Raw genomic sequence first — 57,671 nt, 5'->3', positions numbered from 1 at the left:
AACCAGATTACGCGCCTGCAGGCCAATCACGTACGGGGAGTTTTTCAGCACTTCGCGCTGCATCGCCTGGTACAGCTCTGCGCGTTTGTTGCTGTCCGCTTCCGCCGTCGCAGCCAGCGTCTGCTTGCTCAGCTCCGGAATGTGCCAGTCAGAGCGGTAGGCGATGGTTTTGCTGCCATCTTCCGGATTATAGGCAAATGAGGCGGCGTTGGTATTGGGATCGAAATAATCGGCACCCCAGGCGTTCAGCGTCGCCTCAAACTGATGCGCTTTAACCCGCGTTGAGACTTCAGAGCTGAGGCCCGGCTGAACCTCAACTTTTACCCCGCCCTTTGCAAAGCTGCCCTGCAGCGCCTGAGCGATATCAAGATAAGGCGGCTGATTGCTGGTGGAGAGCGTAAAGCTCACATTCGTCAGGCCCGCTTTCTTCAGAATCGCTTTGGCTTTTTCCGGATCGTAGCTGTATGGCGTTTCATTCAGCGCGCCTAAAAAGCCTTTAGGCAGGAAGGTCTGGTGCACTTCAAACTGACCTTTCAGCAGGTTGTCGGCGATGCCTTTATAATCGAACAGATAGCGTGCCGCTTCCCACAGCGCCGGGTTTTTCAGCACCGGATCTTTGCCGACGTTAAACTGAATGTAATAGAGCGACGCCATCGGGATCGCATCGGTTTTGACGCCCGCTTTGCCTTTCAGCGCGGCAATCTGGTCGGCGCCCAGGTTACGTGCGATATCCACATCGCCCTGTTCCAGCAGCAAACGGCGCGCCGCAGGTTCCGGTACGTTTTTGATCAGAATATTTTTCAGCTTCGGCGCACCGGCGGGTGAAGAGGGGTTTGCCGACAGCAGAACTGCTTCATGCAGCACCACCTTGCGGATCTGATACGGGCCGCTGCCGGCAGAATGCGTTCCCAGCCATGCATGACCGAAATCGCCGTTTTTCGCATTAGCCTGCGCTGTTTTTTCATCAATGATTGAAGAGACCGGCGCCGAGAGCAGGCTCAGCACATAGGCCGGGCTGACGTTAGCGTTCCAGCTGATCTGAACGTGCTGGTCATCCACCTTTTTCAGGAAGCTATCAACGTTATCTTTATTCCAGCCGAGCTGCGTCAGAATAAAAGAGGGGTCGAGATTCAGTTTAACCACGCGACCCAGTGAGAAGATCACATCTTCCGGGCGCAGCGGATTGCCGCTGGCAAAGGTCGCATCTTTACGCAGCTCAAACGTCAGGCTGCGGTTATCGCTGCCCGGCTGCCATGAGGTCGCCAGCGTCGGTTTCAGGTCGGTCGGGTTTTGCGGATCGGACTGGACCAGGCGCTGATAGATATTAGTAAACGACTGTACCGTGGTGAGTTCAAAACCCTGCGCCGGATCGAAGCTGTCAGCATCATCGGTAGACTGTGCAATTACCAGCGTATCTTTGGGTGTGGCAGCGTGCGCAGAGAAGGCGGCCGCCAGCGACAGCGCCAGCAGTGAGGGAATAATTGTTTTCATGTTGTTTCCTTGCCTTAAAAAAGTAACGCGAGTTTACGAGAGCGTACCAGTGAAGAATAGTCTATTTATGGCTATGCATATGCTTTTAGGTTCTAAGACCGGCGGTTCTGTTATAAGGGTTATGGCCGGTAATAACCAGCATAGTACGCATCAGATACGCTTTTTCAGAAATGTTTCAGCCCCGGATTTTCTGCGGACTTACCGGGTCGCAACCGCAAGCCATTAATAACGTGCTCAACCAAACGGCAACAGAATTTAGATAAACCGCTCATGCGTTATATTCAGCTTTACTTCACTTGTTGCACAAATATAATAACGGCAACTAACTATCTGGAGGATCTTGTTGAACAGTCAACCTTATCGATGGCGATACAGGGCAAGCTGACGCACCGATCCTTTTGCTGCTGCTTGCCTCTCAGGCGGGCGGCACGTTCTGTTCTCTGCAGAATGCTCCCGAAAACGCAATGCTGATGGCGAACACAGATTCGCGGGAGTAATTTATGCCTCTGATTTACAACGCGCTATTTCCACCACCCCGATGCGCACGCTGATCCTCAGCGTGCACCCGTCTGCTGTGCGTTAACCCTGACTTCGCATTCTCAGTCAGGCGTTACGCCATACACATTTAATCACTCACTTTTATTCGGTGCAGGATCGTGACGTCTTTTATTAATTAAAGACGCGTAATCTTTTCGCCCGATAATAGCGGGTTCAGCGTGCTGATTATTTATCAGGCTCTCTCTGTTTATATGCGCCAGGCGCAGGATAGCGCTTGCCTGAATAACACCATCGGGGTGTCACATGAACAATATGAAATATAAGCTGCAACGGGATAACCGGAAAAAGGATCTGCGGTCGCCGTTTTACCGCATTGAGCAGGAAACCGGCTTTACTGCAGATGAAACGCTGGTACGGCTGTGCAGCCAGGCTTCGGGCCTGACCGAAGAAGAAGCTGCGGCACGCCTGCGCCGCTATGGCCCTAACGATGCCCGGCATATTGACGCGCCACCGGCGCTGCTGCAGCTGCTGCAGGCGTTCAGTAATCCATTTATCTATGTGCTGATGGCGCTGGCCGCGGTGAGTTTTTTTACTGACTACTGGATCCCGCGGCGGCAGGGCGGGGAGACCGACCTGACCGGGATCGCAATTATCATCACTATGGTAACGCTGAGCGGATTACTGCGTTTCTGGCAGGAGTTTCGCACCAGTAAAGCAGCCCAGGCGCTGAAATCGATGGTGCGCACGACCGCAACGGTGATACGGCGTACGTCGCTGCAGGCGTCGCCGGTACGCAGGGAAGTGGATATCGCGGATCTGGTGCCGGGGGACATCATCTGCCTTTCCGCGGGCGATCTGGTGCCGGCCGATCTCCGCCTGCTGGAGTCGCGCGATCTGTTTATCAGTCAGGCGATCCTGACCGGCGAGTCGCTGCCGGTAGAAAAATATGACGTCACCGGCCATGTCACCAGTAAAGCGGCGGGCGGATGCGAACAGAGCGCGTCGCTGCTTGAGTCAGGCAGCATCTGCCTGATGGGCACCAGCGTGGCCAGCGGCTGCGCAAAAGGGGTGGTGGTCGCCACCGGTAGCGATACCTATTTCGGCAGTCTGGCAAAATCGCTTACCGGTAAACGCAGCCAGACGGCGTTTGATCGCGGGGTAAACAGCGTCAGCTGGCTGCTGATCCGCTTTATGCTGGTTATGGTGCCGGTGGTACTGCTGCTGAACGGCCTGACCAAAGGCGACTGGCTGGAAGCCTCGTTGTTCGCACTGGCGGTCGCAGTGGGCCTGACGCCGGAGATGCTGCCGATGATCGTCAGCTCGAATCTGGCAAAAGGGGCTATCGCCATGTCGCGTCGCAAGGTGATTGTGAAACGCCTGAACGCGATTCAGAACCTTGGCGCGATGGATATGCTGTGCACGGATAAAACCGGCACGCTGACGCAGGATAACATTACCCTGGCACAGCACGTGGACTGTGCCGGCGTGGAGAACAGTCGCGTGCTGATGCTAAGCTGGCTTAAAAGCTTTTACCAGAGCAGCACCGCTAACCCGATGGATCGCGCCATTCTGCACTATGGCGGCGCGCGTATGGGCGGCGCTATTAATGATGCATGGAGCAAGATTGATGAGCTGCCGTTTGATTTTGTCCGGCGGCGCGTGTCGGTCGTGGTACACAATCGCCGGCTTAACCAGCAGCTGCTGATCTGCAAAGGGGCCGTTGAAGAGATGCTCAGCATCGCGGTCGCAGAGCGTGAAGGCAGGCTGATACAGCCGCTGAATGACACCCGTCGTGCGGAACTGCTGGCGCTGGCGCAGGGGTATAATCAGCAGGGGTTTCGCGTGCTGCTGGTGGCGAGCCGCGTACTGGATGAGCCGGGTCTGCAGCAGGCGCTGAACGTTGCAGATGAGCAGAACCTCACCATAGAAGGGATGCTGACGTTTCTTGATCCGCCTAAAGCCAGCGCGGCTCCGGCGGTCAGCGCGCTGCGTGATAATGGCGTCGCGATAAAAGTCCTGACCGGTGACAACCCGGTGGTGACCGCGCGCATCTGTGCAGAGGTGGGTATCGACAGCGGCGCGATGGTAACCGGTGAACAGCTGGCGCGAATGAGCGATGAGCAGCTGGCGCAGACTGTGCAACAGAGTGCGGTGTTTGCCAGACTCACGCCGCTGCAGAAATCGCGTATTGTGACGGCGCTGCAGCAGCAGGGGCATACCGTGGGTTTTCTGGGTGATGGCATCAATGACGCCCCGGCGCTGCGCGCAGCCGATGTCGGGATCTCCGTGGACAGCGCGGCGGATATCGCCAAAGAGTCCTCCGATATCATTCTGCTGGAGAAAGATCTGCGGGTGCTGGAGGAGGGGATCATCAAAGGACGTGAGACCTTCGGCAACATTATCAAGTACCTGAACATGACCGCCAGCTCTAACTTTGGCAACGTCTTTTCGGTGCTGGTCGCCAGCGCATTTATTCCGTTTCTGCCGATGCTGGCGATTCATCTGCTGATTCAGAACCTGATGTATGACATCTCGCAGCTGGCGATGCCGTGGGACAAACTGGATAAAGAGTTTCTGCAAAAACCGCGTAAGTGGGACGCGCGCAATATCAGACGGTTTATGCTGTGGATCGGGCCGACCTCCTCTCTGTTCGACATCACCACTTTTGCGCTGATGTGGTATGTGTTTGCCGCGAATACGCCAGAGATGCAGTCGCTGTTTCAGTCGGGCTGGTTCGTTGAAGGGCTGCTGTCGCAGACGCTGGTGGTGCATATGCTGCGCACCCGCAAAATCCCGTTTATTCAGAGCCGCGCCGCACTGCCGGTATTGCTGACCACCGCCTGCGTCATGGTCGCCGGGATCCTGCTGCCGTTCTCATCGCTGGGAGCCAGCGTCGGCCTGACGCCGCTGCCGTGGTCCTATTTTCCGTGGCTGGTGGCGACCCTGACCGGCTACTGCCTGGTGGCGCAGGGTATGAAAACCCTCTACATCAAACGTTTTGGTCAGTGGTTCTGATCCGCAGGAGGTGCGATGAAAAAGCCGGAACTGACAAAGGTGGTCTGCCACCTGGTGTTAATGATGACGGTGATTACCGTGCTAACGTTAGTGTTACGTTAGTTCATCGCGGGCAGCATACGCTGCCCGTTTCGCTACCTGTCCGGGAGAAAAATATGAGCCAGTCACAACGCGCGTTGGTTATCGGTGCCTCAAAAGGGATCGGGCTTGCGGTGGTACAGCAGTTTTTGCAGGCGGGCTGGGATGTGACCGCCACCTTCCGCCGCACGGCGGTCTCATACCAGCACGAGCGGCTGCGCTGGCTGGCGCTGGATATCACCGACGGCGCGGCGCGTGCGGCGCTGCTGCAGCAGTTACAGGGTGAGCAGTTTGATGCAGTGCTGATCAACGCCGGCATTTTTGGCCCGGATGCGCAGCAGCTGCAGCAGGCAGAGGATGCGGAGCTGAGCGAGCTGTTTCTCACTAACGCGGTGGCCCCTGTGCGGCTGGCGGAGAGCCTGCTGCCGCTGCTGCGTGATAAGCAGAGCGTAGTAGGGATCACTACGTCACAGCTGGCGAGCCTGAATGAAAACCGCGTCGCCGCGATGCCGCTCTACTCGGCCAGCAAGGCGGCGCTTAATATGCTGAGCCGCGCGCTGGCAAAAGAGATGCGACCGCAGGGTGCGACGCTGCTGTCGCTGCATCCGGGCTGGGTAAAAACCGATATGGGTGGCGAGAACGCCGATATCACAGCGGAAGAGAGCGCAGCAGGGCTGGTTGCGCAGCTGCAGCGCTATCGCGGCGAGGGCGGTCATCACTACCTTGATTATAAAGGCGACGCGCTCGCCTGGTGATGTTTCAGGCCGGTTTACGCGTCGTCAGGCGCGTAATACTGCACCCCAATCTCAATGCGCTCCCGACCACCGGCCACGCGGTGCCGGTTGGTATCGCGCAGTGAATAGATGCAGCCGCAGTACTCCTGCTGATAGAAGCGCTCGCGTTTGCTGATCTCAATCATGCGCGATGAGCCGCCGCCTTTACGCCAGTTAAACTCCCAGTAGAGCATATCCGGATAGTGCGCCGCCGCCCGCACGCCGCAGTCGTTGATCTGCTTCATATCTTTCCAGCGTGAAATCCCGAGCGAACTGGTGATCACCGGAAAGCCGTGCTCGTGCGCGTAAAGCGCGGTGCGTTCAAAGCGCATATCGAAACACATGGTGCAGCGTACGCCGCGTTCCGGCTCCCACTCCATGCCGCGCGCGCGCTCAAACCAGTTATCTTTGTCGTAGTCAGCATCCACGAACGGCACGCCAAACTGCTCAGCAAAGCGGATATTCTCCTCTTTACGCAGCTCATACTCTTTCAGCGGATGAATATTCGGGTTGTAGAAGAAAATGGTGTAGTCGATGCCGGAGGCGAGCATCGCTTCCATCACTTCGCCGGAGCAGGGGGCACAGCAGGAGTGCAGCAGCACTTTATTGTGTCCGCCGGGCAGCGGCAGCGGCTGACGTGTGAAGGTTTCAGACATAAGTAACCGTTAAGCTTGCAGAGGATAGGCGTAGTGTAGGGAGTTACGGCACCGGATGCAAAATACGGCAGCGGAAAAACAAAAAGGCCGCAGGGCGGCCTTTTTATCACAGCAGTGCAGCTTACTCGCTGACTTTCTGTTTCAGATCGCTGGCACCTTCTTTGGTTTTGTTCCAGCCTTTCTGTGCGCCTTCTTTGGTCGCATCCCAGCCTTTCTCAGTGCCTTCTTTGGTCTTGTTCCAGGTTTTCTGGGTGCCTTCGCTGGCTTTGCTAGTCATGCTGTCGCTTTCGCCTTTCGCCGCGTGCTTTGCTTTAAGACGCTGCTCTTCGCCCTGATGCTGCGCCTGATGCAGTTTCTCTTTCGCGGTGTTAGCGCCAGCCTGAGCGTTAGCGACCGTATCGTCAGTTGCGTGTGTGGTAGCCGCAAACGCGGAAGAAGCCAGCAGGAAAGCAGATACAGCAATAATGGTCTTTTTCATCATAGTCCCTCATTTAACGTATTTGGTGATATGAGCGTAGTTAAGAGTGGCACACTGAGCAACGTTGCGCTCCAGGATAAAACTGTAAGTGAATGAAACGTGCTGAGGGGGTTAGGTTGGTTGTGAAAGTGGCTGCAGGGTATTGTTGCTAGGGGCGGGTTTTGAAATGGTGAATGGAGGGTTTGGGCTGAGCTATTGTTTGGATGGGTGGGGTAGTCGTATGGGCGAGAGAGTGGGAAGAAAATGAAAGTGCTGTTCGGTAAGCTTGGGTTGGTAAGCAGCAGGTGTAAAAGCCTGAAGGATTTTAAGCATACGGTCTTACGGCGCTACTGCGCTGGCGGAGTCTGAACTGGTTTTCTAACCAACTGAATTAAATCGTCAATTTATCAATTCAACTTTTCATTGGTGCCTAAGAGGGTGCCTAAAGTATTTTTCCATTTTTTTCAGCTCGTTTTTCATCATCTAACAACGTTGGTTAGTTGAAGGTGGGAGCTGGTCTGGATAATGCTTTGCAATGATGTCGTTCATCTTCTCGACCAGCTCAGGGCGCTTGAACGTGAGATGCGCGGTGCCCTTCTGAAAGTACCGGGTGGAGAAGTATGAATCGTCATAAACATCCTTGCCAGGATTATCGCGTATGTGATTCATCAGGTTGATGGAAATGTCTGCGCGATTGTCAGGTAACGCTTTACCATCGATCAAAAACAACACCCGTTCCAAATCTGCCAGCTGGTCGCGACGAAATCCCCACGTCAGACTGAAGCCCCAACGGTTGTGCGTCACCAGATTGTTGATGATGATCTTCTTGCCGAAGTAACATGGGCTGTTGGTTTTGTAATCCCATGACAGCCCTTTAAACACGTTGATAATCCCCCGCTCAAACACTTCCGCTTTGCTTTGGTGCAACTGTTCAAAGGTGCTGAGAATATTGGCTTCACTGATGGCCGGAAGGTCGCCATCTTCCAGATTCTGATACCACTGAGTACGGGCTTGCGCGTCCATCAGCGATAGCATGCCGGATTTCAGCATCAGATCGCGCCACAGACTGCGGTCGATGTTACGCGTGATAACTGGCATCGCTTTATCCAGCTTTTCCATCAGCCAGCAATCATAGCGATGCCCTTGCTTCATCGCCCAGTCAGAGGCGTTACCACCACCGATTCCGGCAGTGAACTGAGAAATGGCGTTGAGTTGCTGAATCAATTGTTCGATCTGCGCCAGCGCTGTATCACGTCCGGTGACGATGCGCTCGATGCTGGTGGAACAAATAATATCGGTATGGTCGGTAAGCACGTTTGATTCCGGTTGCATGTTGTCTCCCTAAATGAAAACACCCGCCGGTTTAAGAACGGGTGCATGAGTTGAGGTGAGAAATGATGAAAAAGTTACCGTCAGCCTTTAGGGCGATTTTGCCCATGTTCAGCGCCAGCACACTGATACTGCCAGCGCTGAGGTTCAGACCGATTTTCACTGTGGTTTCTCCTGCCGATACCGGCCCGTTGTGATTCGGGTTATGGTGCTGTAGCCGCTGCTCACTATCAGTCCGGTTGCACGACGGGCACGCAGAATGTCGATGGCTCCAATCAGCGATGAGCGCTCGCTGAGGTTGAAACGGCTGTTGTCGGTGCGCACCAGTTCATACCTTTCCACAATGAAATTAACGGCATCACACAGTGAGATACCGGCGTTGATGTGCGCCTGAATCACGTTGTCGTCGCCAAACGGCGTGTCGATGAGCGTGAGGCCATAGTGTTTATCCAGTAGATGTGTGAGCAGCAGCTGCCAGACCTGCACGGGCGACGGGCATGGCTCAACCGCCAGTGGCTCGGGTAATGGTAAATTTTGCATGTGGCGTGATCCTGTTGTTAGATGCGGCGGGTTAGCCGGTGACTGCCAGAAAGGGATAAATCGCGAGGTAAACGTAGCCGTGTGAACCGAGGGTATCGGCCTGGCAGATCAGCCCGTTGTGATGCAGGGTAACGCGTTGCTGCTGGCGGGGATTCAGCTCACCGGCTGAAAGCATATGTTCCAGCTGTTTCATTATCAGAGGAAAAGCCTGGTCCAGGCGCAGTGCTTCATCGTCGCTGAAGTCGCCGGTAAACCCCGCCCGGTCAGCCAGGAGGTGCAGCCGGTTACCTTCCTGCACCAGCCTTGCGCCAAAGCACGGCGTTTTACCGCACGCCAGTCCCCATTGTTCAGAATGCATATTTCCTCCTTCAGGACCAGCCGCGTTCGGCGAACGAGACAATCTCTTTGCTGCCAACAATCAGATGGTCCAGCACGCGCACCTCAATCAGCGCCAGCGCTTTTTTCAGCCGCTCGGTGATGCACCGGTCTGCATCGCTGGGCTCGGCATATCCGGAGGGATGATTGTGGGCAAAGATGGCCGCAGCGGCGTTGTGCCGCAATGCAGCCTTAACCACCTCGCGGGGATGAATTTCCGTACTGGTGATGGAGCCGTGAAACAGCGTTTCGTGTGCCAGTAGCCGGTTCTGATTGTCCAGAAACACCACCATGAACACTTCCCGCTCCAGCCCTGCGAGGTTCAGCCGCAGCCAGTCGCGGGTGAGTGATGCTGAGGTAAACGACACGCCGGGTTCGCGCAGGTGATTTTCGATAAGCGCCAGGGCGCGTTTTATGGTGCGGTGTGATGAAAGCGGAAGAAGTAATGCAGTAGTTTCCATAACGTCCTCCGGCATCAGTCGATGCTGTGCATGATGGCGCTGCTTTCAGGATGGCTCAGCGCAAATTCACGCAGGTGATAGTAGTGTTCGCTCATGGCGGGGCTGCCGGTTCTGCAGGCATGGTGACTCCAGTTCAGCAGGCAGACACTGATGCCTGCGGCTTCACTGCTCATCTTCGCGCTGTTGCCATTCAGCTTGTTGAACACGGCCCAGTTGTCTTCGCAGTCAGGTGCGATGAAGGCACCACCGTTGCTGAGCGTGTAATAATTCCAGTATCCGCCGTTGTAGGCTTCGCACAGGCGATCCATCCATGCGAAGGCGCGAGGCTCCAGCAGCATCCACTGGGGGATTTTGCCGAAGTGCTTCGGCCAGAAGTTAAGGCGTTGCCTGCCGGGTACAGGTGATGCGGTTACGGGTGATGTGGTTTGATTCATGGTGATTCCTTTTGGCATAAAGCAAAACGCCCCGCTCTTTCGAGCGGGGCGTCTGAAGTTTTGATGTCAGGGGGATGGGTCTTCAGTTGGGTAGCGTAAATTCATTACGTTTGCCATTAGCCCAGATAACGCTTAGGCGGGTAACGCCAGCCTCGTCATCGACGGTGATATTGTCAGCGCGGGACAGATTCGAATTGTCATCATCGAAAACAATGCTGGTGAGAGATGGAAAGGCGGCTTGTTTATCGACATACCAGAAATCCGGCGTCTGATTTGCAGCTGTTTCGGGTGCATCGGATGACATCAGAATGGCGTATCGGCTCGTCTCTCCGGCGCGGGTATAGTTGGCGGCTTTTTCCTTCGCACCTTTAGGGTAGTCAGCCATCAGATAACGGTCGGTTTTGTCAGGCCCACACAGATGGCACACCATATAGCCCTGTTCATCGTTAATGAGCCGTGCGCCTCTGCCTGCTGGAGTTGCGGCGGCGGAAAACGCCAGCGACAGGCACAGGGCGGCGAACCCTGCACGTCGGGTAATTAACTCAGTCATGATGTTTCTCTCAGATTTGATTTAGCGGTAGATGGTGATACTGCTGGTGGGCAAAATTAGCCGTAAGTAAACATGCCCTGGTTCGTATAAATTCTCGCCTCAATCACTTTGCAGACGATCCCCTGCTGCCACAGCGTGTTGCCGAAGCGCCACGTCAGGCTTTCAGCGAACTGCATTTTGCGTGGTGTAAACGCCTCTTTGTTCGGCCACCATCCTTCCATCCGCCGCCCCTGAATGGTGGCTACACCCTGTTTAAGCTGCGGGCATTTACCGCGATTCACGTCAATCTTCTCAATGCGGATGTTGTCCACTTTTGCTGTCACCGTGACATAGACGCAGTCATTACACTCCCAGCCGCTTTTGGTGATATCAACTTTGATGGGGTATTTATCCTCATCTGCTGCGCGCGCAGGCATAACAACAAATGATGCGCAAACGACCAGTGCTGCTGTGACTATCTTTTTCATGTTCTCTCCGGGCGTAACAATCCCTGTGAATCATCACATTGATATTTAATGGTTAAATTTAATAATGGGGTAATGCCAGCCCGATTCTATAATCCAGTGCTGGTGGGGGATAATGAAGATAACCGATCGTATCGATCGGCAATTCTGATCGTCATTTGAAGAAAAATGACCAGACTGAACCCGCCACGCTGGCAACGGTATGCGTGACGGCCTTGAGCGCACTGCGAGCTAACTGAGGTAATGGAGCCAGGTCAATCACACGGTCTATAACCTCCACGACGCCCTCGCCAAAACTGCTGCGGGCGGTGCTGATAATGCTGCTGGTGCGGTAACCCGAATGCAGGTGCGGCACCAGCGGACTGCGGGCCTGCTTTGGGAGGTGAGTAATGATGTGTTCAACCAGCGCGGGCAACCGATAGCGACCGCGCACCGAGACCGGTAAGACGACGTTTTCTGCCAGGCCAAGCTGTCGGGCCACCGCCTGTTGCTTCAGCGCAATATGCTCCGCCTGTAAAGGTGAAGGCTGTGCAGACGGCCAGCGCCATTGTTCCGCTGGCTCGATTTTGTCCACCTGATTAAGCACCCAGATAACCGGTGGTAGCGGTCCGCTGAACTGCTGGAACACATCGTGACAGAACTGTTCTTCAATGGAGAAAGCACGATCATCAGCCTTGAGCACCCATATCACCATGTCCAGCTCGGGAATCAGTTGGCGGTAGAGATCACGGTATTCGCTATCGCGCTGCTGACTTTCACCGACGCCGGGGAGATCCACAAGTGTCAGATAGTGGTTACCAAACCTTAACCGCACACGCTGTGGCTGTCGGGTGCAGGCTTCCACCGTGTTCATACCACAGACTTCACTGCGGAATAGCGCGTTGCAGAGCGATGATTTGCCGACACCGGTTTTACCCATGATGCCAATCACGGGTTCATAAGTGACAAGCTGATTGAGTTCACGAATTAGCGTCTGGCGTAGCGTTCGCGGATAGCGCCGCAAATGGCGACGAATAAGGGCATAACCTGAAGGTTTTTTCATAGGCGTTCTCAGCATAAAAAAGGCCATCCGGTGTGGATGGCCTGAAGTCGTCAAATGGGAGGGAATTCAGTTAGGTGATATATACCTTAAAATTATTTAAAATTTTTTTTTGGTGGCGCCTTTACTTATCCGTCCGAAAAGACAGTGAGTTGATAATGCCGAGGGGAAATTCAAATAAAAACCAAATCAGCGAAAATGTGAAACTCCTCTTGCGGGATGATGATTTAAAAACCGCTTATGTGTCACGTCATTAACTCTATAATTCATCCTGATTTGTCTTTTTCAGTCCAATCGAGTCCAGTGAGAAACAGAATATCCAATCAGGTCTTATAAAATGCAATTTGGTTCGATATTTATTTTGATGTTGACGTGCGATCTGGTTTGCTATTAATTGCTTCCACTGCATACCAACAGCCTAAAGGTGAAATATTTCTAACATTCCAGTCAATGCACTTCCTGATCTCATTCGTGAAACCATTTATGATATAGCGGAGCATACACAAGCTCCACGGGCTTTAATAACATCCTCTGTTATCAGTGCATTATCTCTGGCATGCCAGGGTTTAATAAAAGTGAAGGTAAATGATAGCCTTGAATATAACACCTCTATTTTTTCTCTTGTAATTGCTAATTCTGGAGAAAGAAAAACATCCGTTGACCGAATGGTTCTCGCACCATTTTATCAACATGACAAAGCCAAACTGGCTCAGTCTGATGAACTGAAGTCAGGTCATGGCACCAGACTGATGGCATGGCGTGAAAGAGAAAAAGGTATTCTGAGTCAAATCAGGAAAAAAACAGTCCAGGGGCAATGCACTGCTGCATTGTCTGATGCGTTAGTCGAACTGCAACTTGAAAAGCCTTTACTGCCCAAAATGAACAAACTCATTTATAACAACGTCACTCCCGAGGCTCTACAACATGCGATGTATAATCATGGTTCGCACGTAGGATTGATTGCCGATGAGGGAACAAATATTCTGGATCGTAAAGTGATGAACGAATTCAGCTTTACTTGCTCAATGTGGGATGGCGTTCCTTTCAGTGTTGAACGAAAAACGTCGCCGAGTTTTACTATCGTAAATGGTCGCATCACCTTGTCTGTGATGGTACAGAAAAAACCTTTTGATTTTTATTTAAGGCGCCAGGGAGAAAAAGCCCGCGGTAGTGGCTTTTTTGCGCGTTGCCTGATAGTTAATATTGATGAACAGCTTTCCACGCAAGGTGAGCGATATATCGATGATCGCCCAAAAAGCTCTCATTATCTGACACTCTTCCATAAACGAATAAATGAACTTCTGAATGAGAAAGATTTACAGGATGATGTGTCTTTTGAAAAAGTTCTGTCTCTCACTCCTGCTGCTTTGTATGAATGGCAGGAAATTTATAATCTGATTGAGAGCCGTATTGGTCCGGATGAAGATTACGCCAACATGAATGACTTTGCGTCCAAGCTTGCTAATAATGTTGCCCGACTATCAGCCCTACTCAGCTACTTTACCCAGGGAGAGCGTTTGATTGAAAAGGAATATGTTGAAAGTGCATGGTTGATATGTGAGTGGTATATGAACCAGGCCATAAATCTGTTTGGTTACGAAGACGGCTACTATGAGGCTCTCTTATTATCATGGCTGCACCGTGAATATTCTCGTTCAGATGTTCGCATCAAATATAATGATATCCGAAGGTTTGGGCCGAATGTTCTGCGAAAAGGTAAATTGCTGGATAAGGTAATCAGCAACCTGGAAAAAGAAAGAGTCATCGAAATTGACTACCTACGCCACGGGGCAAGAGTCGTATGCAGAGATCGTAATTTTCATGACAATATTTTTCACAAAAATCCTGTTTTTAAGTACTACTGAGTTGCTACTCCTGCGACTGTCGCAAGTTGTAGCAGCTAAATTGACTAAAAAACTAATAAATTAATTTCAGAGTGAAATTACTGAGGCTTTTTTTTCATTTGCCCATCAGGCATGGGTACACACTATTGCTTTGGCCTGAATAATTAATGTTTGACTGTCGGTGTAGTATTATATATCCGTATACCTCCATCATATTTATTGGTGGTTAATTATACATACTCATTAACTATCAACGTATTGAGATAATGGTCTAATCATCCTCGATTGTTATCATTTGAGTGTAGATACATATCATTAATCAATCGTCAGTGTTTATTACTCATGCGTAGGGTATGCAACGGATAAGCTTGCAATGGTTGCGCTATGGTCTGCTGTCATAATTAATAGAATTGACTTAAAGGTATTGAAATGGACAATGATTCTCATAATGAACAATATCGCCAGGACTTTATGAATGTCATCCATGATGCTGTTGATGAATTCCCCCGTACTTTAGCGCTACGGGTTGATTTGCGTTTTTCGAAGGATTATCAGTATGAAACATCCAACAAAGAAATCACACGCTTTATTGAATCGTTGAAAGCTAAGTTAGTGGTGGACTGCCGGAAGCGCTGCGAACGATGGAATCGCACCGCGCGTAATCGCTTACGGTATATCTGGGTGCGCGAGGTTGGTGAACGTGAACGCCGTAAGCACTATCATGTTCTGCTTCTGCTGAATAAGAATATCTACAAAGGGCCAGGTAATTTTGGTTCCGATAAAAGCCTGGCTGCCTTAATTCAACAGGCATGGTGTAGTGCGTTAAGTCTGGAGTGGAAGCAACACCGACAGTTAGTCCACTTTCCACAAAAAGCATGTTGCTATCTGCATGGCAATTCAGCCAATTATATGCAGGAAGCGACAGACCTGCTGCGCAATATTGATTACATGGTGAAAAATTATTCTAAGCCTTATGGCGATGGGTATCGTTCGATAGGTTCGAGTCGCAGGTAGTATGTACGGATAAAGCTGGCAGTTTGGTCATATCGTCTGCCAGCATATTTGGCTTTAATCACAGCTATTTCTTTTTAGGCTTTACGACATTATCAAATGCAGCTTTTATTTTCTGATCCTGACTTGACCAGACCTCAACCCGGAGCATCTTCATTGCAAATATTTCATCTTTCGTTTTGGACTGATTATTTCGATCACGGGCAGAGGGCCATTCCAGTTCATTTATTCCATTCTCTATGTCTTTTAACGCTTCTAATTTAGTGTTCCACCCGCATGGGGGGCACTTTTCCTGCAAAAGTCTGATAATTCCAGCTTTAACGGCATCAAAGCGAGCCGCTTTACTTTTGCCACCCTGCGCCGGAACATCTGTTTTTACGGCCTGACCCTGTTGCCACAATTCTTCATCTGCTAGACCTCGGCAGTAATCAAGATATTCAATGCCCTGGAGAAGGCACTTTATCGCTTCATTTTTATTCGTGTTCAGGAGCCCAAGTCCCAGATGCCAGTTAACATCAGCCAGAAAAATAAGATCACCCATAGTTTCGCGAGTTGTGACCGGATCATCAAATGTCATCCTGTAAACTTGATCATCAAACTTACGGCGTGCTAACGGATTCTTAAGCATGCTTTCAACCAGCGATAGTACAAACTCATGATATTCATTGGCATCTGAAACCACCTCTTCCTGTTCCCGCTCAGCCACCCTGAGTCTCAACGACAATGCTGCACTCTTGTTGTTGAACGCAGTTTTCAAGCCAACGATAAAATCATCAAAATTAAAATCACCCATAATTCAGCTAGTTGCACTCCGTAAAAAATGAGGTATTGCAGCCGTATGTTGCACAACTGCAGCAGCAGATACTTTGGCTCCCGTCCAAAGCAAACCAAAAGAGGAAGTCTTATCATGGAAACAACAGCCGTTAAAATCTTGCGCATACCTGCACTTGTCAAGAAGTTAGGAATTGGTCGTTCTACGGTATATGATTGGCTTGACCCGTATTCGACCCGTTATGACCCGACTTTTCCGTTGAGGATAAAAATTGGAGTAAAAGCGGTTGGCTGGCTGGCTGGAGTCGGAAGTCGATGAATGGATTTTGAACAAAACGAAACAACCCCTGGCCCCTGTTTCGCCTTAGTTTTAGAAGATCACCCGGTAGGGAGTGAGACTCACACTCCTCCCACTGGATTTAATTCTCTCCCCGCATCCTCAGCCAAAGTTTCAGATAAAAACACAGATCGCTGAAATTACTGATGCCGCTTAACAAGCTACCGAAAGAGATCCGCTCGCGGAATTTACGGCGAATTGCCGCTTTGCCATTGACGTTGTTGCGGTAGAGTCCCAGAAAATGGCGGGACTCTACCAGAGCGTGCCGGAGCAGATACTGTCGCAAGTCCCGATACTGGTGTTGCTCACCAAGACGAATAATCTCCGCAATCACATCCAGATAGCTCAGCGCCCTTACATCGTAGTAGTCAGTCCGATTGGTGATGGAGGCCGTGTTAATGCGATAGCAGTAATCTTTGTCATCAGCGATGTGGAACTGTGCATTGCTCAGTGCCAGTTCAATGGTCCAGAGTATGTCTTTATGGCTTTTGCCGGGATAAAACTGCAACTGGTGCAAGCGGATGCAGGAAGAGCGAGCGATTTGCAAGCTGAGATAGTGCGGCCATTCGCGTTGTGTGACGCAGTGACGTATCCAGTCATGGCCCGATAGCCGCTGCCCGTAAGGCTGCCGGGTATGTATCGCTCTGCTACGAACGTCAGGCTCAATCCGCCAGCCGTTGCAAACCATCACATCGACCTGTGCTGCCTGCACTTTTTGCCAGCGGTTATACACAAATCCATCGCTCACCTCGTCGTCAGCATCAAGGAACAGCAGCCAATCACCCCGGTGAACTGTCAATGCTGCATTTCGTGCAGCATAAACGCCCAGATTCGACTGAGACACCAATACAAGGCGCGGGTCATCAATACTGGCAACGATGTGGCGGGTGTCATCTGTGGAACCGTCGTCTACTACGATGATCTCCATGCTGACATTGTGTTCGCTCAACAGCTGGTGGAGCAGTGCGCCAATAGTATCGGCCGCATTTCATGCGGGGATGATAACGCTGACATCAATGTGATTCGGCATAGCAGTGTCATCACTTCTCACCGTTTACGGGGTCTGACGGGCACTGACGTTTTCTCCCGAACTTTACGCATCAAATCATGTAAACACTCTTCACACAGCGTTTTATCCGTGGACAGCTGGCGCTCAATGAAACCGCGCTTTTTGTTGCAACGCTCGCAGCGTTTCATGTGGGCATTCCTGAAGATGGGCTGCTTGCAGGGTTTAGAACCGATGCATGCAGATAAAGGAGTGGGAAGGATAAACAACGCAGTGGCGGGAAAGGTAATCGTTTTGATAGATCAATAAATCGTTATCGATCGTTCTTACCGATCAATTTTTTGAGCGACTGATGATTCTTCAGAAAGCAAAGAAAGCATGCCTTCTTAATTTAACCTGACTTACTTAACCGCCACACAAATAAATGCCGATCAAATCGCAGAAAGCCCACAACAAAACGCTGGTGACCAACTTCTAAAACGGTCTTTAAACGCTTATTGCAGTACTCTCTTTGCTGCTGCAAATATGTGGAGTTGCTGGCAGGTTAGCTGTATGAGTTAACGCGAACCTTAGCTCACTGTGTTGGTGATTACATGCAGCTATTAAAAAGCGCAAGATGTTCCCTGTAGACTACTCGATCTATGAGGTGATTTATCTGGCTATCAAGGATGAGTCGAAGAAATGGATTATGTCGATCCACAACTGGCGGCTGGCAATGAACCGTTTATTATCGAGTTCGGTGATCGTCTGAGTGCTCACCTTTAATATGGTGGCTATTGCATAGAGTAATTTACAGGGCCCGCTTAAAAAGCAGCGTAGTAACGCGCCATCTTAGCCATGCCTCTATACTATTATCAATTACAGTCCCTGCATCAAACTTCTGGTTGCTGATTCCAGCATCCGGGACTTTCACTGTCAAAAAACTCTATCAAAATGTTTTTCCCAAGATTATCTTTGATTAATTGGTTGGCTCTATTGCAATACGCTTGGTCTCTTCTGAATACAGATACTGCGACTTTTTTTATGCCTGCACCAGCCATTCGTTTTAATAGATGCACATCATGCTCTCCCATTCCCCAGCCTAGAATAACAAGATTTTCACGCTGTTCGGTAAGTACTTCCCGGTAAACCGTTGAAAGATAAAAACTGCTCTGAATCGAGTTTACTTTTTGTTCATGCGTTCCTTCACTAACAAACAGAGGAACAACTTCCTCGCTTTGCCACCGCCTCAGAATCGATTCAAGTAAACCTGCATTCTTAATATGAATTTTACTCTCTTGTTCAATACGATTACGGCACAATATGAGGCTGCCATGTGGATAAAAAACAAGTGTATTAGATTGTTCATTTCCAAGCATTCCTCTTAACCGTTGCCAGTCTTGCTCAAAAAGGCCTCTGGCAAGAAAGCAGTCCTTAAACCGATGATGATCGTTGAGACCCAGACCATATGTCATTGTCCAATAGACTATCAGATCGTAGTTAAGCGAAATGACTGTGTTAAATCTTTTCAAAAACTCGTAAATATATGGCAGCTGTTCGTCAACTTCATCATGCTCAGGATGCACATCTCGTACAGCTTGAATAAGGCATTCACGTATTCTGAGGTAGGTCTCATGAGTGCGGGCATCTTCAATTTCTAATGATTTGTTGACGTTTGACGCCTGCCAAACAATACGCAGAATGAGTTCGAAATCTTTAGTTTGGAAAAAGTCAAAAAGTTTTCGTACATCTGCCTCCAGACTCTCTTTTTGGGTGACGTGTTCAAGAAGAGAGCCATATGCAAAACGAGGACTGACGGCGATGCTTGCGCCGTTACCCAGCAAAATTGTCCCATCATATCGTGGTGCCAGCTCAGACCAAGGGAGAATGGTAAACGACATCTTAGTTATCTGCTCCAATAGTGAATTTTTCTAAATAAAAAACAATTTACAGCACAGATGCTGACTGTTTGCATTTTCAACATTGCCGGTTCAACAGTCTTGCTTGATGGTTTTAAGAAAATATTTTATTTTCAGTTGCTTGAATGCGTTTTCGCATGACCGACACAATTATCCATATAGATATTATCTTCCTGATTTTATAGACTATCTAGTTAAGAATACCCCTTTCAGGAAATTGAACGATGCCCCGATTCAGCAATACTATTTTATGGTCAGGTCATGAGCACTGATGCTGTCATGAGTGACAATCATTTAACAGAACCTCACGAGGCAGGGTTTACTTTCTATGAGTTTTTCGCGGGCGGCGGTATGGCTAGGGCTGGGCTGGGAAAACAGTGGCGATGCCTTTTTGCCAACGACATGGACCCGATAAAAGCATCGACTTACATCGATAACTGGGGGGACGAACATCTCGACATGCGTGATGTACGAGAGGTTACCTCCTATGAACTGCCGCTCCACGCTGATTTAAGCTGGGCGTCATTTCCTTGCCAAGATTTGTCTTTGGCCGGTAATGGCTTGGGAATTGGCGAAAGAGATTCCAGTGCCGATGAAACCACGCGTTCGGGTGCAATATGGCCATTCCTCGATTTAATAAGCAGGCTCGGGGAGGAAAACCGTAAGCCGCCGATTCTTGTTCTTGAAAATGTTCTTGGATTGCTGACGCTGGATAAGGGGAGCCATTTCGCCGCAATATGCCATCAGCTAAGCAAAACTGGCTATCGGTATGGCGCAATAATCATCGATGCAAAGCACTTTCTACCGCAGTCCCGCCCCCGCGTATTTGTTGTTGCGATTAGTCGTCATGTTTCCATTCCTGAATGTTTGGTTTCAGAAGAACCTTTGTTGCAATGGCATTCACCTTCGCTCCTACGCGCCTGCGATGCGCTGGCGAAGGAAGCTCGCAATGACTGGATCTGGTGGTCGCCTGGCGATTTACCAGACGCCAGAATGAGGGAACTGGACGACTTAATCGATTTTGAGCATGAAAACGCGCTATGGCATTCTGCCGAGGAAACACAACGGCTTATCAGTATGATGGCACCGGCTAATCTGGCGCGTCTGGCGAACGCGCAGGCATCCGGCGAGACAATTGCAGGCAGCCTTTATTTACGCATGCGCAAAGAAAAAGGCGTCAACCGGCAACGGACCGAAATAACGTTCTCGACAGTTCTTGGTTGCCTGAGAACGCCAAAAGGCGGAGCTTCTCGTCCTCGTATTATCGTTGTAAAAGGCAGCCAAGTGAAAACGCGTTTGTTGTCGGTCAAAGAAGCGGCGGCGTTAATGGGGTTGCCGGATGATTTCATCCTCCCGGCTGCGTATCAGTCAGCATTCAAAGTGATAGGTGACGGCCTTGCCGTTCCTCCCGTTCGTTTTCTGGCAGAACGTCTTCTGGAGCCACTGGTGATGGCAGTCCGAATCAATAGTCAGCGGACGGAGGATATACCTGAATGAACTGGACGTCTCTCGTTACGCCCGATGGTTGGGAAAGTAAACTGATTGATTATTTTCTCCGGTTCGGTGCCGGCGGCGACGCGCAGGATATTCGCTGGTTTGAAGTTACGCCGTCGACGCTTGCGGCAGCATTCGCCGACAGCAGTGCTAATGCGAATGAAATTGAAGAAGCGTTTCGAACCTGTATGTCAAAAATACGGGATCTGCCACAGCGCCTTGAATACGGCATGATAGAAAAGTCGACTCGTGATACGCCCGGATTTTTTACTTATCTGGTCATGACGTTGCTTATTAGCAGCCAATTCGACGCACAGGAAGAGCGCAATGACTTTCGTCTGAAGCTACAGAACTGGCTGCAGACCTCGCATAGTTTTCAGAATTTATCTGGCGTCAACCAGATGTGGGAGGCATTAGCCGAATGGCTTAACCAACGAATTCAGGAAGGTGAGTCTTACAGGCATCTTGTCCTGCCGCCGCGGGATGGTTGGGTTCAAATCGGTCACACCTTGCGGTTGGCATTCCCTAATAAAGCCGATCTACGCCTGATGAGCGAGTGCCTGGAACGTTATCCGCAAGCGGCCGCTGATCCGCGCCAGTTAATCAAGTATTTTCAGATTGTTATTCAAAGACCTGGCGTTTCTTATGCGCTGAAGGAGGCTTACGCCGAATTCAGAGACGCGTGGTTACTAGGGCACCGCGCACTATTCGATATGCCTTTCTGGCGCCTGCGTCAACGGGCGTTCGAAATATCATCCGGCGCACCGCATCATCAAATCATTATTGATATGTATGTCGACTTTGACGGTTCACGATGTTATTTCAGTAGTGTGGGCGATACAGGCGAAACCGTTTTTCATCCTGTGTTATCCAAAGCTCTTAAAGACCGTGGTGCCGGTAGCAGCGAAAATCTGGGGAAGGCGTCGCAGGCCGGCTTACTATTTTTTGATGAGATCGGGCACGGGCGCTGGAGAGCGAAACCGTCTCCTGACGTAAACTCGCAACGGTTTCATATTGCCTTATCCAGTAAACATTCCGTACAGATAAGCAAGCGTCTCAACGGTTATATTGTAGAGGACGATTGGATTTTAACGGTCCAGCCTGTGAACCTAGTTTCGGCGATGGATATATTTCGCTTACTAAGACCCTCATGGGGCACTCAGGGTGATGACGTCACGCGCCCTCAGCTATACGGTGGAATACGCCTCCCCGGCGGATGGCTGGGATTACCCGCATTTTTGCCTTTTATTGAGTCAGATACGCTACGCTACAAAATATATTCATCCGGGAATGATGAAGCAGGAATCAACGTTTCTGTAATTGATGGCCGTTTGATTTCTTCTGTACCTCTTAACTGTGAACTTTCCATCGAGCCAGCGCTTGAGTCGGGAGAAAAAACTCCGCCGTGGCGGCGTCGCGCGCGTTTTTTCACCTACGCTGTACCGCACCCGACTTTAGGCGAAAGTGCAAGATACCGGTTTGAGCCGTATTGCGACTGGTCGACGTCTTCACTAAAGGCGCCGACATTTAATTTCGAAGAGCAGTTTCAATGGGAAGATAGCGAAGTATGTTGCGATCATCTTCTGGAGGCGATATACGCCAGCGGAGCAAGCGGCTGGGAAGAGGCCGAGTTAATCGCGCTTCTAAGGCATGTAGACGGGAAGATCAACGTATGGCATTTGATTCGTTGTTTACAAAATGCGGGTCTGATCGAGCCACGCCTGCGTCCCGGATGGAAAGGCCGGGCATGGACGCTGGTTAAATCTTCATTGCTTCATATTCGTAACGGAGAAAATTCTCTAATTGTTGTGGAAGGCGCAGTCTGCGCCAGACTGGTGGATGATTTTCAAAAAGTGGTCGCTGGGTTGGGCGGAAAAAGTTTTCGTCGTTGCGGCGTTAGCCTTTGGTCGCCCCCTGTGTTTGGCGCTGTACTTGCTGATCCTGTTGCGTTATCTCAGCGTCTAGGATGGCCGCTAATCGAAGCCTCATCGTCATCCGATACAATACCGCTTTCACTAGCCACGACAGAACGCGCTGCTGAATTACATGATCTAGCTGCGGTCTGGGACTGGCATTCAGGGCGATTTCAGCAACATGGTATCCAGGATAAAGAATCTGTGTCGCTGTCACTGCATACTCATCCTGGAGGGCGAGATCATGATATCTATCGGGTTATTTCCGGAAGAAAAACAACACATTATCTTTCCCGAACCGCAGCTATTATCGCCGCTGGCGCAAATAACAGGGAACCCATGTTTGAACGCGTCGCTAAAAATCATCTGCAGTGTCTTATCGATGATTGTGGCCTGCCCGACGTATTGGCTACGGGAATACGGCGTCACGCGCTCAGAAACGGAGGTCCGATGGACTCCGGTTACACCTATCCTGTCGATGACATATCTTTCCTCTGGCTAGAGTCGCTACTTCCGGGATGTTTTTATTCTCTCTCGTCAAATGGCGAGGACGATTCAAGCCGAGTGGTTTCAGTCAGTCGCCATTCTGGCGGAAGAATACGTCCGATATGGAGAAACGGTCGGTTAACACTTACGCTGGGATAATAAGGAAAATTAAAAATGAGCAACATCCCTTGGTATCTGGGTCAATATGATCGCAGAAATTATCAGTCTTACCTTACAGCTATTGCGCAGGAAACACCTGATGGCTGGCGTACGATCGAGAACCCTAAGAAACTGTTTCCTCGTACGGGTGAGGTTGAGTTTAATGACTCTGATGCTTTGTCGCTCCGTAAGGGCGAATGGGCCGCTTTTCATGTTGGGCTAAGTACTCGCAACAGAGCGCAAGCGAAACGTGCTCGCCGTATTTATCCTTATTATGATTTATCTTCCGGCCAGTCGCTGCTGGAAGCGCGTCGCCAATTGAGCTTTGATGGCATAGCTACAGATGGTGAACCGGGGTTGTGGGCTATTCGTTTTGGGCTGGATGGCTTGATTCTGGCAAATCTGGCTGAGTCGAAAACAGGCTGTCTGATCATTTCCAAGAGTCAGAACGTCTATGAATATGATTTCCGTGAAGGCGGCGTGATTTCCGTATCAGGCATATCTGAAAACGGAAAATTGTTTTATATGCCCGATGCCGATGCGTTGCCTACCCAGATCCATGACTGGACGCCGGATAAGCAGTACATCGAATACGTCATTCAACTTCTTTCCTGCGCTGATTTGACGGTCGAGATCTCTTCATGGCTTCGAGTGCATACAGACGAGCAAAACGGAAAATTATCTTCCGGCGTCGATGCTATTCTGGCTGCTGCTCAAATGCTTCGGGCAGGAGAGTTGGCTAAGAAACTGGAAGAGGAGGATTCTCTGACTCGTCAATTTACCGAAGCTGTTTTGAAGGACCAGCACATCATCCGTCTTCTCGAGCATCAGATACAAAGCATAGCGGAAGAAGAGCGAGTCAAGTTGCGCGCCCAAGAGCATAAGGCGCTCGATAATGAATTTTCGGCTGAACGGCTTCGACGTCGTGAAGTTATTGAAATGGAAATGACCGTTTTTGATAAGACAAGGAAAAGCGAAATCGAGGAGGAGATTGCACAATTATGGCAGCTCCAAAAAGAAAAATTACAGACTGATTTTGCAGAAAATAAAGCGGATATAGAAAAAACGTTCAATCAGGAAAAAGAGTATCTCGAAAAAGAAATTAGCCGTCTGAAAGACGCCAACAATGAGTTATGCGCCCAGAACGAAAATCAGCATCATATATTGGCTTCCTTAACCTACGATCATGAAGCATGTTTAGCATCTTTAAGAGAGACCGAAGAACGTACTGCTCAGGCAAAAATTGAACTCGAAAAGATGGATGTCGCGATTGCTGAGAAGTTTCGTCATATGGCTTATTCAGTATTCCCCAAAGTATGTCTTCCGACGCAAGCGAGAGTAGTATCATGCGAAGAATTCGGCCAGCTCGTTAGAGAGAACAAATTGCTGACACCCAGCGGAAAAATATTGATGACGCAATTTCTTGCGTTGATGTTGGCCGGTGAATGTCCGTTGTTATTTGGTCCGGAAACACAAGACTTCCTTGCTGTTGCTGAATCGCTGATTTCTTCAGGCCGCTCAATTCGACAGATCGCCGATCCAACGATAATTTCCTGCGAGGATCTATGGGTTCGTGCGGGGAATAATATGGCGACGCCGCTTTACCAAGGATTATTGTTGAGTGAAGCTTCTTGTCCCCGAACGATCCTCGCCGTGATTGAACGTGTCGAATGTTCCGCTGTGCGTTTCTGGTTGCCAGCACTGAAAGATCGACTGTACCGAGGTGATTTGCACCGACGCTTTCTGATTTGCGGCACCATTGAAAACGAAGATTGTGAAGAAACGGAGGAAATCAAGGTACAACATATTCGCCTACGAATGGAAAATGTCGTCATTCGGGATGCGATTGCGCTATCTCCTTTATATCTTTCTTCAGAAAATCTTAGCGAACTGGACCCCGGTCCAAAATCGCAAGGTTCTTTCCCTGAGAAGCTCGCTATCGCGGATGAAATGTCAGCCGGACGTTTGGATCTAGCAAATACACTACGGGCGATGAGAACGGCACATGAGGTGCTGCCGCTTGATACTGAAAACAAAGCGATGCATCAAAAATATTTAGTCGATTTATATGCAAATTTAAATAATGACGAGATGTATGCCCAATAAATTATAGGAGAAGGAAATCATGTTAGACCCTATTGGCGGTTTTCGCCGTATTCAGGACTTCTTCATTTCATATATAGAAACTAGCTTTCGAATTGCCGATCCTTCAGTCGCGGCCTCAAGACGCAATCTTTTGAATAGTAGCGGAGAATTTGCCGCTGAGCCTTACATTGAGCCTGTTTTGCGGTATGAGTCTTCTGATAAAACGCTTGAAGCTCTGGCCGAGATGGACGGTGGACCGCTCAAGAGCTTGTCTCCCAAAGGCCGTAAGGCGTTCGTTGAACTAGCGTTATCCGGTCTATTTGATTCGAAACTAGGTGACGAAGTCTGGTCGCGTCGTTCAGTCCATGCACCGTATAGCCACCAGACGCAAATGCTGGAGCGCGGTATTCTTCCCGGTAGACCCGGCATCGTGACATCTGGTACAGGTTCGGGAAAAACCGAAAGTTTTATGTTGCCTATATTAGCTGCATTATCGAATGAGGCTGTCAGCTGGGCCGCGCCTTGCGAAGGCTATCTGCAAAATCGGTGGTGGACTGGCGAAAAAACAAACTGGACTTCTCGTCGAGAAGGAGAACAACGCCCCGCGGCCCTAAGGGCGATGGTGCTTTACCCGATGAACGCTCTGGTTGAAGATCAAATGGCGCGTTTGCGTAAAACGCTGGATTCCGAAGGGGCGCGTAGGGTCATGGAGCAGCATTTCTCCGGAAACAAGATATTCTTTGGGCAATATACCAGCGCAACACCGATTACAGGCTATGCCAGCCATCCACGTCTTTCCGGAGTCAAATCGGAAAAAAGTCGCCGTGCTCGTAATCTTGAAAAGTTACGTAAGGCATTGAAACGGATTGATAACGATCAGCAGGCTGCACGCGCGTTCGATGAAAAAGAAAACACTGCGGAAAAGACTCGATATATATTTCCTTCGACAGACGGCGGGGAAATGATGTCTCGCTGGGATATGCAGGCTGCTCCGCCTGACCTCCTCGTCACTAACGCCTCAATGCTTGGGGCAATGCTTTCGCGCGAAGTCGAAGACGGTATATTTGACGCTACGCGCGAATGGTTAATGAATAACAACGACGCATACTTCTATCTGGTATTTGACGAGTTGCATTTATTACGTGGTTCTGCTGGAACTGAAACCGCGATGTTGATTAAGTCGCTAATTGTAAGACTCGGGCTTGACGACCCGAAACATCGCTACAAACTGCGTTTACTCGCGTCTTCAGCATCGCTGCCGATGGATGGCGTGGATGGAGAGCAATCTCGTAAATACCTACGCGATCTATTTTCGCCCTTCGGTACTTGCCGCGATGCTCTCGATGCCGGTAGTGATGATCCTGATTTCTGGCGTAACTGCGTCATTAAGGGAATACCTTATGTACCATTGAAACCAGAAGGAAAAATCGCTGCGCGGCCTTTCGCCGCATTGATGCGTGTTGCCCTCGAGGGGCAGGAAAATGTCGTACGCAATCTGAAAATGACGGACGCGCTTAGTCAGGCTTTGTCTAATGTCTTCTTGGCTCTAGACGTGAAAGCGCAAAATAGCATGCAAGGCATTAAACAAGCCGCTGAGAAAGCAGCAGCGTTGCTGACCAATGCTTGTATAGAAGATGGCAGCGAGTTGCCGCGAGCGATGCCGCCAGGAATAATCATTGATAAGGTTTTTCTGAAGGAAGACCCAAGTAATCAAGATGAATTGGAATTAGCATTACGCGGATTAATGCTGGTGCGTGCGCTGCCAGAATCGGAGATGGATTGCGATAAACCCGCCAACGTCACACCTGCTTTTCGCGTGCATACATTCGTCAGAAATATTGAGGGTTTCTTCGCCTCCGTATTGCCGGGAGAGCAAAAGGCGAAATTCTCCGATTTTTGTTTGGAGCGTGGTTTGTCGCACGCTCCAGCAGGCCTGGGGGAGAAACGAGGTCGCCGTTTATTCGAGATGTTGTACTGCGAGGCATGCGGAGAATTACTGATCGGCGGTCAGAAGGGACAGAAGGGCGGTAAGACAATCGAATTATTACCTTCGGCGACCAATCTGGAAAATCTTCCAGAACGCCCCGGCGCTGAATATTACGACGATATGACGTTGGATGAATTTGCGGTTTTCTGGCCTGTCGATACTGCTCATTCAAGCCCGGTAGGTTGTGAAAAAGGTTGGGATGTCTGGGATAAGGCGGTGCTTAATCCTGTTACAGGCATTGTGACGATCGGGCAGGAAATATTTCCGACAAGTACTGACGCGGTTCACGGATATCTTTATTTCCAAAAAACAATTCCGGGTAAAAAAGGCGAGCCGACAAAGAGACCCTTCGCGCAGCCTTTCTGCTGTCCTAACTGTGGCATTGACTACTCCAGCCGGCCTGCCAGCAATCGTACCAGAACGCCCATTCGCGCATTTCGTACTGGTGTGACTAAGTCATCCCAGCTTGTGGCGACAGAATTATTTGAATTGCTACATGCGATCGGTGCGGAAGCAAAGAGTATTGTTTTTTCAGATAGTCGGCAGGATGCGGCATCTATGGCGCTAGAAATTGAACGATTACACTTGCGCGATCTACGCAGGGAAATATTAGTCGCAGCAGCCAGAACGATGCTTAAAGAAGCAGAAAACAATTATATATCAGAAGATATTCTTAAAGATAAGATGACCAAAGCTATGCTGGCTAATGATGATAATGAGTACGGCCGACTATATGCTATAAAAAAACATCAAGAGGACATTGCTAATCTTTGTAAGTATAAACGCATAAAAATAGATAGGCTATTAGAGTCTGAAGGTGATTCAATCGGAAGAATTACATCTGAGCTGGTTGGGTTGGGAATATCACCATATAAGTATCGTTCCAGTTCAGATGATGAGGATAGCAATGTTTGGCATGCTAATTTTACTAAAGAAGATGCGGTCGTTAAATATAGCGATGGGCTATCTTCTCATGAAAAAATGAAGATAAAAACAAAAGTCGCCGGCGATCAATTTGAGCTGATAGATGATGTTATTTTTGCTAATACCTTCTTCGCGCTAGAGGAAACAGGTCTGGCATATCCATGTATATCAGATAAAGATGACTTACCAGAGCTAGATGCATGGTTAAGGGTGTTTTCAGGGGCGTATCGCGTTACAGATAATAAATATTTTGACTCTACACGTACCCGTGATTGGTATGAAGGCAGTCATGTTGAAAAAGAGAAAGTTAAGCGCGTCGCCAGAGTATTATTCGGCGATGGAGGGTATCAAGAAGGTTTGACGCGTATTTTAAATCAATTCTCTCAGCTTGAGCATAAGGCTGGGCGAATTAAGATCGGTAAATTGTTCCTCAAAATTAGTAAGCCAGGCGATGGTTATTGGCAATGCAGGAAATGTGGGCGAATTCACTTACATTTAGGGTTTAAGAATTGTACTCGCTGCTTAACCCTACTTGAAATTGAACCCAGCGGAGTTGTCGAAAAGCTATGGAAGGAAAATTTTCTTGGTAAACGCATTGTTCGTGGAGAGCAAGACGGAGTTAAACGTTTCAGGTTGAACGTCGAGGAATTGACGGGGCAGACAGATGATTTCTCCGATCGCCTACGTAAATTTAAGGGCATTTTTGTTGATGAAATGAGTGAACTCGAAAAATTAGATGCGGAAATCGATATGCTTGCCGTTACCACGACAATGGAAGTTGGAATTGATATCGGTTCACTTCAGTCGGTTTATCAAGCAAACATGCCTCCTCAGCGGTTTAACTACCAGCAGCGCGTCGGCCGCGCTGGGCGACGTGGTCAGGCTTTTTCTTTCGTTATCACATTTTGCCGCGGACGAACTCATGATGCTTACTATTTCGCTCATCCTCATGCGATCACCGGAGATCCACCACCGCCGCCTTTTTTGGCAGTAGATCACGATGCCATTCCATTAAGACTTATGCGGAAAGTATGGCTTAGAGCTGCATTTAATCTTTTACGTGAAGAGGATCATAAAAAGGGAATAGCTTTCCCTGGAGATAAACTCGTTCCACCTGATATTCATGGCGAATATATTTCTACGCATGATTACTATCATAGCGATGAAAATAATTGGGCTGAGCGATTGCTAGGAGCATTGAAAGCAACTCAGAATATACATAATCGATTTATTAAAGCAGCAACGTTCGATCCAGAACAAAAACAACGTCTTAATTCAATATTAAATGCGGAAAACATAATTGATGAAATCTCTGAACTGAAAATTTATGTCACTGAAGAGGATATGGGGCTTGCACGTTTCCTAGCCGAGCATGGAAAATTGCCAATGTACGGAATGCCGACCCGGGTGCGCAACCTTTATTTGGGATTGCGGAAAACAAAAGGTCTAAACGCGCAAGAAGAATACGAATGGTCGACGATGGATCGCGATCTTGATCTCGCAGTTTTCGAGTATGCTCCTGGCTCAGTATTGATCAAGGATAAGAAAAAGCATGAGGTAATAGGCTTCACCGGTAATTACCAAGAACCGCAGGTCCAGAATAACCGAATATCGGATCTTTCGACGGTAGGTTCGTGGCAGGAGTCATGCAGCCATGTAGCAGTTTGCCCGGCATGTGGTTCAGCCAAGCTAGAGCTACATAAACCTGACAACGACATTAATTGCGAGGATTGCTGCACGCCGATTAGCCCTAACGAATTCAAGCTTTATATCACACCAGCTGCTTTTCGTACTGATTTCAAACCCAAGGACGATATGGATAGCTTTATCCGCATGTCGTTGAAAACCACAGCAACAGTATTGCATGAAGGTGTTCCAACAAAATGCGGTTCCTTCACGGTGCAACGCGGCGAAGTGACCATTCTACGTCTTAATGATGGCCCTATTAATGGAGAAAAGGAAGGCGAACGATTTAATGTTGACTTGGTAAACGACCAAAAAGCGCCAATGCCCTTTTCTACATATTGCCCGTCAGTTAACGGCGAGCAGGCTATCGATTCAGACTGGCTAAAATCGCACGATAACCCACGCTGGCAGTATCGCGGCGAGAAAAAAAGTTTTGGGCTTGTATCTAGCAAAGAGACAGAGTCTCTTCATCTTGAAATAACGAAATTCGATACTCGCCTTAATCTGAATATGGTTGCCAGATACGGCGAGTACATGAATTTGCCTTCGCGCGCCGCAGCTATTAGCGCGACCCAGATCTTGACGCATAAGGCAGCGCTCTATCTGGATGTTTCGCCAGATGAATTTGAAATGCTTGAACCCCGGCTGCACCTTGGTAAACCTAGACTGCAAATCGCCGATGCGTTAATCAACGGTTCAGGACTATGCAGGCGGCTTGCCGAACCAGCTACTGCTAACGGCTTCCCTCTGATAGTCAAACTATTACATGAGATTTTCGAAGAGAATGACAAATGGCCGATGGTTGATTTTTTAAAGAAAGATCACCCGATTCAATGCCAAACCGCGTGTTACAAGTGCATACAGCGCTATGGTAATCGCCAGTATCACGGTTTACTCGACTGGCGGTTAGGTTTGGCCTATTTACGGGCGATGGTTATGCCCGAATTCGCATGTGGTTTGAATGCCGCAGACTGGAACCAGCCGGAGATGACAGGATGGCGAGAAAGAGCATTTCAGTTAGCGGAAGACGTCGAGGCTCTACGACCAGCAACAATCAAATTGTTAAAAGAGTATTCGTTACCTGTTCTTATCGAGATTCAGGATGGAAAAGAACTCTGGCGTGCAGTTGTTACACATCCCCTATGGCAATCGAAGGAACCTGAGCGAAATGCTCTGATTGATTCCATGGGGCTAGCTGATGGGAGCTCTTCACTTAAGTTCATTGATACATTCGAACTGGAAAGACGACCATTGCGTGCGCTTGCTAACCTTAAGCTTAGTTAAAATATAGTAATAGTGCTGATAGTTGTTGATTGATGAGGTTTTATTGGATGCGTTTTCGATATGAAAACGCATTTATATAATTACATGGCATCGCCGGTTTTTATTTATAAAGTTTATCCGACTGAGTGTCTCTATGTGATAACAAGAGTTTAAGATAGATATAACAATGCAGAGCGAGTCGTTTGAATCTTGATCTATTAATTTATTTTCCCATTTATAGTGCAGAGATTACAGGTGAAGAGCTTCGTTCTTTTTAGTAGTGTTAAATTATCTTAATACGTGTGTTATCTAAGCAGGGGAGTGAGGATTCGATGATGTACTATGCTAAATTAAAATAAGGAGTATTTTCAGTTTAAGAACACAAAGTCAGGTATCCTATTCACTCATTAAAGCTACATTAAATGCTCCGGTGACATTGTTTTTTTAGGAGCTGTACATTAAAATAGCCTAAAGGTTTAGGGGGGGGCTGAAATGTGTTGAGTTGGAAGTGATGCTACTTTAAGTGTTGTTTTCGTTAGTTAAAAATAGTGGTTGGTTAAATTATTTTAGTTTTTTTTATTTTGATTTATTAAAATTAAAAATATTATTGTCTAAGGCAGTCTTGTTCAGTGGGGTTAAATTTAAATAAAACTCATCTCAGTTCCCTGGTGTAGGTTTGCCATACACGTTCTCCATTAAGGTATCTAATTGAAGAAAGTTGAGAGCATACTCCATTGTCAATTGAAAAGTAACTGGATAACATTACTTTTAATAAAAAAATTCATATTGGCAGTGATAACTATTATTTTATATAAAACCTCAAAAGATAAATGCGATGCAAATTTTTGATAATGATGGTATTGAACTAAATGCAGAGTGCTCTGTAGTTGAAGAAGATGGGGTTTATGGATTAATTCTTGAATCTTGGGGGCCAGCACACAGAAATAAAGACTACAATATAGCCCTCGATTGTATTATTGAGCGGCTGATTAATTACGATGTGCAAAATGTCGTTGTCTATCTTGCCTCATCGACAGCCAGAAAACACATGCCGTCCATAGCTGAAAGAAAAATCCATCCAGGTGAATACTTCGCTTTAGTTGGTAATAGCCCTAAAGATGTTCGTCAAGAAATGTGTAGTTATCAATCCCATTTCAGTAGTACAGGCAGAAAAGAAGTACCTTCAGGTAACAGGACCAAACGAATAATAATATGTGTTCCTACAGTCAATAGTGAAAAATTTTGGGACCGTGTAATATATGGAGAATCATCAGATATCTTGCAGCCTACAGATGATGAGAGAATTTTGAACGCAAGGGTTAGCCGACTGATAAAAAAACCTTTGACCGAACCAGACGGATATAAATCACCAAGCTCGATAGAGCGACTTCAAAAGGTCTATGTTAGAGATCCAGCGGTAAAAGCTTGGATCTTGCAGCAAAGTAAAGGCATTTGTGAAAGTTGTGGTGAAAAGGCACCGTTTTATTTAAATGATGGCAGTCCGTATCTGGAAGTACATCACGTAGTACCTCTTTCATCAGCCGGAGCGGATACCACAAGCAACTGTGTTGCAATTTGTCCTAATTGCCATAGGGCCTTACACTACAGCCAAAATGCAAAAAAACTAATTGAAACTCTTTATGTTAATATAGGCAGATTAAAGAAATGACTTCGTTCTTTACTAAGTGAATCGTTGCAGTGTACTTCCGCCTTTGTGACGCAGCGTACAGACTGGGAGGATATCAGGTCTGCTATGAATGAAGAATGGGCATCGTTGCATGGAAAGAACAACAGTTATGATAACTAATTGATGAAAAGGCATTCAATAGATAGAAAGCGGCGAAGGTAATAGAAGGGAGGTGTAATGAGGTATTTAGAGAGTTTCTACTCAAAGCCACGCACAGCTTGGCACTCACGTAATCAACAAAGTGTCGTATTGATTACCGTATTGTCAGAATATCCTATAGACTATTTTAGTTTTAATTGCACATTCAAACTTGCCGGGGTGCCCCTGATATCAGGAAACAATCAATCCTGATCTAGCCTTGGTCATACAAGCGTCTGAGTAGGTCATTACCATCATCCGGGACGACGGTAATAGTATTGTCTGTGTTAGTCAATTGGAGAAATAAAATAATTAAAGTAATTATATAAACCGCATATAATATTACCTCATAATTCCAGTGTGTTGCATTCCCCCTCATTCCTATTACTTCTTGGGTCTTACATATCCGTAATTCAAACTATAAACATTAAATGGTTGCGGGTACCTAGTGAGTACCTTAGAAATAACTTTACTTGTTTTTTCAGGGGTTAACCATTTAAAGATAATTATTGTATTTGTCGTGATGTCATAAACAGAGTTGCTCAATGACAAGCTTTTGATGTCAGAATAGTGAGATATACAAAAAGCCTGAGAGCGACCACCCAGCATATAAATGTCTTTGTGAGTAACTACTTCCTTCTTTAATACTACCTCAAACTGGCTATCTTTATAGCGGTCGATGCCTAGCTTAATATTCTTGATGTTATTCCTGTGTTGATTGAGGGCATTATGAAAGTAACACGATTTGTAAACTGCTATAAGATTAAGAATGACCTCATTTTGAGCTGGATTAGTTTGATAGATAAAGGATTGTTCGCCGATTTTAAGTGATACACCATGCTTAAAACTCTTCACGACATCAACGGAAGAAGACCATGAGGAAATTCGTTCCGGAAGACTATGACGCGCAAACACGCTAAACACACCATCCTTCTTCAAATTTATTTTCCTGTAACAAGGGAAGTCAACCGTTCTGTATTCTGCAGGGAGTTGTACACATAGTTTTTCTAATTTTTTTCCTCGAGCTGTAGTTGTACTTAGCTGCCAATCATTGATAGCTTGAAGTATTTCCAATGTGAAAGGATTATTCATGTGGCATCCATATGTCTTTAATTGCGGATTGAAGTTCAATTCTATATTTTTTAACTTGTTAACACATTTTTTTTGCCAAGTCCATCATCATTGAGGTTGCATCTTATTGATAAAATTCTACCTATGTTTGCGAGGTTCGCCTTTGGTAGGGAGCAGGCATGCCCGTACGGCAGAGTAAGCTGTGAGCGAAAAGTGGAAGCTCGCAATTAAGTCGCCCCGGCTATTTCTAGTATGGTCGTGTGTTAATCAACGGGAAATAGGCTACCGAGACTCTCCGCTTAGAGGCATATCCACATTACGTGGGTAGGATCACCCTGCATCTGACTTAGTCATTTCAGACCAGTTGCCATGTGTTTATCTTCCATAACACCGGAGAGTTCATGAAATTTCATCACAATTCCCCATTATGATAAGACAAAGAATTTAAAATTCATGAGGAAGGAACACTCTCCCCACAAGATTGATATCGATAATATTGCAATCAACTTTCACTCTGGCTCGCAGCAATTATGTCCTCTGGGCAAGGCCCGCTGTGAGCGACTTGTGGGAGTGGCGCTCGCATTTTCGATTGTTTTGAAGCGCAGCAGAGAACTAGTACGACGACATGTGCTTGTTAGGAATTTTTAAGTACTCCTGCTGAAATTTGTTTGTAAGTTCAATCCTTTTTATCTCGCTTGGGGTAAATAGCAATTGTACAAAACTCTCTTGTGCTGCGTGTAAGTTTCCAGTGTTTTCTATTTTCCCTTCCAACTTTAACTTATCTTCTAATTCATGAATGAGGCGTACCAATTTTTTACCTCTTGATGTCAGTGGTGCCATAAATGATGGCTGCATTTGACGATCATGCCAATCAATCATACAGTCAGAGAAATCAACATCAGCTATATGCTGGTGTACGATGAACTTTATATAATCAAACAGAAAGTTATGTTCTGAGTCACCCATTCCGACACCAAAAGGTGAATTTTGATTTTCCAGCTCTGTTTCTGCTACAGTTAATGCTACATCCATACTAAAATATAAAGAGCGACAGATATTAGTCAGCCCGGAGCAGAAAAGATTTAAATATGAGACAGGGAACGAGGCGTTTTTACTTTTTTCCCTAATCAAATAGTCAAGAACATCTTCGACCGACATGAAGTCTTGATCTATAACTGCAAACCCTTCAAAGAGTGTTTTAGCACTTGTAGATTGTAAAATATTTGATTTGGGTATCGTAATTCCCTTTGCATCTGTTGGCTTGGCAACTCTTAAAGCTTGGCGAGCATCTTGCCAATAACTTAAATTTGTATCGGGGTTGTGGATAATTATGAGTACAGGCAACGGGAATCTTTCCCAATAAAATCGGTGCTTCTCTTCTGGGTGGAAAAGCCAATCTCCGTTGCTTTCCTTAAAAAAGGAAGGACCTGACTTTATTTGAACAGCGATCAACCTTCCTGTGGCAAATCCCTCAGGACTGACATACTCAATCTGGCCATCAATTCCAACGTCAGCCATTGAATTTTCACGCCAAATCTGGCCCATTTTTGCCATAGCTTCTGCTACAGCATTTACACCTAATCTTTCTTGAGAATTAGTCTGGTTATATTTGGGAAACATAATTTCCTCGATTGCCTAATGACGACTACGGTGGCCGCAGGATTTGGTACGGAATTGCCCTAGAATTTAAGTGACTAGTTTTTCAGTCCGTTGCTTTATTCAACCGGTTATTACTCAAACCGAGAAAGCACTTCCGACAAATATGTATTGTCTATTCATCAGTTGTTTGAAATTAACTCACTGTAGTTGCTGTTTTTTCTTCAGTAAGTTATAGGATTTTTGGGGAAACTGTAAGCTATATTAGACAGTGTTTGTCCGCTTTTGGCACTTAGCAACCGATGAGTCTGCATCGTGCGCAATGTTTGGACACGATGTAATTATGCCATAGCAATTAATTTGATACCTTTAAAGCCATTCTCAATAATACTTCCTCGGTCTGCCGCTGTAACGAAATTTGCCCACCACTGCATCATAGGACGACGTTGCTCAAGATAATCGCTTCGGTTGTAAGCACGACGTACCTCATTTTTGTCTACATGAGCCAATGCTGCTTCAATAACATCAGGCGGAAATCCTCGCTCATTAAGAGCCGTACTGGCGATAGATCTCAGCCCATGCGAAACCAGCACGCCTCCAAAGCCCGCACGCTTTAGTGACGCGTTAACCGTCTGACTATTCATTGGTTGCTTTGGTTTGATACGGCTGGGGAAAATGAATTCCCGATTACCACTTAACGGCTTCATCATTTCCAGAACAGCGATGGCTTCATCTGACAATGGCACAGTATGGTCACGGTTCATCTTCATGCGTGATGCAGGGATCTTCCATTCTCGTGCTTCTATGTCTACCTCTTCCCAACGGGCTTCAGCCGCTTCGGCAGGGCGGGTGATAGTAAGAAGCTGCCACATGAATAGGCACCGTGTAGAAAGGCTAATGCTGGCCGTGCGCATCGTCTGCATTAACTGAGGCAACTGATCCGGACGAATACTGGGCATGTTTTTCTTCTGCGGTTTCTCGAATGCTTTGCCAATATTGACGCTGGAAACAGCATCAATCAGCCCCGTGTTCTGGGCATAGATCATGACCTCATTAATGCGCTGACAAAGGCGACGAACAGTTTCCAGTGCTCCTCTGGCCTGAACCGGTTGCACGGCCTGAACCAGGGTATGAGCTTTGATATCTGTAACGCTGACGTCACCAATCGCCGGAAAGACATCTCTTTCAAGAGATCGCCAAATGTCCTCTGCATAGTCCTCGGTCACACTGGTTTTCTTCACATTCCACCAACGTTTAGCCACGAGTTGGAAAGTGTTAGTTTTGGCTTCAAGCGAACTGCGCAGTTGTTCTTGCTTATGTTCCTGGGGATCGATTTGTTTTGCCAGGAGAGAGCGGGATTCTGCCCGATAGCTTCAAGCATCGGCAAGCGTAACTGACGGGTAAGAGCCAATGCTCTTTTTCGCTCTCTTCTTGGTGACAGGGCGAATGTAGCGAAACTGCCAGATTTTACTTCCGCTGGATTTGATCAGTAGCTCAAGACCATCGCCATCATAGAGCACATAGTCCGCTTCCTTGGGTTTGGCAGATTCGATTTCCTTAACGGAGAGAGGTTTGGTTTGTCTTGCCATAGCCGGGTTTCCATAGTTTTAGGCACCTAAAAAACAATAAAGCTTTATGAGGTGCCTAACAAGGTGCCTAAAAGGTTCGGATTTAATTAGTTCACTTCGGACTTCGCGGGACAAATTGAGGGCACAAAAAAGCCCGCAGGGCTTGCGCCGTGCGGGCTTTCAGGACTTCTACGGATGGCTCTGGAACCATCTTTGAAGAATTTTGGTGGAGCTGGCGGGAGTTGAACCCGCGTCCGAAATTACTACACCGTCGGTACTACATGCTTAGTCGATCTTTACATTCGCCTGGCAGCTGCGGACAGACACGCCACTGACAGACTAGCCTGATTAGTTTTAACGCTTCAACCCCAGGCAGGGCATCCACGCGATCTCTTTTGGGTTTGACCTCTCTTGATCCCCGTCCTAAGAGCGGAGGCTAGGGAGAGAGGGCTGCAAGCAGGTTATTAAGCTGCTACTGCGTATTCGTCGTTATTTGCGACTATTTTTTTGCGGCTTTTTACGAGGCAAACCGCCCCTCGGCATGCACCTTGGGTTTCGCGAATCCCGTCGAATCCAGAATCAGCCCCAAGTTGTTAAACTGTAGCGCAAATCTATAAAAGAATCCAGTGCTTAACGACTGGCACTCTTCATAATTCGTGCTTTATCCATCTTCCACTCGCGATCTTTGATATCAGAGCGCTTATCGTGCTCTTTCTTACCGCGCGCAACGCCGATTTTGAGCTTGGCCCAGGCGTTTTTCCAGTAGAGCGAAAGCGGTATGATGGTATAACCGTCGCGGTTAACGCTGCCAAACAGTGAAGCGAGCTCGCGCTCTTTCAGCAGCAGTTTGCGGGTGCGCGTAGGGTCGCATACCACGTGCGTTGAAGCACCGATCAGCGGCTGGAACGTGGCGCCGAACAGAAACGCTTCGCCGTCGCGTAGCATGATATAGCTTTCGCTGATATTGGCTTTACCGGCGCGCAGTGCTTTGACTTCCCATCCCTGTAACGACAGACCCGCTTCGAACTCCTCTTCGACGAAGTATTCGTGGCGCGCGCGTTTGTTGAGGGCAATGGTGGCTGAACCGGGTTTGTGAGCTTTTTTCTTTGTCATAGTGCGGCGTAGTCTACATTACTCAGTTTGTGGGCGCATCCCCATGTCCTGCGGGGCGGTAAAAAACATCCTATTTTAGCACAGCTGGCAAAAGCATGAATTTTTGTTTAATGGCTTAAAATGGTATAATTCAACGGTTTTGTGACCAACAGGAACCCTTATGGCCCAGATTAGTCGTTCAGCGCTGGTCCCCTATAGCGCTGAGCAGATGTACCAGCTTGTGAATGACGTGGATGCCTATCCTGAATTTCTTCCCGGCTGCACCGGCAGTCGCGTGCTGGATAACAGCGGTCATCAGATGACTGCTGCGGTTGATGTCTCAAAAGCGGGCATCAGTAAAACCTTCACCACGCGTAACACGCTGACTGATAACCAGAGCATTCATATGCAGCTGGTTGATGGCCCGTTTCGTAAGCTCACCGGCGGCTGGAAATTTATCTCGCTGGGTGATGACGCCTGCAAAGTTGAGTTAAGTCTCGACTTTGAGTTCACGAATATGCTGGTTGAGATGGCATTCGGGCGCGTGTTTAAAGAGCTGGCAAACAGCATGGTGCAGGCGTTTACCCAGCGTGCCAAAGAGGTCTATCGTGACTAAGATCCGTGTGGAGGTGGTTTATGCGCTTCCGGATAAGCAGTATCTGCGTGAGGTTACGCTGGAGCAGGGCGCCACGGTAGAGCAGGCGATAGAGGCATCGGGCCTGCTGCAGCTGCGCCGTGATATCGATCTGGCGCAGAATAAAACCGGGATCTTCAGCCGGCCGGTTAAGCTTGGTGACACGGTTGAAGAGGGCGATCGGGTTGAGATCTACCGGCCACTGATTGCCGATCCGAAAGAGCTGCGCCGCCAGCGCGCTGAGCGTGCCGCGGTGAAAAAGTAGCTGACGTTAAGCATTAAAAAAGGCGCCCCGGGCGCCTTTTTTATTGTCATCAGCTTAATTATCTTTCTGGCCAGCGAGCCGCGGCTTGTTATCAATGTTCGTCAGGACACCGCTGCGATCAAAGGTCAGCGTCAGCGTCTGCTGCTTCACGTGCTCATGACCGGGTTCCTGACGGAAAATGTAATACCAGACGTTGCTGCCAAAGGGATCGTGCATCATCGGGGTGCCCAGCGTGTAGGCTACCTGCTGCTGCGTCATGCCGGTGTGGATCTTGGCGACATCGTTGGCGGCCAGGTAATTCCCCTGATTGATATCCGGACGATAGACAACGCGCTCCAGCGTGGAACATCCGGCGGTTGTCATCAACATTACCACTGCCGCAGCAGTCAGCGTCTTAAAGCGCATCTGTACATTCCTTTTTTCGGGCCAAACGCCTTTCAGCAGGCAGTTTTGTTGCCATTACATTCTGAACTCTGCACGCGGCAGGCTTTTATTATGGCGATATCACTGCCGATGATAATAGACCTTTTCCCGGTTGGGAACCTCTACAGAGCATGCATATGACCACCAGGCCGGAAAAAAGTGCGTTCTCAGGCTGCTAAAAGTTCTTTGGCGTTCGCCAGCGTGTTACGCGTGACTTCGCTGCCGCCCAGCAGACGAGCCAGCTCCTGCAGACGCGCCCGCTTATCCAGCGGCTGCATATGCGTTTCCGTCATCGCGCCGTCGGTCTCTTTACTGACAAAGAAGTGCTGATGACCGCAGCCTGCAACCTGTGGCAGGTGCGTGACACACATGACCTGCGTCGACTCGCCCAGCTGACGCAGCATCTTGCCCACTACAGCAGCCGTCGGGCCGCTGATGCCGACATCCACTTCATCGAAAATCATGGCCGGGGTTTCCATCTTCTGCGCGGTGATCACCTGAATAGCGAGCGCAATACGCGACAGCTCACCGCCAGAGGCGACTTTACCCAGCGGCTGCAGTGGCTGGCCCGGGTTAGTTGTCACCCGGAAATCGATGCGGCTGGCACCCTCGGCGGTGAGCTGATCGGGATTAAACTCCAGCACAATCGCAAACTGCCCGTGCGGCATCGCCAGGGTACGCATGCTTTGCGTAATGAGATCGCACAGCTCCTGAGCGGATTTTTCACGCTGATGATGCAGCGCTTCAGCGCAGGTGATAGCGGCTTTGTGATGCATTACCACATCATGCTGCAGACTCTCCTGATCGCTCTCCTGCTGCGACAGCAGCTCCGCTTCTTCCAGCAGCTGCTGATGCAGGGCCGGCAGCGCTTCAGGCGAAACGTGATGCTTGCGCGCCAGTGCAATCTGCCGCGACAGGCGCTGCTCCAGCTCGTAAAGACGGTTAGGATCAAGATCGAGACGTTCGCAGTAGTGACGCAGCTCGTCGCTGGCTTCACTCAGCTGAATCGCCGCTTCTTCCAGCAGATTAAACACGCCGCTGACTTTATCATCCAGCGAGACCAGCTCGCTGAGCATGTTGCGGGCGCTGTAAAGCAGGCTCTGCAGGTTAGTATCGTCGCCATCAGCAAGGATATGCAGCGCCTGCTGGCTGGTAGAGAGCAGCTGTCCGCTGTTGGCCAGACGCTTGTACTCTTCATCAATCTGCTCATATTCACCCGCCTGCGGGGCAAACTCGTTCAGCTCTTTCAGCTGATACTGCAGCAGCTCGCGGCGCGCTTCACGCTCCTGTGACTGCTGCTGATGCTGCGCCAGCACACGGCAGCTGTGATGCCAGCGCTGGTAGTGCTGACGCATCTCCGTCAGCAGCCCGTCATGCGCCGCGTAAGCATCCAGCAGATGCTTCTGGTGATCGGTTTTCAGCAGCAGCTGATGGGCGTGCTGACCGTGGATCTGAATCAGCAGCTGGCCCAGCTCCCGCAGCTGGGAGAGGGGTACGGCTGTGCCGTTAATAAAGCCGCGTGAGCGCCCATCGGCGCTGATAACGCGGCGCAGCAGACACTCATTACCGTCATCCAGCTGATTATCAACCAGCCAGCGCTGCGCTGACGGCGAGGATTTCAGCTGAAAGCGGGCGCAGATATCAGCCCGGCTCGCCCCCTGACGCACCATATCCGCTTCCGCCCGTCCGCCAAGGCAGAGGCCCAGCGCATCAATGGCAATAGATTTACCTGCGCCGGTCTCACCGGTGATCGCTGTCATACCGCGATGAAAGTCGATCTCGAGTTCACGAACGATTGCGAAGTTACTGATGGTCAGTTGTGCCAGCATACAATCACCTGTATGGAAAAACAGATATGGTTTTTCGTACAGTATAAACTGGTTTTTTAACCAGTAAAGTAGCCAGCGCTGATTTCTAAAACAATTTTTTTGACCAGCCGAGTTTTGAGCTTAATGTATTGAAGTAATTGTAATTTTTAGGATGAATCAGATTAAGATGGCTGCTGCTGCGCCGGATCAGCACATCTTCACCTTCCTGAATCGGCAGGGCAATCTGGCTGTCACAGCTGATCTCCAGATCGCTGCGTAGCGAGGAGAAGCGCAGGCGAATGGTACTGTTGCTGTTGATAACCAGCGGGCGCGACGACAGCGTGTGCGGGAACATCGGCACCAGCACAATCGCATCAAGCGAAGGGGTAAGAATAGGTCCGCCTGCGGAGAGCGAGTAGGCGGTGGAGCCGGTGGGGGTGGAGATAATCAGGCCATCTGAACGCTGAGAAAAGGCGAAGACTTCGTCAATATAGACCTCAAACTCAATCATATGCGCTACTTTGCCAGGATGGAGCACCACTTCATTAATGGCGCTGCCAATGCGCGGTGAGCAGGTATCACGGCAGACCTGCGCCTCAAGCAGAAAGCGGCTCTCCACAAAGTAGTCGCCCTGAAGAACATCATCCAGCTGCTGCTGCGCGTTATCCGGATCGAGGTCGGTCAGGAAGCCCAGATTGCCACGGTTGATGCCAATCACTTTAATGTCATAGCGTGCCAGCACCCTGGCCGCGCCCAGCATATTGCCATCGCCGCCAACCACCACGGCCAGATCGGCCTGCTGGCCTATTTCCGCCAGCGTGCCGGTCTTTACATCGGTTAAGCTCAGCTCGCGCGCAATCTGCTGTTCGACAATCACCTCATATCCCTTATCGGTCAGCCAGCGCCAGAGCATCTCATGGGTGGTTAACGCGGTAGGATGGCGCGGATGACCCACGATTCCGATGCAGCTAAAGTGTGTGTTCATGTGGCGGGTATTCCTCATAAGCCAAAACGGCCTGGCAATGTGATGGGTTCACTTGAAACCGTCAAACTGATCCCCATAATAAGCCAACCAGCGAAATGAATGTGCAAAACGCGGAGAAATTCATGAGTAGTAAAGAACAGAACACCCCAAACGAGCAAGTCTCAGACGAAATTCAACAGGATCAACAGCCGGCGGACGCGGAGACAGCAACTGAGGTGGATCCGCGTGATGAGCGCATTGCGCAACTGGAAGCGGAGCTGACCCAGGCGCAGGGCGGCGTACGCGAAGCGCAGCTGCGTGCGCAGGCGGAGATTGAAAACATCCGTCGCCGTGCGGAAATGGACGTTGAAAAAGCGCATAAATTTGCGCTGGAAAAGTTTGCCAACGAACTGCTGCCCGTGATCGATAGCCTGGAGCGTGCGCTGGAAGTCACAGACAAAGAGAACACCGAGCTCGCTTCGATGATTGAAGGCATCGAGCTGACGCTGAAGTCGCTGCTGGGTGCCGTGCGCAAGTTTGGCGTTGAAGTGGTGGGCGACACCCACGTGCCGTTCAACCCGGATCTGCATCAGGCGATGTCGATGATGGAATCGGATGAGGTTGAGCCGAACCATGTGCTGATGGTGATGCAGCGTGGCTATACCCTGAATGGGCGCCTGCTGCGTCCGGCGATGGTGGCGGTTTCTAAAGCCAAAGCCTGAGCAGAGTAGTGCATCACAACGGCCGCCTGACGCGGCCGTTGTTGTTTCAGGGGAGGACTGGCGTCCAGTCGATCGGCGTTTCTCCCGCCTGGCTGAGCAGTGCGTTGGTCTGCGAAAAGTGCCGGCAGCCAAAAAAGCCGCGGTGCGCTGAGAGCGGAGAAGGGTGGGGGGCTTTCAGCACGTGATGACGCTGCGCATCAATGATGCTGCCTTTCTTCTGCGCGTGCGATCCCCACAGCAGAAAAACCACGCCCTCACGGTGCGTATTGATGGCATCAATCACCGTATCAGTAAACGTCTCCCAGCCAAGCCGCGCGTGCGAGTGTGCTTTGCCCGCCTCAACGGTCAGTACCGTATTCAGCAGCATCACCCCCTGCGTGGCCCAGCTCTCCAGAAAACCGTGCTGCGGGCGCTGAAAGCCGTCGATATCCTGTTCAAGCTCTTTGTACATATTAAGCAGGGAGGGCGGGATAGCCACGCCAGGCAGTACCGAGAAAGCCAGGCCGTGCGCCTGATTCGGTCCGTGATAGGGGTCCTGACCCAAAATCACCACTTTAATATCGCCCAGCTCTGTCAGCTTAAATGCGTTAAACACATCTTTCTGCGGCGGATAAACAGTCACGCCCGCTGCCCGCTGCTGCGCAACCGCCTGCAGCGTCTCTTTGAAATAGGGTTTCTCTTTCTCATCTGCCAGCACATCGTGCCAGGTCAGCTTGTCACTCATGGTTAACTCCTGCCGCTAGTTTTCCTTAGCTTAGCTGCTTCAGAGCGCGAGCAGAAGAATTAACCCCGCCGTTTCAGCTTGATGCAGGTCAAGGCACCGGCGGCGTCCCGGTGATATACCAGCCTGTCTATCTGTCAACGGCGTTCAGAGACAGAACGCCTCTTTCTGGAGATCGCTATGATTACCGGCATTCAAATTACTCAAACCCATAACCCGCTATTGCTGAACTCATTCTGGCTGCTGGATGAGGAGGCCGGACAGGCGCGCTGTCTGTGCGCCAGAGGTATCTATGAGGCGGATCAGGTTGTTGCCCTGAGTGAACTGGGCGAGATGGCCTACCGCGAAATCCCCCTGGAGCAGAAACCGCAGGTGCGCGTTGAGGGCGGTCAGCATCTTAACGTCAACGTACTGCAGCGGGAGACGCTGGAAGATGCGGTTAAGCATCCCGAAAAGTATCCGCAGCTGACCATTCGCGTATCCGGTTATGCCGTACGGTTTAATGCCCTGACGCCAGAGCAGCAGCGCGATGTGATCACCCGTACCTTTACAGAGAGCCTGTAACTGAAGTAGCGATGAAAAGTTGCTCATGCTGCAGGCCAGTGCGGAAGCGGTCCGGAACGCATGCGTTAATTAAAATGCGACATTTACCAGCGTTCGCGCTGACCCGCCTGTCAGTGGCCCTTAAGGCCTGCTGAACGTAAAAAAAAAGCGCCGGTTCAGGCGCTTTTTTTACTGCAGTGACGTTTTATTCCGCACCTGACTCCGGCGTGGTTGATCCGCTTGGCTTGCGGCGTTTACCCACGTTTTTGGTGTCACGATGGCGTTTTTTCACGCGCGGCTTTTCGTCTTCTTTCTCTTTCTTCTCTTTGCGTTTGGCAAGCGCCTTTTTCGACGGCTTTCCGGTGACTTTAGCACTCGGCGCACGCGACTCAGGGCGCAGCTCATCAATCACGCGTGATTTCAGCGGCTCATTGACGTAGCGGCTGATTTTACCCAGCAGAACGTGATCGTGCGCCTCAACCAGCGAGATAGCGATCCCTTTGCGTCCGGCGCGGCCGGTACGGCCAATACGGTGCAGATAGGTATCTGCCGTACGCGGCAGGTCAAAGTTGATCACGTGGGTCACGTCATCAATATCAATACCGCGCGCCGCGACGTCAGTGGCAACCAGCACGTTCACGCGACCGTCGTTGATGCGTTTAATCGCTTCATTACGGTTAGCCTGAACCATCTCCCCTTCGAGGTAGCTGCTGCGCAGGCCCGCTTCATGCATCCAGGTCACCAGCTCGTGCAGACGTTCACGCTTGCGCACAAACACAATCGCACGCTTCACTTCCGGCTGCTTTAACAGGTGCACCAGCAGTTTGGTCTTGTGCTCAAGGTTATCAGCACGGTAGTACCACTGCTGAATGCGTTTGCGTTCGCTTTTGCTCGGGTCGGCTTCAATCGCGACCGGATCGTTGAGCAGGCGTTCAGCAAAATCTTTGATGTGCTCGCCTTCCAGCGTGGCAGAGAAGAGCAGCGTCTGTTTGCGCCAGCGCGTCTCACCGGCGATGGTCTCGATATCCTGGGCAAAGCCCATATCGACCATGCGGTCCGCTTCATCCAGGATCAGCGTTTCTACTGCGCGGCAGTCAAAATTCTCTTCTTTGATGTACTGCAGCAGGCGGCCGGTGGTCGCCACTACAATATCCTGGTTTTCGCTGAAGACTTCAGCGTGGTTCATATAGGCAACACCGCCGGTAATAGTGGCAATGTCCAGATGGGTGTGCTTCGCCAGCTCACGCGCCTGGTCGGCCACTTGCATCGCCAGTTCGCGGGTAGGGGTGAGGATCAGGATACGCGGCGGACCCGACTTCTTACGCGGGAAGTCCAGCAGATGCTGTAATGCGGGCAGCAGATAGGCGGCGGTTTTCCCCGTTCCGGTGGGTGCCGAACCTAACACGTCACGGCCTTCCAGCGCGGCAGGAATGGCTTCAGCCTGAATGGCCGTCGGGCGCGTGAAGCCTTTTTCCTGCAGGGCATCCAGCAGGCTTTCGTCGAGTTCGAGTTCGGAGAATGTGGTTACTGTCATGTTCTACCTCAGTTTGGGGCGCTGATTATAGACAGATCAGCCGCAATCTTCATCTGTTTGTGTTCATCAGACGCAGATGAATTCATCATGCGACCACGTTACACTCTCGCCAGATAACAATTCAATGGCCGAAAGCATGTCTCAGTACCAGCCGCCAGCACGGGCGACATTAAGAAAAGATGGGTTTACGTTTAAGCAATTTTTTGTCGCACACGATCGCTGTGCAATGAAAGTCGGCACGGACGGCGTGCTGCTGGGGGCATGGGCGCCGGTGGCTGGCGTCCGGCGTATTCTGGATATTGGCTGCGGTAGCGGGCTGATCGCCCTGATGCTGGCGCAGCGCACGCCGGAACAGGTCACGCTGGATGCGGTCGAACTTGATAGCGATGCCGCCGCGCAGGCGCAGGAGAACGTGCAGGCCTCGCCGTGGGGCGCCCGTATCAGCGTGCATCAGGCGGATATCCTTCACTGGAGCAGCCGGTGTGAAAAACGCTATTCGCTGATCGTCAGCAATCCACCTTTCTTTGTGCCCGGTATGGCCTCATCCAGCGTCGCCCGAGACACGGCGCGCAGCACCGCCACGCTCGATCACGCCGCGCTGCTGCAATGCGCGGCACAGTTGATCGAAGAAGACGGGCTGTTTTGCGTGGTGTTGCCGGTGGAGAGCGGCGAGGCGCTGGTGCAGCTTGCCCGCGACGATGGCTGGCATCTGCGGCTGCGCTACGACGTTGCGCCTTATGCACAGCGGCCACCCAACCGGCTGGTACTGGGCTTTTCACCCGCTGCCGGTGATCTGATTCAGGAGCGGCTGGCGATCCGCAATGAAGACAAAAGCTACTCCGCTGACTGGCTGAGCCTGGTGACTGACTTCTATCTTTTCCGCTGAGTATTGGCTGTCACCGTACTGCAGCAGCGGTCGCGATCTGCCATGACGATCGCAGGTTTCATGCCATATCGTGTCGCAACTTAGCGAATTTTGCGCGCTGCCATCCGCTATGCTGAAAAGAAGAGTAATAAAGATGAAAAAGAGGCTGCCTTACGCTACTCTGCCAGCACTGATTGGCAGCGCATAAGCCATTGAAAGCGGGTGAACTGCTGCTGGCAAAACCGGTAAGTCGCAAATGGCTGCGCTGCCGGTACGAAAAAACAGGTCGTGGTGAACTTCAGGCCAGAACAGAACTCAAAGCGCATGCTTGCTCACGGGTATGAGATGTGCTGGCAGTCCACTTACGCATAAAAGAGTTTTGGGGAGACATTACCTCGGATGAGCGAGCAGTTAACGGATCAGGTTCTCGTTGAGCGGGTTCAGAAAGGAGATCAAAAGTCCTTTAACTTACTGGTAGTCCGATACCAGCATAAAGTGGCGAGCCTGGTTTCACGCTATGTCCCTTCGGGTGACGTGCCCGATGTGGTACAGGAATCATTTATCAAAGCCTATCGCGCGCTGGAGTCGTTCCGCGGTGATAGCGCTTTTTACACGTGGCTTTACCGCATTGCGGTAAACACGGCGAAAAATTATCTGGTGGCTCAGGGCCGCCGTCCGCCATCCAGCGACGTTGATGCAATTGATGCGGAAAACTTCGAAAGTGCGGGCGCGTTGAAAGAAATATCGAACCCTGAGAACTTAATGTTGTCTGACGAACTGAAACAAATTGTTTTTCGGACAATTGAGTCACTTCCTGAAGATCTCCGGATGGCTATCACGCTCAGAGAGCTGGATGGCCTGAGCTATGAAGAGATCGCTGCCATTATGGATTGCCCGGTTGGTACTGTCCGATCGCGCATATTTCGTGCCCGGGAAGCCATTGATAACAAAGTTCAACCGCTTATCCAACGTTAGTGATAACGGCTACTGAAAGGGTACCAAGGCATGCAGAAAGAAAAACTTTCCGCTTTAATGGATGGTGAAACGTTAGACAGCGAGCTGTTGTCCTCGCTGTCAAAGGATGTCGAACTTCAGAAAAGCTGGGAGAGCTACCATCTTATTCGCGATACGCTGCGCGGCGATGTTGGCGAAGTGCTGCATTTTGATATCTCCGCCCGTGTGGCCGCAGCCATTGAAAATGAGCCGCTGCGCACTGCGGCGACGCCGCTGATCCCGGAAGCGCAGCCGGAACCGGCACGCTGGCAAAAAATGCCGTTCTGGCGTCGCGGTGGCAACTGGGTGGCATCAGTCACGCAAATTGGCGTGGCCGCATGCGTATCGCTTGCAGTGATTGTGGGCGTGCAACACTACAACGGCTCTTCTGCCAGTGGTGCAGCAGAATCATCGGATGCCCCGGCGTTTAATACGCTGCCGATGATGGGTAAAGCGTCACCGGTAAGCCTGGGCGTGCCGTCTGATGCCTTTGATACCAATAGCTCAAACCAGCAGGTTCAGGATCAGCGGCGTCGCGTCAATGCCATGCTGCAGGATTACGAACTACAGCGCCGGTTGCATGCCGATCAGGTGCAGTTTGAAAACACGGTACCGCAGCAGGCGCAGGCCACTGTTCCCGGTACCCAGTCGTTAGGAACTCAACAGCAGTAATGAAGCAGCTCTGGTGCGCCGTTAGCCTCATGGCAGGCAGCCTGCTCTGGACATCTACCGCCCCGGCACAGACGTCGTCTTCCGGGGCGTTGTTACAGCAGATGGAGCAGGCGACTCAAAATCTCAATTATGAATTCGCATATATTAATGTCTCCCGACTGGGCATTGAGTCACTGCGCTATCGGCACGCCGTGGTGGATAAGCGCGTCTTTGCACAGCTGTTGCAGATGGATGGCCCGCGTCGTGAGGTGATCCAGCGCGGAAGTGACATCAGCTATTTTGAACCTGGCCTGGACCCGTTTTCACTGCCGGGTGACCATATCATTGACGCACTGCCCTCATTAATGTTCGCTAATTTTGCCCGGCTCGGTCAGGCGTATGATTTTGTGCCGGTAGGACGGTCACGTATGGCCGATCAACTGTGCGAAGTTGTGCGGATTGTCTCCCGTGACGGCACGCGCTACAGCTATGTGGTCTGGCTGGATGTGGATACCAAACTGCCATTACGCATCGATTTACTGGATCGTGACGGCGAAACGCTGGAGCAGTTTCGTGTTATCAGCTTTGCGGTGGATGAGGGCGTACGTAATCTGATGCAGGGACTGGAGAAGGCAAACCTGCCGCCATCGCTCTCTGTGCCGGCGGGCGACAAGGTTGAACTTAGCTGGCAGCCCGGCTGGATACCGGCGGGCATGAAGCTGATTTCACAAAGCCGTCGCGCGATACCCGCCATGAATAAAACCGTCGAATCACGTCTCTACAGCGACGGGCTGTTCAGTTTTGCCATCAATATAGCGCCTGCCGATAAAAACAGCGTGCCCCAGCAATTGCGCACGGGACGTCGTACGGTGCAGACCGTTGTGCGCGATAATCAGGAGATCACCGTGGTGGGCGAGTTACCGCCTGCAACCGCGAAACGTATCGCCAGCGCTATTGATACAGGGGCAAAAAAATGATGAGAGAGTGGGCCACGGTTGTGGCATGGCAGGACGGCATTGCCACGCTGCATTCTGAAGCGAAAACCTCCTGCAACAGCTGTTCAGCACGCAAAGGGTGCGGCAGCCATGCGCTTAACAAGCTGGGGCCGAAGAACGCACACGTCATGACGATTCCCAGCGCTGAGCCGCTACAGCCGGGTCAGCGCATTGAATTAGGCATTCGTGAAAGCAGTCTGCTGGGCTCAGCGCTGCTGGTTTATATGACCCCGCTGTTTGGCCTGTTTGCTGTGGCTGGCGTATTCCAGATGCTGTTTCACAGCGATCTTGCTGCTGCCTGCGGGGCACTGCTTGGTGGCGTAGGGGGCTTTATCATTGCCAAAGGCGTTTCATCCCGCTATGCCGGGCGCGAAGCGTTTCAGCCGGTGATCCTTAGCGTGGCGCTTCCGCCTGATGCGCTGCGGGTCGAAGATGTCAGCTGATGCCGCCAGGGCCGCCAGATGTGCGGCCTTTTCATTTCTGCTTACCCGCTGAATTCTGTTGCAAATCCCACAGGTTCCATTCTTTAACGCGCGGCGTTAACAGTGTAATATGCGACGTCATTAATGAGGCCGACAGGGTTCCGGGTAAAGATCGCTTGCCTGAATGTGTCTGTGCTCACGTTTTCAACTGATTCTCTACGTGAAGATATTCATATAAATGAAGCACATACGAAATTTCTCTATTATTGCTCACATTGACCACGGCAAATCAACGCTCTCCGATCGTCTGATTCAGATTTGTGGTGGCCTGAGCGATCGTGAGATGGCAGCGCAGGTTCTTGACTCCATGGATCTGGAGCGCGAGCGCGGCATTACGATTAAAGCGCAGAGCGTTACGCTCGATTACACAGCGCCAGACGGTGAAACTTACCAGCTCAATTTTATCGACACTCCGGGCCACGTAGACTTCTCGTATGAAGTTTCCCGCTCGCTGGCGGCCTGCGAAGGGGCGCTGCTGGTGGTCGATGCAGGACAGGGCGTTGAAGCACAGACGCTGGCGAACTGCTATACCGCCATGGAAATGGATCTGGAAGTGGTACCGGTACTGAATAAGATCGATCTGCCTGCTGCCGATCCTGAGCGCGTAGCTGAAGAGATTGAAGATATCGTGGGTATTGATGCCGTAGACGCCGTGCGCTGCTCGGCGAAAACCGGCATCGGTGTACCTGATGTGCTGGAGCGCCTGGTGCGCGATATCCCGGCGCCGGAAGGCGATCCGGATGGCCCGCTGCAGGCACTGATCATCGACTCGTGGTTTGATAACTACCTCGGCGTTGTTTCCCTGATCCGTATCAAAAACGGTACGCTGCGTAAGGGCGAGAAGGTCAAAGTCATGAGTACCGGTCAGGTATATAACGCTGACCGTCTGGGTATTTTCACACCCAAACAGGTTGACCGCACCGAACTCAAATGCGGTGAAGTTGGCTGGCTGGTGTGCGCAATCAAAGATATTCTCGGCGCGCCAGTGGGCGATACGCTGACGCTGCAGCGCAATCCGGCAGAGAAAGCGCTGCCAGGCTTTAAAAAAGTTAAACCGCAGGTCTATGCCGGTCTCTTCCCGGTAAGCTCGGATGATTATGAATCATTCCGTGACGCGCTGGGCAAGCTGAGTCTGAACGACGCCTCCCTGTTCTATGAGCCAGAGAGTTCAACCGCGCTGGGCTTTGGTTTCCGCTGCGGCTTCCTGGGTCTGCTGCACATGGAGATCATTCAGGAGCGTCTGGAGCGCGAGTATGACCTCGACCTGATCACCACAGCACCCACGGTAGTGTATGAAGTGGAAACCACCGATGGCGAAGTGGTGTATGTCGACAGTCCATCCAAGCTGCCGCCGCTGAACAACATCGAAGAGCTGCGTGAGCCGATTGCAGAGTGTCATATGCTGCTGCCACAGGAATATCTGGGTAACGTGATTACCCTGTGTGTGGAGAAGCGTGGCGTTCAGACCAATATGGTTTACCACGGCAATCAGGTTGCGCTTACCTACGAAATTCCGATGGCTGAAGTGGTGCTCGACTTCTTTGACCGCCTGAAATCGACGTCGCGCGGCTATGCGTCGCTGGACTATAACTTCAAGCGCTTCCAGGCGTCAGACATGGTGCGCGTGGACGTATTAATTAACGCAGAGCGTGTTGATGCTCTGGCGCTGATCACCCACCGCGATAACTCGCAGTACCGCGGTCGCGAGCTGGTGGAGAAGATGAAAGATCTGATCCCGCGCCAGCAGTTTGATATCGCGATTCAGGCGGCGATTGGCAACCACATCATTGCGCGTTCCACCGTGAAGCAGCTGCGTAAAAACGTCCTGGCAAAATGCTACGGCGGTGACGTCAGCCGTAAGAAAAAACTGTTGCAGAAACAGAAAGATGGTAAGAAACGCATGAAGCAGGTCGGCAACGTTGAGCTGCCGCAGGAAGCTTTCCTCGCCATTCTGCATGTCGGTAAAGACAGCAAATAAGGAACCACAATGGCTAACATGTTCGCCCTGATTCTGGTTATCGCTACGCTGCTGACCGGTATCATCTGGTGTATCGATCGCGTGAAGTGGGCACCTGAGCGACGTGCAAAGCAGGCCGCTGCGCAGGCGCAGGCGGGTAACGCACTCGACAGCAAAACGCTGGCGAAGGTTGCTGCACAGCCAGGCTGGATTGAAACGGCGGCATCGGTATTTCCGGTGCTGGCGGTGGTACTGATTGTACGTTCATTTATTTTTGAACCCTTTCAGATCCCCTCCGGCTCAATGATGCCCACGCTGCTGATTGGCGACTTTATTCTGGTAGAGAAGTTTGCGTATGGCATTAAAGATCCCATCACGCAAACCACGCTGATCCCGACCGGGCATCCAAAACGCGGTGACGTTGCCGTGTTTAAATATCCGAAAGATCCCAGCGTTGACTACATCAAACGCGTGATTGGTCTGCCGGGCGACAAAGTGGTGTTTGATCCGTTCAGCAAAACGCTGACCATCAACCCAGGCTGCGGTAACGGCAAATGTGATACGGCGCTGCCGGTCACCTATACCAATATTGAGCCAAGCGACTTTATCCAGACCTTCAGCGGCTTTGATGGCAATGAAACCGGCAACGGCTTCTTCCGGAAACCGCAGGGTGAAACGCTGCGCGGCGGCCTGCGTCTCGGTACACGTAAAGAGACGCTGGGCGATGTGACGCACAATATCCTGCTGGTGAATGAGGCGCAGAGCCAGGCGAACATGTACTATCAGCAGCCGGGCCAGCCGCAGGCGACCTGGGTCGTGCCGCAGGGGCAATATTTCATGATGGGCGATAACCGTGACAACAGCGCCGACAGTCGCTACTGGGGCTTTGTGCCTGAGAAGAATCTGGTCGGTAAAGCGGTCGCTATCTGGATGAGCTTTGAAAAACAGGAAGGTGAATGGCCGACAGGTGTACGCCTGAGCCGTATCGGCGGCATTCACTAAATACGGGTGGCTTCCTGTCTGACAGGAAGCCACTGCACACGAAACAGAACGCGCTGCTCTCAGCCCTGTTTCGTATGCAGAGTTACAGACGCACAGAACAACTGGAATCGCATGAACCCCATTCTCATTACTAAGCTGCAGCGCAAACTGGGCTACACTTTTACTCATCCGGAACTTTTGCAGCAGGCCCTGACACACCGCAGCGCCAGCAGCAAACATAACGAACGGCTTGAATTTCTTGGCGATTCAATTCTCAGCTATGTGATTGCCAACGCGCTCTATCACCGCTTCCCGCGCGTGGACGAAGGTGATATGAGCCGCATGCGTGCCACGCTGGTGCGTGGCAATACGCTGGCAGAAATGGCGCGTGAATTTGAACTGGGTGAGTGCCTGCGTCTCGGGCCAGGCGAACTGAAAAGCGGCGGCTTCCGTCGTGAGTCGATCCTTGCGGATACGGTAGAGGCGCTGATTGGCGGCATCTTCCTCGACAGCAATATACAGACCGTTGAGAAGCTGATTCTCGACTGGTATCTGAATCGTCTGGAGCAGATCAGCCCGGGCGATAAACAGAAAGACCCTAAAACGCGCCTGCAGGAGTATCTGCAGGGTCGCCATCTGCCGCTGCCCTCCTATCTGGTGGTGCAGGTACGTGGCGAAGCGCACGATCAGGAGTTCACCATTCACTGTCAGGTGAGTGGCATGGCCGACCCGGTAGTGGGCGTAGGCTCCAGCCGCCGTAAAGCGGAACAGGCTGCCGCCGAACAGGCTTTAATCAAGCTTGGACTCGAATAAATTGTTTTACGACAGCGCCATCCCGGCGCTGACTAAGTCAGGACCCGAATGAGCGAACACGAAACTTATTGCGGCTTTGTCGCGATTGTAGGCCGGCCTAACGTCGGTAAATCAACCTTACTGAACCAGCTGCTGGGGCAGAAGGTCTCGATCACCTCACGCAAGCCGCAAACCACGCGCCACCGCATTATGGGCATTCACACTGAAGGCGCTTATCAGGCGATCTACGTGGATACGCCCGGGCTGCATATGGAAGAGAAGCGGGCGATCAACCGCCTGATGAACCGTGCTGCCAGCAGCTCAATTGGCGATGTGGAGCTGGTGATTTTCGTCGTGGAAGGCACGCGCTGGACACCGGATGATGAGATGGTGCTCAACAAACTGCGCGATGGCAAAGTGCCGGTGGTGCTGGCGGTGAACAAGGTGGATAACATTCAGGATAAAAGTATCCTGCTGCCGCACCTGCAGTTCCTGAGTCAGCAGATGAATTTCCTCGATATCGTGCCGATCTCTGCTGAGAATGGCAAAAATGTCGATACCATCGCAGCGATTGCCCGCAAGCGCCTGCCGCTGGCAGAGCATCACTTTCCGGAAGACTACATCACCGACCGCTCACAGCGCTTTATGGCTTCAGAGATCATCCGCGAAAAGCTGATGCGTTTCCTGGGCGCCGAGCTGCCTTACTCCGTCACCGTGGAGATTGAACAGTTTGTCGCTAACGAGCGCGGCGGCTACGACATCAATGGCCTGATTCTGGTGGAGCGCGAAGGCCAGAAAAAAATGGTTATCGGCAACAAAGGGTCAAAGATCAAAACCATCGGTATCGAAGCGCGGCGTGACATGGAAGAGATGTTTGAAGCCAAAGTGCACCTCGAACTTTGGGTGAAAGTAAAATCGGGCTGGGCAGATGACGAACGTGCGCTGCGCAGCCTGGGCTACACAGACGATCTGTAACTGATGGAAGGCTGGCAACGCGCGTTTGTGCTGCATAGTCGCCCTTACAGCGAAACCAGCCTGCTGCTCGATCTCTTCACGGAAAGTCAGGGACGCGTCCGCGTGCTGGCTAAAGGCGCGCGCTCGCGCCGTTCTCAGCTGAAAGGCACCCTGCAGCCTTTTACGCCGCTGCTGGTGCGCTGGGGCGGACGCGGCGAAGTGAAAACGCTGCGTAACGCCGAAGCGGTGTCACTGGCGCTGCCGCTCAGCGGTATCACGCTCTACTGCGGTCTCTATGTCAATGAACTGCTGTCGCGCGTGCTGGAGCAGGAGATCCCCTTTTCTGAGCTTTTCTTCGATTATCTGAACTGTATCCAGGAACTGGCTGCCGGCACGGCCTCGCCGGAACCGGCGCTGCGCCGGTTTGAGCTGGCGCTGCTCGGGCATCTCGGCTACGGCGTCGATTTTCTGCACTGCGCCGGCAGCGGCGAAGCGATTGATGACGCCATGACCTACAGCTACCGCGAAGAGAAGGGCTTTATCGCCAGCCTGGTGCTGAACCAGCGCAGTTTTACCGGTCACCAGCTGCGCGCCATCGAAGCGCGCAGTTTCCCCGATGCCGACAGCCTGCGGGCAGCCAAGCGCTTTACGCGCATGGCGCTGAAGCCCTATCTCGGCGGCAAACCGCTGAAGAGCCAGGAGCTGTTTCGCCAGTTTATTCCAAAGAAGAAACCTGATGCGCCGCAGGCGTAGCGGCGGTCATACCACCTGAACGTATCATCGCGATACACTGCACTGACATTGGACAAAGAGAAGCGTAGTTATGGCTGAGTTGCTGTTAGGCGTCAATATTGATCATATCGCTACCGTACGTAACGCGCGTGGCACCCACTATCCCGATCCGGTACAGGCGGCTTTTGTGGCCGAACAGGCGGGTGCTGACGGCATTACCGTGCATCTGCGCGAAGACCGCCGTCATATCACCGATCGCGATGTGCGTATCCTGCGCGATACCATTCAGACGCGGATGAACCTGGAGATGGCGGTCACGGATGAGATGATCGCCATCGCCTGTGACATCCGGCCGCACTTTGTCTGTCTGGTGCCGGAGAAGCGTCAGGAGGTGACAACGGAAGGTGGACTGGACGTCGCGGGCCAGCAGGCGGGCGTCAGCGCAGCGGTACAGCAGCTGTCTGAAGCGGGCATACTGGTGTCACTGTTTATCGATGCCGATCGCCGGCAGATTGATGCGGCCGTTGCCAGCGGCGCCCCCTATATCGAAATTCATACCGGCGCGTACGCCGAGGCACCGGAAGGGCCGGTGCGTGACGCCGAGCTGCTGCGCATTCGTGAAGCGGCGCACTACGCGGCTTCCCTGGGACTGAAAGTCAACGCCGGCCACGGACTGACCTATCACAACGTGCAGCCGATTGCGGCGCTGCCGGAGATGCATGAGCTGAATATCGGCCATGCCATTATCGGGCGGGCGCTCTTCAGCGGGCTGGCAGAAGCGGTAAGCGAAATGAAACAGCTGATGCGGGAAGCGCGGCGCTGATGGCGATCCTCGGTCTTGGCAGCGATATCGTGGAAATTGAGCGCATCGCCGGCGTCATCGAACGATCCGGCGATCGCCTGGCGCGCCGCGTACTGAGCGACGCAGAGTGGCAGCAGTATCAGGCGCATCAGCAGCCGGTGCGTTTTCTGGCCAAGCGTTTTGCCGTTAAAGAGGCGGCGGCCAAAGCGTTTGGCACCGGGATCCGCGGCGGTCTGGCGTTTAATCAGTTTGAGGTATTTAACGATGCGCTGGGGAAACCGGGTCTGCGCTTTTTTGAGCAGGCGAGCATCATTGCAGAGCGGCTTGGCGTGCAGCGCGTGCACGTGACGCTGGCTGATGAGCGCCACTACGCCTGCGCCACGGTGATTATTGAGGACTGATGTTCGTCCTCAGTGCGGATGCAGCTGCACAAATTTTTCCCACAGCGCGTCGCGGCTTTCGGCGTGCTGCGGATCACTGATAATTGTGTTGTCGATAGGGCAGACGCTCTGACAGGTTGGGGTTTCATAGTGCCCCACGCACTCGGTGCAGCGCGCCGGATCGATTTCATATATCGCCTCACCCAGCGCGATAGCCTGATTGGGACACTCCGGCTCACACATGTCGCAGTTAATACATTTCGCCGTAATCAGTAACGCCATTCTTTACGTCCGTTAATCCTTAATAAATGCGCGGTCATTATAGGCCGGTTTAACGCTTATATCAGCTTTTTCACCAGTGCTTCGCTGTGGCGGATGTGGCTTGATGCCCGCTCCGGATCGTGCTGCACCAGCGCCATAAACAGTAAATCCGTCAGGGCCAGCTGTGCGCTGGTTGAGGAGATGGCCGCGCTGCGCGTGCTCTGCTCCTCTGCAACGGTATAGAGACAGATGGAGGCGCACTGCTGCAGCGCGTTCGGCGTAAAACCGGTAAACGCCACCACATCAGCCCCGATAGCGGCCGCTTCCTGTGCCGCCAGATTAATTTCACGCCGTTCGCCGGTGTAGGAGATGGCCAGCAGGACATCGCCAGGCGCCATCGCCTGTACGCTGGCGAGCAGGGCGTGCATATCCTGCTCAGCTACCGCATTAATGCCGATTTTCATCAGTTTCCAGGAGAAATCTTTCGCCACCAGGCCAGACGCGCCGATCCCCACCAGCAGAATGCGGTTGGCATTCTTCAGCAGATGCAACGTCTCCATCAGTTTCTCTTCGCTGTTGATATCCAGCGTGGCGCGGATCGCGGAGATCTTTTCAGTCAGCAGCTTCTCACCTACGGTTTTCAGTGGATCGTCACTGAGAATATGGTTATGCACGGTGATCGCATCGCGATCCGCCAGCGATTCACTCAGCGCCAGCTTCAGGGCCGGAAATCCTTTATAACCCAGCTTCTGCGCAAACTTCACCACGCTCGACTGGCTGACGCCCGCTTCTTCAGCCAGCTTTTGTGAGCTGAGATGGCGCGCCCGATCGGGCTGTGACAGTAAAAAGTCCGCCAGCCGGCGCTCATTCAGCGCCAGCCGGGGATAGAGCTGGCGGATTCGCAGCAGTGAACTCATGTTCGATCCTTACTCCCGGTTTCATAGCATGCCGCAGGTTACCTCTCTGCCGCACGCGCAGTAATAGTAAATACTCCGTGCCACCAAGAATAAACTATTCAGTGGGCTTTGTAGCTAGC

The 57,671-nt window shown here is 50.8% G+C and carries 50 protein-coding genes, 1 other RNA gene and 3 pseudogenes (1 of these 54 running past the window's edge); 27 read left to right on the top strand and 27 right to left on the bottom strand.

Annotation, left to right across the window (positions count from 1 at the left end):
* Window positions 1-1,491 carry the 5' portion of an ABC transporter substrate-binding protein gene (locus tag B3041_RS05665; RefSeq protein ID WP_292970020.1) on the bottom strand. The gene continues 78 nt to the left of window position 1, outside the view, so only the first 1,491 of its 1,569 coding nucleotides appear in the window; the start codon lies at window positions 1,489-1,491; its stop codon lies off the left edge, out of view.
* Window positions 1,492-2,292: 801 nt separating this feature from the next.
* Between B3041_RS05665 and mgtA the strand changes: the two genes are divergently transcribed.
* Together mgtA and B3041_RS05655 are read left to right on the top strand one after the other, a co-directional pair.
* Window positions 2,293-5,004: a magnesium-translocating P-type ATPase gene (gene mgtA / locus B3041_RS05660; protein ID WP_292970018.1), complete on the top strand. Its 2,712-nt coding sequence runs from the start codon at window positions 2,293-2,295 to the stop codon at window positions 5,002-5,004.
* A 155-nt stretch (window positions 5,005-5,159) separates the two neighbouring features.
* Window positions 5,160-5,837, top strand: a complete 678-nt coding sequence (locus tag B3041_RS05655) for an SDR family oxidoreductase (RefSeq protein ID WP_292970016.1) — start codon at window positions 5,160-5,162, stop codon at window positions 5,835-5,837.
* Window positions 5,838-5,851: 14 nt separating this feature from the next.
* Here B3041_RS05655 and B3041_RS05650 read toward each other — a convergent pair whose 3' ends face one another.
* The 11 genes from B3041_RS05650 to B3041_RS05600 all read right to left on the bottom strand — a co-directional run bounded on the left by B3041_RS05650 (window position 5,852) and on the right by B3041_RS05600 (window position 12,163).
* A complete protein-coding gene (locus B3041_RS05650; protein ID WP_065648639.1) occupies window positions 5,852-6,511 on the bottom strand; it encodes an epoxyqueuosine reductase QueH in 660 nt (219 codons plus the stop codon).
* A 121-nt stretch (window positions 6,512-6,632) separates the two neighbouring features.
* A complete protein-coding gene (locus B3041_RS05645; RefSeq protein ID WP_065650428.1) occupies window positions 6,633-6,989 on the bottom strand; it encodes a hypothetical protein in 357 nt (118 codons plus the stop codon).
* Between the two features lie 462 nt (window positions 6,990-7,451).
* Entirely contained in the window at window positions 7,452-8,300 is an 849-nt protein-coding gene (locus tag B3041_RS05640) for a DUF4942 domain-containing protein (RefSeq protein ID WP_292970013.1), read from the bottom strand.
* 31 nt (window positions 8,301-8,331) lie between these two features.
* A complete protein-coding gene (locus tag B3041_RS05635; RefSeq protein WP_292970011.1) occupies window positions 8,332-8,460 on the bottom strand; it encodes a hypothetical protein in 129 nt (42 codons plus the stop codon).
* Window positions 8,457-8,837, bottom strand: a complete 381-nt coding sequence (locus B3041_RS05630) for a TA system toxin CbtA family protein (RefSeq protein WP_292970009.1) — start codon at window positions 8,835-8,837, stop codon at window positions 8,457-8,459. The genes B3041_RS05635 and B3041_RS05630 overlap by 4 nt, the downstream gene beginning before the upstream one ends.
* 31 nt (window positions 8,838-8,868) lie before the next feature.
* Window positions 8,869-9,195, bottom strand: coding sequence for a type IV toxin-antitoxin system YeeU family antitoxin (locus B3041_RS05625; RefSeq protein WP_292970007.1), 327 nt, complete (start codon window positions 9,193-9,195; stop codon window positions 8,869-8,871).
* 10 nt (window positions 9,196-9,205) lie between these two features.
* Window positions 9,206-9,673 carry a RadC family protein gene (gene radC / locus B3041_RS05620; RefSeq protein WP_292970005.1) on the bottom strand — a complete coding sequence of 156 codons (468 nt, stop codon included), beginning with the start codon at window positions 9,671-9,673 and terminating at the stop codon, window positions 9,206-9,208.
* 14 nt (window positions 9,674-9,687) lie between these two features.
* Window positions 9,688-10,107: an antirestriction protein gene (locus B3041_RS05615; protein ID WP_292970003.1), complete on the bottom strand. Its 420-nt coding sequence runs from the start codon at window positions 10,105-10,107 to the stop codon at window positions 9,688-9,690.
* An 82-nt stretch (window positions 10,108-10,189) separates the two neighbouring features.
* Window positions 10,190-10,657: a hypothetical protein gene (locus B3041_RS05610; protein WP_292970001.1), complete on the bottom strand. Its 468-nt coding sequence runs from the start codon at window positions 10,655-10,657 to the stop codon at window positions 10,190-10,192.
* 56 nt (window positions 10,658-10,713) lie between these two features.
* Window positions 10,714-11,124, bottom strand: a complete 411-nt coding sequence (locus tag B3041_RS05605; protein ID WP_292969999.1) for a hypothetical protein — start codon at window positions 11,122-11,124, stop codon at window positions 10,714-10,716.
* Window positions 11,125-11,275: 151 nt separating this feature from the next.
* Window positions 11,276-12,163, bottom strand: a complete 888-nt coding sequence (locus tag B3041_RS05600; RefSeq protein WP_292969997.1) for a GTPase family protein — start codon at window positions 12,161-12,163, stop codon at window positions 11,276-11,278.
* A gap of 428 nt (window positions 12,164-12,591) precedes the next feature.
* Between B3041_RS05600 and B3041_RS05595 the strand changes: the two genes are divergently transcribed.
* Together B3041_RS05595 and B3041_RS05590 are read left to right on the top strand one after the other, a co-directional pair.
* Window positions 12,592-14,025, top strand: coding sequence for a YfjI family protein (locus B3041_RS05595; RefSeq protein ID WP_292970051.1), 1,434 nt, complete (start codon window positions 12,592-12,594; stop codon window positions 14,023-14,025).
* A gap of 408 nt (window positions 14,026-14,433) precedes the next feature.
* The gene (locus B3041_RS05590) at window positions 14,434-15,018 is read left to right on the top strand and encodes an inovirus Gp2 family protein (protein ID WP_292969995.1); all 585 of its coding nucleotides are present in this window, start codon (window positions 14,434-14,436) and stop codon (window positions 15,016-15,018) included.
* 64 nt (window positions 15,019-15,082) lie between these two features.
* Here the strand turns inward: B3041_RS05590 and B3041_RS05585 are convergent, their stop codons facing one another.
* Window positions 15,083-15,808 carry a hypothetical protein gene (locus tag B3041_RS05585; protein WP_292969993.1) on the bottom strand — a complete coding sequence of 242 codons (726 nt, stop codon included), beginning with the start codon at window positions 15,806-15,808 and terminating at the stop codon, window positions 15,083-15,085.
* 114 nt (window positions 15,809-15,922) lie between these two features.
* Between B3041_RS05585 and B3041_RS05580 the strand changes: the two genes are divergently transcribed.
* Window positions 15,923-16,105, top strand: a complete 183-nt coding sequence (locus B3041_RS05580) for a helix-turn-helix transcriptional regulator (protein WP_349678554.1) — start codon at window positions 15,923-15,925, stop codon at window positions 16,103-16,105.
* A gap of 100 nt (window positions 16,106-16,205) precedes the next feature.
* On the opposite strand, the pseudogene B3041_RS05575 reads toward B3041_RS05580, so the two are convergent.
* Window positions 16,206-17,099, bottom strand: a pseudogene (locus B3041_RS05575) (glycosyltransferase); the annotation flags it as partial.
* 619 nt (window positions 17,100-17,718) lie between these two features.
* On the opposite strand from B3041_RS05575, the pseudogene B3041_RS05570 reads away from it, so the two are divergent.
* Window positions 17,719-17,894 (top strand): annotated as a pseudogene (locus B3041_RS05570) (IS256 family transposase); the annotation flags it as partial.
* Between the two features lie 107 nt (window positions 17,895-18,001).
* Here B3041_RS05570 and B3041_RS05565 read toward each other — a convergent pair.
* A complete protein-coding gene (locus tag B3041_RS05565; protein WP_292969991.1) occupies window positions 18,002-19,009 on the bottom strand; it encodes a DUF4917 family protein in 1,008 nt (335 codons plus the stop codon).
* A 297-nt stretch (window positions 19,010-19,306) separates the two neighbouring features.
* Between B3041_RS05565 and B3041_RS05560 the strand changes: the two genes are divergently transcribed.
* The 5 genes from B3041_RS05560 (at window position 19,307) to B3041_RS05540 (ending at window position 32,693) form a co-directional block, all read left to right on the top strand.
* Entirely contained in the window at window positions 19,307-20,524 is a 1,218-nt protein-coding gene (locus B3041_RS05560; protein WP_292969989.1) for a DNA cytosine methyltransferase, read from the top strand.
* Window positions 20,521-23,079, top strand: a complete 2,559-nt coding sequence (locus B3041_RS05555; RefSeq protein ID WP_292969987.1) for a hypothetical protein — start codon at window positions 20,521-20,523, stop codon at window positions 23,077-23,079. The genes B3041_RS05560 and B3041_RS05555 overlap by 4 nt, the downstream gene beginning before the upstream one ends.
* 15 nt (window positions 23,080-23,094) lie before the next feature.
* Window positions 23,095-25,185 (top strand): hypothetical protein, encoded by a 2,091-nt coding sequence (locus B3041_RS05550; protein ID WP_292969985.1) that lies wholly within the window; start codon window positions 23,095-23,097, stop codon window positions 25,183-25,185.
* Window positions 25,186-25,204: 19 nt separating this feature from the next.
* A complete protein-coding gene (locus B3041_RS05545; protein WP_292969983.1) occupies window positions 25,205-31,045 on the top strand; it encodes a DEAD/DEAH box helicase in 5,841 nt (1,946 codons plus the stop codon).
* An 814-nt stretch (window positions 31,046-31,859) separates the two neighbouring features.
* The gene (locus B3041_RS05540; RefSeq protein WP_292969981.1) at window positions 31,860-32,693 is read left to right on the top strand and encodes an HNH endonuclease; all 834 of its coding nucleotides are present in this window, start codon (window positions 31,860-31,862) and stop codon (window positions 32,691-32,693) included.
* Window positions 32,694-33,233: 540 nt separating this feature from the next.
* On the opposite strand, the gene B3041_RS05535 is transcribed toward B3041_RS05540, so the two are convergent.
* The 5 genes and pseudogenes from B3041_RS05535 to smpB form a co-directional block, all read right to left on the bottom strand.
* Entirely contained in the window at window positions 33,234-33,941 is a 708-nt protein-coding gene (locus B3041_RS05535) for a hypothetical protein (protein ID WP_292969979.1), read from the bottom strand.
* Between the two features lie 591 nt (window positions 33,942-34,532).
* A complete protein-coding gene (locus B3041_RS05530; RefSeq protein ID WP_292969977.1) occupies window positions 34,533-35,540 on the bottom strand; it encodes a DUF4365 domain-containing protein in 1,008 nt (335 codons plus the stop codon).
* Between the two features lie 317 nt (window positions 35,541-35,857).
* A pseudogene (locus B3041_RS05525) lies at window positions 35,858-37,105 on the bottom strand (integrase domain-containing protein).
* Window positions 37,106-37,308: 203 nt separating this feature from the next.
* Window positions 37,309-37,671: a transfer-messenger RNA gene (gene ssrA / locus B3041_RS05520) on the bottom strand.
* Between the two features lie 43 nt (window positions 37,672-37,714).
* On the bottom strand, window positions 37,715-38,197 hold the full coding sequence (gene smpB / locus B3041_RS05515; RefSeq protein ID WP_065648644.1) for an SsrA-binding protein SmpB: 483 nt from the start codon (window positions 38,195-38,197) through the stop codon (window positions 37,715-37,717).
* A gap of 160 nt (window positions 38,198-38,357) precedes the next feature.
* Between smpB and B3041_RS05510 the strand changes: the two genes are divergently transcribed.
* Together B3041_RS05510 and B3041_RS05505 are read left to right on the top strand one after the other, a co-directional pair.
* A complete protein-coding gene (locus B3041_RS05510) occupies window positions 38,358-38,792 on the top strand; it encodes a type II toxin-antitoxin system RatA family toxin (RefSeq protein ID WP_065648645.1) in 435 nt (144 codons plus the stop codon).
* Window positions 38,782-39,075 (top strand): RnfH family protein, encoded by a 294-nt coding sequence (locus tag B3041_RS05505; protein WP_283341448.1) that lies wholly within the window; start codon window positions 38,782-38,784, stop codon window positions 39,073-39,075. Before B3041_RS05510 ends, B3041_RS05505 begins: the two co-directional genes overlap by 11 nt.
* A gap of 54 nt (window positions 39,076-39,129) precedes the next feature.
* Here B3041_RS05505 and bamE read toward each other — a convergent pair whose 3' ends face one another.
* From bamE to nadK, 3 genes are all read right to left on the bottom strand, one after another.
* Window positions 39,130-39,480, bottom strand: coding sequence for an outer membrane protein assembly factor BamE (gene bamE / locus B3041_RS05500; protein WP_065648647.1), 351 nt, complete (start codon window positions 39,478-39,480; stop codon window positions 39,130-39,132).
* A 185-nt stretch (window positions 39,481-39,665) separates the two neighbouring features.
* Window positions 39,666-41,327, bottom strand: coding sequence for a DNA repair protein RecN (gene recN, locus B3041_RS05495; protein ID WP_292969973.1), 1,662 nt, complete (start codon window positions 41,325-41,327; stop codon window positions 39,666-39,668).
* An 85-nt stretch (window positions 41,328-41,412) separates the two neighbouring features.
* Window positions 41,413-42,291: an NAD(+) kinase gene (gene nadK / locus B3041_RS05490; RefSeq protein ID WP_065648649.1), complete on the bottom strand. Its 879-nt coding sequence runs from the start codon at window positions 42,289-42,291 to the stop codon at window positions 41,413-41,415.
* 122 nt (window positions 42,292-42,413) lie between these two features.
* Between nadK and grpE the strand changes: the two genes are divergently transcribed.
* Window positions 42,414-42,992, top strand: a complete 579-nt coding sequence (gene grpE, locus B3041_RS05485) for a nucleotide exchange factor GrpE (protein ID WP_292969971.1) — start codon at window positions 42,414-42,416, stop codon at window positions 42,990-42,992.
* A gap of 46 nt (window positions 42,993-43,038) precedes the next feature.
* Here the strand turns inward: grpE and ung are convergent, their stop codons facing one another.
* Window positions 43,039-43,716: a uracil-DNA glycosylase gene (gene ung / locus B3041_RS05480; protein WP_065648651.1), complete on the bottom strand. Its 678-nt coding sequence runs from the start codon at window positions 43,714-43,716 to the stop codon at window positions 43,039-43,041.
* A gap of 177 nt (window positions 43,717-43,893) precedes the next feature.
* Between ung and grcA the strand changes: the two genes are divergently transcribed.
* Window positions 43,894-44,277 carry an autonomous glycyl radical cofactor GrcA gene (gene grcA / locus B3041_RS05475; protein WP_065648652.1) on the top strand — a complete coding sequence of 128 codons (384 nt, stop codon included), beginning with the start codon at window positions 43,894-43,896 and terminating at the stop codon, window positions 44,275-44,277.
* Between the two features lie 184 nt (window positions 44,278-44,461).
* On the opposite strand, the gene srmB is transcribed toward grcA, so the two are convergent.
* A complete protein-coding gene (gene srmB, locus B3041_RS05470; protein WP_039379716.1) occupies window positions 44,462-45,790 on the bottom strand; it encodes an ATP-dependent RNA helicase SrmB in 1,329 nt (442 codons plus the stop codon).
* Between the two features lie 136 nt (window positions 45,791-45,926).
* On the opposite strand from srmB, the gene trmN reads away from it, so the two are divergent.
* The 12 genes from trmN (at window position 45,927) to acpS (ending at window position 56,395) form a co-directional block, all read left to right on the top strand.
* Complete coding sequence (trmN, locus tag B3041_RS05465; protein ID WP_292970048.1) at window positions 45,927-46,676, top strand: tRNA(1)(Val) (adenine(37)-N(6))-methyltransferase TrmN; 750 nt, start codon at window positions 45,927-45,929, stop codon at window positions 46,674-46,676.
* A gap of 378 nt (window positions 46,677-47,054) precedes the next feature.
* Complete coding sequence (rpoE, locus tag B3041_RS05460; RefSeq protein WP_039379714.1) at window positions 47,055-47,630, top strand: RNA polymerase sigma factor RpoE; 576 nt, start codon at window positions 47,055-47,057, stop codon at window positions 47,628-47,630.
* Between the two features lie 30 nt (window positions 47,631-47,660).
* Window positions 47,661-48,320 (top strand): anti-sigma-E factor RseA, encoded by a 660-nt coding sequence (rseA, locus tag B3041_RS05455; protein WP_292969966.1) that lies wholly within the window; start codon window positions 47,661-47,663, stop codon window positions 48,318-48,320.
* Entirely contained in the window at window positions 48,320-49,276 is a 957-nt protein-coding gene (gene rseB, locus B3041_RS05450; protein WP_065648654.1) for a sigma-E factor regulatory protein RseB, read from the top strand. Before rseA ends, rseB begins: the two co-directional genes overlap by 1 nt.
* Window positions 49,273-49,737 carry a SoxR-reducing system protein RseC gene (gene rseC, locus B3041_RS05445; protein ID WP_065648655.1) on the top strand — a complete coding sequence of 155 codons (465 nt, stop codon included), beginning with the start codon at window positions 49,273-49,275 and terminating at the stop codon, window positions 49,735-49,737. Before rseB ends, rseC begins: the two co-directional genes overlap by 4 nt.
* Window positions 49,738-49,954: 217 nt before the next feature.
* On the top strand, window positions 49,955-51,754 hold the full coding sequence (lepA, locus tag B3041_RS05440) for a translation elongation factor 4 (protein WP_065648656.1): 1,800 nt from the start codon (window positions 49,955-49,957) through the stop codon (window positions 51,752-51,754).
* A 9-nt stretch (window positions 51,755-51,763) separates the two neighbouring features.
* The gene (gene lepB / locus B3041_RS05435) at window positions 51,764-52,735 is read left to right on the top strand and encodes a signal peptidase I (RefSeq protein WP_065648657.1); all 972 of its coding nucleotides are present in this window, start codon (window positions 51,764-51,766) and stop codon (window positions 52,733-52,735) included.
* Between the two features lie 111 nt (window positions 52,736-52,846).
* Window positions 52,847-53,527 (top strand): ribonuclease III, encoded by a 681-nt coding sequence (gene rnc / locus B3041_RS05430; RefSeq protein WP_039379698.1) that lies wholly within the window; start codon window positions 52,847-52,849, stop codon window positions 53,525-53,527.
* A 48-nt stretch (window positions 53,528-53,575) separates the two neighbouring features.
* Complete coding sequence (gene era, locus B3041_RS05425) at window positions 53,576-54,481, top strand: GTPase Era (protein WP_039379695.1); 906 nt, start codon at window positions 53,576-53,578, stop codon at window positions 54,479-54,481.
* A 3-nt stretch (window positions 54,482-54,484) separates the two neighbouring features.
* Window positions 54,485-55,213 carry a DNA repair protein RecO gene (recO, locus tag B3041_RS05420; protein ID WP_065648658.1) on the top strand — a complete coding sequence of 243 codons (729 nt, stop codon included), beginning with the start codon at window positions 54,485-54,487 and terminating at the stop codon, window positions 55,211-55,213.
* Between the two features lie 70 nt (window positions 55,214-55,283).
* Window positions 55,284-56,015, top strand: a complete 732-nt coding sequence (pdxJ, locus tag B3041_RS05415) for a pyridoxine 5'-phosphate synthase (protein WP_065648659.1) — start codon at window positions 55,284-55,286, stop codon at window positions 56,013-56,015.
* Complete coding sequence (gene acpS / locus B3041_RS05410; RefSeq protein WP_039379688.1) at window positions 56,015-56,395, top strand: holo-ACP synthase; 381 nt, start codon at window positions 56,015-56,017, stop codon at window positions 56,393-56,395. Before pdxJ ends, acpS begins: the two co-directional genes overlap by 1 nt.
* 9 nt (window positions 56,396-56,404) lie before the next feature.
* On the opposite strand, the gene B3041_RS05405 is transcribed toward acpS, so the two are convergent.
* Both B3041_RS05405 and B3041_RS05400 read right to left on the bottom strand, forming a co-directional pair.
* A complete protein-coding gene (locus tag B3041_RS05405; RefSeq protein WP_065648660.1) occupies window positions 56,405-56,656 on the bottom strand; it encodes a YfhL family 4Fe-4S dicluster ferredoxin in 252 nt (83 codons plus the stop codon).
* A 56-nt stretch (window positions 56,657-56,712) separates the two neighbouring features.
* Window positions 56,713-57,552 carry a MurR/RpiR family transcriptional regulator gene (locus tag B3041_RS05400; protein WP_039379683.1) on the bottom strand — a complete coding sequence of 280 codons (840 nt, stop codon included), beginning with the start codon at window positions 57,550-57,552 and terminating at the stop codon, window positions 56,713-56,715.
* Window positions 57,553-57,671: the final 119 nt, after the last annotated feature.

The organism is Pantoea sp. UBA4549, from assembly GCF_002387285.1.
GTDB classification, from domain to species: Bacteria; Pseudomonadota; Gammaproteobacteria; order Enterobacterales; family Enterobacteriaceae; genus Pantoea; species Pantoea borealis.
The sequence above is the reverse complement of the archived record's forward strand: the minus strand, read 5'-3'. Positions and strand labels throughout refer to the sequence as shown.

Coding starts and splice junctions, on each gene's coding strand:
- mgtA (WP_292970018.1), top strand. CDS start 2,293: ATGAACAATATGAAATATAAGCTGCAACGGGATAACCGGAAAAAGGAT.
- B3041_RS05655 (WP_292970016.1), top strand. CDS start 5,160: ATGAGCCAGTCACAACGCGCGTTGGTTATCGGTGCCTCAAAAGGGATC.
- B3041_RS05650 (WP_065648639.1), bottom strand. CDS start 6,511: ATGTCTGAAACCTTCACACGTCAGCCGCTGCCGCTGCCCGGCGGACAC.
- B3041_RS05645 (WP_065650428.1), bottom strand. CDS start 6,989: ATGAAAAAGACCATTATTGCTGTATCTGCTTTCCTGCTGGCTTCTTCC.
- B3041_RS05640 (WP_292970013.1), bottom strand. CDS start 8,300: ATGCAACCGGAATCAAACGTGCTTACCGACCATACCGATATTATTTGT.
- B3041_RS05630 (WP_292970009.1), bottom strand. CDS start 8,837: ATGCAAAATTTACCATTACCCGAGCCACTGGCGGTTGAGCCATGCCCG.
- B3041_RS05625 (WP_292970007.1), bottom strand. CDS start 9,195: ATGCATTCTGAACAATGGGGACTGGCGTGCGGTAAAACGCCGTGCTTT.
- radC (WP_292970005.1), bottom strand. CDS start 9,673: ATGGAAACTACTGCATTACTTCTTCCGCTTTCATCACACCGCACCATA.
- B3041_RS05615 (WP_292970003.1), bottom strand. CDS start 10,107: ATGAATCAAACCACATCACCCGTAACCGCATCACCTGTACCCGGCAGG.
- B3041_RS05610 (WP_292970001.1), bottom strand. CDS start 10,657: ATGACTGAGTTAATTACCCGACGTGCAGGGTTCGCCGCCCTGTGCCTG.
- B3041_RS05605 (WP_292969999.1), bottom strand. CDS start 11,124: ATGAAAAAGATAGTCACAGCAGCACTGGTCGTTTGCGCATCATTTGTT.
- B3041_RS05600 (WP_292969997.1), bottom strand. CDS start 12,163: ATGAAAAAACCTTCAGGTTATGCCCTTATTCGTCGCCATTTGCGGCGC.
- B3041_RS05590 (WP_292969995.1), top strand. CDS start 14,434: ATGGACAATGATTCTCATAATGAACAATATCGCCAGGACTTTATGAAT.
- B3041_RS05585 (WP_292969993.1), bottom strand. CDS start 15,808: ATGGGTGATTTTAATTTTGATGATTTTATCGTTGGCTTGAAAACTGCG.
- B3041_RS05580 (WP_349678554.1), top strand. CDS start 15,923: ATGGAAACAACAGCCGTTAAAATCTTGCGCATACCTGCACTTGTCAAG.
- B3041_RS05565 (WP_292969991.1), bottom strand. CDS start 19,009: ATGTCGTTTACCATTCTCCCTTGGTCTGAGCTGGCACCACGATATGAT.
- B3041_RS05560 (WP_292969989.1), top strand. CDS start 19,307: ATGAGTGACAATCATTTAACAGAACCTCACGAGGCAGGGTTTACTTTC.
- B3041_RS05555 (WP_292969987.1), top strand. CDS start 20,521: ATGAACTGGACGTCTCTCGTTACGCCCGATGGTTGGGAAAGTAAACTG.
- B3041_RS05550 (WP_292969985.1), top strand. CDS start 23,095: ATGAGCAACATCCCTTGGTATCTGGGTCAATATGATCGCAGAAATTAT.
- B3041_RS05545 (WP_292969983.1), top strand. CDS start 25,205: ATGTTAGACCCTATTGGCGGTTTTCGCCGTATTCAGGACTTCTTCATT.
- B3041_RS05540 (WP_292969981.1), top strand. CDS start 31,860: ATGCAAATTTTTGATAATGATGGTATTGAACTAAATGCAGAGTGCTCT.
- B3041_RS05535 (WP_292969979.1), bottom strand. CDS start 33,941: ATGAATAATCCTTTCACATTGGAAATACTTCAAGCTATCAATGATTGG.
- B3041_RS05530 (WP_292969977.1), bottom strand. CDS start 35,540: ATGTTTCCCAAATATAACCAGACTAATTCTCAAGAAAGATTAGGTGTA.
- smpB (WP_065648644.1), bottom strand. CDS start 38,197: ATGACAAAGAAAAAAGCTCACAAACCCGGTTCAGCCACCATTGCCCTC.
- B3041_RS05510 (WP_065648645.1), top strand. CDS start 38,358: ATGGCCCAGATTAGTCGTTCAGCGCTGGTCCCCTATAGCGCTGAGCAG.
- bamE (WP_065648647.1), bottom strand. CDS start 39,480: ATGCGCTTTAAGACGCTGACTGCTGCGGCAGTGGTAATGTTGATGACA.
- recN (WP_292969973.1), bottom strand. CDS start 41,327: ATGCTGGCACAACTGACCATCAGTAACTTCGCAATCGTTCGTGAACTC.
- nadK (WP_065648649.1), bottom strand. CDS start 42,291: ATGAACACACACTTTAGCTGCATCGGAATCGTGGGTCATCCGCGCCAT.
- grpE (WP_292969971.1), top strand. CDS start 42,414: ATGAGTAGTAAAGAACAGAACACCCCAAACGAGCAAGTCTCAGACGAA.
- ung (WP_065648651.1), bottom strand. CDS start 43,716: ATGAGTGACAAGCTGACCTGGCACGATGTGCTGGCAGATGAGAAAGAG.
- grcA (WP_065648652.1), top strand. CDS start 43,894: ATGATTACCGGCATTCAAATTACTCAAACCCATAACCCGCTATTGCTG.
- srmB (WP_039379716.1), bottom strand. CDS start 45,790: ATGACAGTAACCACATTCTCCGAACTCGAACTCGACGAAAGCCTGCTG.
- trmN (WP_292970048.1), top strand. CDS start 45,927: ATGTCTCAGTACCAGCCGCCAGCACGGGCGACATTAAGAAAAGATGGG.
- rpoE (WP_039379714.1), top strand. CDS start 47,055: ATGAGCGAGCAGTTAACGGATCAGGTTCTCGTTGAGCGGGTTCAGAAA.
- rseA (WP_292969966.1), top strand. CDS start 47,661: ATGCAGAAAGAAAAACTTTCCGCTTTAATGGATGGTGAAACGTTAGAC.
- rseB (WP_065648654.1), top strand. CDS start 48,320: ATGAAGCAGCTCTGGTGCGCCGTTAGCCTCATGGCAGGCAGCCTGCTC.
- rseC (WP_065648655.1), top strand. CDS start 49,273: ATGATGAGAGAGTGGGCCACGGTTGTGGCATGGCAGGACGGCATTGCC.
- lepA (WP_065648656.1), top strand. CDS start 49,955: ATGAAGCACATACGAAATTTCTCTATTATTGCTCACATTGACCACGGC.
- lepB (WP_065648657.1), top strand. CDS start 51,764: ATGGCTAACATGTTCGCCCTGATTCTGGTTATCGCTACGCTGCTGACC.
- rnc (WP_039379698.1), top strand. CDS start 52,847: ATGAACCCCATTCTCATTACTAAGCTGCAGCGCAAACTGGGCTACACT.
- era (WP_039379695.1), top strand. CDS start 53,576: ATGAGCGAACACGAAACTTATTGCGGCTTTGTCGCGATTGTAGGCCGG.
- recO (WP_065648658.1), top strand. CDS start 54,485: ATGGAAGGCTGGCAACGCGCGTTTGTGCTGCATAGTCGCCCTTACAGC.
- pdxJ (WP_065648659.1), top strand. CDS start 55,284: ATGGCTGAGTTGCTGTTAGGCGTCAATATTGATCATATCGCTACCGTA.
- acpS (WP_039379688.1), top strand. CDS start 56,015: ATGGCGATCCTCGGTCTTGGCAGCGATATCGTGGAAATTGAGCGCATC.
- B3041_RS05405 (WP_065648660.1), bottom strand. CDS start 56,656: ATGGCGTTACTGATTACGGCGAAATGTATTAACTGCGACATGTGTGAG.
- B3041_RS05400 (WP_039379683.1), bottom strand. CDS start 57,552: ATGAGTTCACTGCTGCGAATCCGCCAGCTCTATCCCCGGCTGGCGCTG.